This is a genomic window from Flavobacterium sp. ST-158 (genome assembly GCF_058309975.1).
The window spans coordinates 980,416-1,038,086 of record NZ_JBZEEN010000001.1 but is presented as its reverse complement, the minus strand read 5'-3'; the positions used below and the strand labels follow the sequence as shown (position 1 = coordinate 1,038,086).

Here is a 57,671-nt window from a genome sequence, read left to right as displayed (position 1 = left end):
ATGAAAAAATTATTCAAATAATACCGATTCGCTCCTTGATAAACTGCGTTTCCAAATCCGAATTTACTTAGCCAAATAATTTCAAAATTTTCATCACCGAATGGTCTAAAATGCAATGAAAAATCAATTTTTGTATTACTTGCTTTGTTATCAGTTAAATCCACCTCATTATACCCTGTTCTGGAAACATTTTCTTTAGGTAAAAATTCCGCAAAACTCTCCGGTAAAGAAGTTGCCGCCCAATTACCACTTGCAATCATTTTTTGTCCTACATTATATAAATTAGTACTTACTTCATCTCCATAGACATTAATCCCATCATAATTAGGATTTGTTCTATCTCTGCCTATTACTGTTTTATCATTATAATTGGTAGCATACCAATCTGTTCCATGCATGTACGTAAAGTTTACTTTGGCAGCAAAATGTTTATCAAAAGCATGCGCCATTCGAATACCATAATCCACAAAATCATTTGTTCCAGCTGCTTTTTGACTAGTTTGTCCATATTTGACATAAGCTGTAATCCCTTGATAAGTAAACGGACTTTTACTATTCATAAACAAAATACCATTAAAAGCATTTGCTCCATATAAAGCTGATGAAGCTCCAGGTAATAATTCTACACTTTGCACATCGATTTCAGAAATACCCACCATATTTCCTAAAACAAAGTTTAACAATGGAGAGGAATTATCCATTCCATCCACTAATTGCATAAAACGAGTATTTGCAACAGTAGCAAAACCACGTGTATTAATAGATTTAAAGGACAAACTACTGGTATTCATTTGTACTTCTTTCAAATTTTCTAAACCATCATAAAAACTTGGAGAAGCTGTTTTTTTTACATCAGCAATTCCCATCCGTTCAATAGTTACTGGTGATTCAAAAACCCTCTCGGGTGTTCTGGAAGCCGACACCACAATTTCATCAAGTACATTATGCTCTTCTTTAAGAACAACACTGACTACTTGTTTTTTAGAAGTGATTGTTATTTTTTTAGATTCGAAACCGACACTGCTGATTTCGATTTCATAAGGAAGCTCTAAAGAAGCATCCAAAAGAAACTTACCATCACTATCCGTTATCGTTCCTACCGAATCACCAATTACTTTGACATTAGCACCAATAATTGGCTGGTTATTACTTTCAACTACTATTCCTTGAATAGTATGCTGTGCATGAAACACAGTACAAAAAAGCAAAGAAAAAAGAATTAAATAGGTTCTCATATGATTCAGTTTTTACAATTTACACACTCAAAAAAACCATTAACTTTCACATCAGCCTTTTCATGAACAGAACAGCATAAAATCTTCAATCATTTCCAATTATTTAAATTTAAGCAAAAAAAATTATAGTTTAACAAAAATAAAGTCAGAAAATTCTATTTATCGACAAACTGCATCTTAGAGAACAATTTGCACAAACAAAAAAAGCAAGACGATTGTCTTGCTTTTTTACATAATAAAGAAATAAGTATATTATTCTACCGTAACTGATTTTGCCAAATTACGTGGTTGATCCACATTACAATCCCTGTAAACAGCAATATAATAAGACAACAACTGCAATGGTATAGTTGTAACCAACGGCGATAATGCATCTGAAGTTTCAGGAATTTCTATAACATAATCTGCCAATTCTCTCACCTGAGTATCTCCTTTAGTCACCACAGCAATAATTTTACCACTTCTGGATTTAATTTCCTGAATGTTACTCACAATCTTATCATAATGACCTTGTTTAGGTGCAATTACAATAACTGGCATTTGCTCATCAATCAATGCAATCGGACCGTGTTTCATTTCGGCAGCCGGATAACCTTCAGCATGAATATAAGAGATCTCTTTTAATTTTAAAGCTCCTTCTAAAGCTACCGGAAAATTATAACCACGACCTAGATACAAACAGTTTGACGCATCTTTAAATGCAGCCGCAATTTCTTTTGCTCTATCATTCGTTTCTAAAGCCTCTTTTACTTTCTCTGGAATCAATTCCAATTCTAACAAATATCTGTGAAAATCAGAATGAGACAAAGTTCCTTTTGCTTTAGCCAAACGCAATGCCAACATAGTCAACACTGTAATTTGAGTTGTAAAAGCTTTTGTAGAAGCTACCCCAATTTCTGGACCAGCATGTGTGTAAGCTCCTGCATGAGATTCTCTGGAAATGGAAGAACCCACCACATTACAAACTCCAAAAACAAAAGCGCCTTGTTCTTTAGCCAACTTAATAGCAGCCATAGTATCGGCAGTTTCACCCGATTGAGAAATAGCAATAACTACATCACGACTATTGATAATAGGATTTCTATATCTAAACTCAGATGCATACTCTACTTCTACCGAAATACGAGCAAACTCCTCAATAATATATTCTGCCACCAAACCTGCGTGCCAAGAAGTTCCACACGCTACAATAATAATTCTATCAGCATTTAAGAATTTCTCCAAATGATCTTCAACACCTGACATTTGAATAATCCCTTTATCAGCGAGTAATCTTCCTCTATAAGTATCCTTGATAACACTTGGTTGTTCGTAGATTTCTTTCAACATAAAATGATCGAAACCTCCTTTTTCAATTTGCTCCAAATTCATTTGAAGTTCTTGAATATAAGGATCAACTAAACTATCGTCTTTGATTTTTCTAATTTTGATAGGCTTTTTCAAACTAATATTAGCCATCTCTCCATCTTCAAGATAAACCGCATTTGAAGTATATTCAATAAAAGGCGAAGCATCTGAAGCGATGAAATATTCTCCTTCACCAACCCCAATAGCCAACGGACTTCCTAAACGTGCCGCTACTATTTCATTTGGATTTTTAGTATCAAAAACCGCAATAGCATAAGCACCTACTACTTGATTCAATGCTAACTGAACCGCTTTTCCTAATTTTAACTTTTCTTTTTTCTGAACTTCTTCAATCAAATTCACCAATACTTCAGTATCAGTATCAGAATGAAAAATATAGCCACGTTTTATTAACTCCTCTTTTAAAGGTGCATAATTTTCAATAATTCCGTTATGAACAATCGCCAATTCACCTGAATTAGAAAGATGCGGATGCGAATTTACATCATTTGGCACACCATGAGTAGCCCATCTAGTATGACCAATTCCAATAGTTCCAGTAGTACTCATTTCTTTCGCAACAAGTTCCTCAAGAGCTACTACCTTTCCTTTTGTTTTACAAACTTTAATTGCATCATCATAGACCATTACACCAGCACTATCATAACCTCGATACTCCAGTCTTTTCAAACCTTTAATAACAATAGGATAGGCTTCTCTATGCCCTATATAACCAACTATTCCACACATATAATTTTATATTAATTCGGTTTTGTGTAATAAATTTCTAATTTCAATTTTTTATCATCTGGAACATTAGTTGTCCCTCCATAAAGCACCACTCCTAAAGGACTCATTATTGAAGCCTGAGGAACTTTAGCAATAGTTGTCTCTCCTTCTTCGTTAGATATAACCACAGGAGTGCTTAATTTATTCATTGCACTGTTATTTATATCTTCAGTAACCACAATTCCCATTTTAACATTGGTAGAATCAGCATTCTTAACCAAACTTCTCATATGATTAGTAATTCTGATCTTATAGGTATTATCACCATTGGTGTTTTTATTCAACAAACCATTATAAATCAACAAACCGTTTTTAGCATTGGTACCTGTAGTACCATCATAAAGATAATCGACCACTGTAGTTGTATTAGTCAAATCATATAAATACACACGCATTGGCAATGTATTCTCTCCCATAGTTTCTTTATCGATATGAAAAACAAGATTCGCCTCATTAATCAATCGAGTTTTCCCCGTTACAGGGTCTTTACGTCTTAATTCATCTAAATCATCTCGAACACCATTAGGACCAGAAGTTAAGTTACCATTAGCATCATAACCCAATACATCTGTTTTAGCAAAAAGATCCAATACTGCCATGGAACCCTGCCCTCCTTTTAGATACAATTTATCATCACCTGAAGTACGATTTGGATTATTAACCGCATTGTCATAAGCAGCATTATTGGTATTAGACAACAAACTTACCGTGTTTCCTGTTAAGTTAAGTACAATTGACTTAGTAACCTTCACAGAATTATCTGTTGACGAATTCTCTTTATAATTAATAGTTATCGTTCCTCCTTTGAAATTCATCATTGCCAAACGACCCGGATTACCTCCTGACTTTTCTACTTTAAAATATAAACCTCTGAAATAATTTTTAAAAACATCATTGGTTACTAATTTCCCAGAAGCTACTTCACTAAAAAATTTTGTTTTGAAATAAGTTTTATTTAAAGCCAGGCGCATTTGAGGAGCGGTACGAACTAATGTTTTCACACCATCTACATACACACTGTCTTTATATTCGTTAGCCAAAAATACAAATTCATCATTCTGAGAAACAATGCTATCATTTAACTTATCCGAAACTAATAAACTCTCAAACTCACTTCCTTGATTAGTGTAATATTTCTGCGTTTCCAAAAAACCAGTCGTAGGATCCAAATCCCTCATAAAATAACCACTTTCATAAACACTTAATTTTATTTTCCCATTAGTATTTCCAAAAATTGAATCCAAAACATATGTACTATCACCTGTAGTAGCATCAACAGACTCTACATGACTAAAATACGGAATTGACAACACCACATTATCAATTTCCGGATTTAAACTTAAATCTATTGTTGGATTAACCGAAGCCAATACAACCTGAGTAGCAAAACTAGCCGTAGTTGTACCAAAAACAGGATCTTCATAAACCCCTAAAGGGTTTACAGGCAAATTATTAGATTGTACAGGACCTATATTTTGATTATAAGACAAAACATTATAAGACTCACCTGCTAATTCAAAATGTTCATTACCTATTAAATCTCCGCCAATGGAATTAAAATCTTTATCACAGGACACAAAAAAAACGACACTAATTGCTATTAGAATTATCTTAAAAAAAGAAGTTTTACGCATATTAAATACCAAAATATTGAGGGTTAAAGCATTTCTTTATAAAAATTGCTATACGCTTCCGCGAATGCATCTTTAGGGACGTAAGGTAAAAAAGGTTTCCCTGAACTTTCAATAAATTTTGTTAAACTTGAACTAACATTTGTTGAAGCAATAATCACAGCGTCCGAATGCATTACTGTAGCCTTAATAACATTCTCATAATCAGGAGTAGACAACATTTCAACATCTTCCTGAGGCACACCATCAAGCTTAACTTTATTAATCATTTCAACATCTAAAGTTCCATCAAAAGATTGTCCGTAAACAGAAGTAACAATTTTCGTATCTGAAAACAATGCTTCATTTTTATAAAAATGCTTCATATATACCGGCAACATAGCTGCCATCCATCCATGTACATGAATAATATCAGGTACCCAATTTAATTTTTTTACGGTTTCAACAACACCTTTGGCAAAAAAGATAGCACGCTCATCATTATCCGGATACAATACTCCGTCTTCATCAGCAAAAGTGGCTTTTCTTTTAAAATACTCGTCATTATCAATAAAATATACCTGAATTCTTTCTTTTGGAATCGATGCTACCTTAATAATCAAGGGCATATCTAAGTCATTTACTACCAAATTCATTCCTGAAAGACGAATAACTTCATGTAATTGGTGTCTTCTTTCATTAATATTGCCGTATCTTGGCATAAAAATCCTAATTTGCCCCCCTTGATCATTTACCATCTTTGGAACATCATAAGACATTAAAGAAACCTCATTTTCAGCCAAATAGGGCACCACTTCAGATGATACATATAATATCCTCTTATCTTTCATATTGTAATTTAGTTAGTTAAGTTGGTAATAAAAACCACGCAAAATTACGAAATTTTATGCAGTTATTAACTAATATATTATGTTTGCACTCAATTTTAATAAAATCATCATGCCTATTTTCTACGGAAAAGCTGCTTTAACCGAATTTTTAAATTCAGTTAAAACTCAAAATTCCACTATTGGTTTTGTCCCTACAATGGGTGCTTTACACCAAGGACATCTCTCGCTGATGCAACAATCTCTAGCAGAAAACAACAATACTGTGGTAAGTATTTTTGTTAATCCTACCCAATTTAACAATGCTGAAGATTTAGAAAAATACCCCAGAACTTTAGAAGAAGATACCCAAAAAATTTTCCAATTAAACACTAATATTATTGTCTATGCTCCGACCGTAGATGATATTTATGAAGGAAAAGTAATATCTCAAAATTTTGATTTTGATGGTTTAGAAAACCAAATGGAAGGCAAATTCAGACCAGGACATTTTAACGGAGTAGGAACTATTGTAAAACGTCTTTTCGAAATAGTTTCTCCAACCAATGCTTATTTTGGAGAAAAAGACTTCCAACAATTACAAATTGTAAAAAAAATGGTTCTTAAAAACCATTTGGACGTCAATATCACTGGATGTGAAATTTATAGAGAAGCTAATGGTTTAGCCATGAGTTCTAGAAATGAACGCCTCTCAGTTTCAGAAAGAGAACAAGCTTCCATCATATACCAAACTTTAATTCAAGCCAAAGAAAAATTCAAAACACAAGATTGCAAAGCAGTAAAACAATGGGTAAAAGAAGTCTTTGATACCAATACTATTTTTGAATTAGAATACTTTGAAATTGCCGATGAAGAAACACTTATCCCTTGTAAAGAGAAATTAAAAGATAAAAATTATCGTGCATTTATAGCCGTATTTGTTAATAATATTCGATTGATTGATACCATTTCACTAAAATAATTTACTTTTGCAACATGCAAATTCAAGTTTTAAAATCAAAAATACATCGGGTAAAAGTAACAGGAGCCGATTTAAATTATATTGGCAGCATTACCATCGATGAAACCTTATTAGAAGCATCTAATATTATTGAAGGAGAAAAAGTATCTATTGTTAACATCAACAATGGAGAACGTTTTGACACATACGCCATAAAAGGCGAGAGAAATTCTGGCGAAATCACCCTTAATGGTCCAGCAGCCAGAAAAGTACAAAAAGATGACATTATCATCATTATTTCTTATGCATCAATGGATTTTGAAGAAGCTAAAACCTTCAAACCATGGATTATTTTTCCAAATGAAAAAGACAACTCGTTAACATAAGTTTCAGTTTACAACAAAACAAGAAGCGTTTCCTAACAGAAACGCTTCTTGTTTTTATAGGCTTAATTTTACTTTCATTAAAAATTAGTATCTTGCTGTACTGTTTATCATTTTCATTTTAAACCGCCCCAATTATGAAACAAGCACTACTCTTTTTCTTTTTTTCTATTGTAGCATTTTCTCAAAAAACAACCGAACTAATCAAATCCAGTAAGCTGGGAGAAACACGAGAAATATTTGTTAGCCTGCCACCTTCTTACGAAAACAATCCAACCAAAAAATACCCAATCCTTCTACTTTTAGACGGCGATTATTTATTTGACGCTTTCCAAGGTGCATTAAGCTATGGCGAATATTGGGACGACTTACCTGAAACCATTATTATTGGGATCAAACAAAAAAACAGCCGAATGAACGACTGTGCCTTTGATGAAACCGAAGGTATGCCTACAAAAAAATCAGCCGCTTTTTTCAATTTTATTGGTGAAGAACTCATCCCTTTTGTCGAAAAAAAATACCGTGTTGCTCCTTTCAGAATTATTGCAGGACATGATACCACAGCAGGCTTTTTAAACTTTTTTCTTTACAAAGAAAATTCTTTTTTTAACGCCTACATTTCCCTAAGTCCTGAACTAGCTCCAGGCATGGAAAACCAAATTGCTACAGGATTAACAAATACCAAAAAAAATCTATTTTATTACCAATCCTCTGCTGATGGCGACATCAAACAATTGCGTGTACCAATAGAAGAACTAGATGGTAACATTAAAGCAATTGCCAATCCTTTAGTTAATTATCAATATGATAATTTCAAGAATGCTTCCCATTATTCTTTAGTTTTATATTCAATACCCAATGCATTATACCAAATTTTCGACAGTTACAAACCGATTTCTTCTACTGAATTTACCGAAAAAATTGTCGTTTTACCATCAGGTTATGTCGATTATCTAACTAAGAAATATGATAATACGACTGAAAAACTGGGATTAAACATCCCTATCAGAATCAACGATTTCAAAGCTATTGAAGCCGCTATTTTAAAAAACAAGGCTTATGACGAATTAGAAAAACTAGCACAATTAGCCAATAAAAATTATCCAAAAACCATGCTTGCTGATTATGAATTGGGTTTAATGTTTGAAAAAACAGGCGATGCTAAACGTGCTGCTCAAAAATACCAACGTGCTTCGCAACTGGAAGAAATTGGTAATTTGACCAAAGAAATGATGTACAACAAGTACGATGATATGAAAAGTTTAACCGTTAAAAGATAATGTCAAAAGTTAAAACCTCTTTTTTCTGTCAGAGTTGCGGAACATCCTATGCCAAATGGCAAGGCCAATGCAACGCCTGCAAAGAATGGAATACCATTGCCGAAGAAATCATTCAAAAACAAGATAAAGTTGCCTGGAAAAGTGAACCTACTCCGAGCAGTAGAGCGCCAAAACCATTAAAAATAACCGAAATAGATTCGACGGAAGAAATCCGGATGAATACTACGGATGCCGAATTGAATCGTGTCCTTGGTGGCGGAATCGTACCTGGTTCTTTAACGCTTTTAGGAGGTGAACCTGGAATTGGAAAAAGCACGCTTTTACTCCAAATTTCCTTAAAATTACCCTATAAAACCCTTTATGTTTCGGGCGAGGAAAGTCAGAAACAAATAAAAATGCGTGCCGAAAGAATTACACCAAGTAGCGACAATTGCTATATCCTAACGGAAACCAAAACACAAAATATCTTCAAACAAATTGAAGCTATCCAACCCGAAATCGTAATTATTGATTCGATTCAAACCTTGCATACCGATTACATCGAATCGACCGCAGGAAGCATTTCTCAAATTCGAGAAACCACGGCTGAGTTGATTAAATTTGCCAAAGAAACCAACATTCCGGTAATTCTTATTGGACATATTACCAAAGACGGTAACATTGCCGGACCCAAAATATTAGAACACATGGTCGATACCGTATTGCAATTTGAAGGCGACCGAAATCATGTGTACCGAATTCTCCGTTCTCTAAAAAACCGTTTTGGCTCCACTGCGGAAATCGGTATATACGAAATGCTCGGCAGCGGATTGCGTGAAGTTTCCAATCCGTCCGAAATATTGATATCGCACAAAGACGAAGAACTATCCGGAACTGCCATTGCCACCACTCTCGAAGGCATGCGCCCCCTAATGATTGAAATCCAATCTTTAGTGAGTACGGCAGTTTACGGAACGCCGCAACGCAGCACCACGGGTTACAATGCTAAAAGACTGAATATGATTTTGGCCGTTTTAGAAAAAAGAGCCGGTTTCAGACTTGGCGCCAAAGACGTTTTCCTGAATATCACCGGAGGAATTTCGGTAGATGATCCTGCGATTGATTTGGCTGTTGTAGCCGCCATTTTATCTTCCAATGAAGATATTCCCGTGAACAAAGATTTTTGCTTTGCCGGCGAAGTCGGACTTTCAGGTGAAATTCGTCCTGTAAATCGTGTGGACCAACGCATTCAGGAAGCTGAAAAACTGGGATTCTCTACAATTTTCGTATCCAAATACAATAAAATCGCCTTAAAAAATACAGGGATTAAAATTGAACTAGTCGCCAAAATTGAAGATGTAGCCAGTATGCTTTTTGGGTAATTTTATAATAAATAAACTATGCGATATCCATTTTTACATTACCTAGGAGGCTTTTTCTGGTGGATTTTAATTAAATTTTGCAAAACAGATTTAGAAATTGAACAAGGTGAAAATAACAGAATTAGAAACATTTTATTCTCATTGACGATAGGCATAATTACAGCCCTTCTATTTGCAAAATTCACTAAATAATTTATTAAAAACTAAACCCGACTGCTTTATCCCGATACTTTGGGACTGTCGGGTTTAATTAAATTCTTAAATCCCCATCCAATCCTTAATAGCATTATTATAACTCCTTCCAGAAGTAATACTGGATTTTCTATTGTTATTCAGCGTAATCACAAAACGACTATTAAAGTACTTTTGAACGTCCAAAACCTTATTTTTATTTAAAATCACAGCACGATGCACTCGTATAAATGCCTGTGGCAATTTCAATTCTAATTGGGAAAGCGATTGCTCAATCAAGTGATTTTCTTTATTAGTATAAACCGTAACATATTTTTCATCGGCTTCAAAATGAGTGACCTCTTCCAGTTTTATAAATAGGAGCTTATCTCCTTTTTTAACTGTTATTGAAGTCATCTTTTTTTCTTCTTTCTGACTGTAAAATTCTTTTAGAACTGACATGATAGTTGCCGAAGAAAGATTGTTTTTAAAATTGCTTAACTTTTCGACAGTTTGTTGCAAACGTTCCAATCGTACGGGTTTTAACAAATAATCAATGCTATTGGTTTCAAAAGCTTTCAAAGAATACTGGTCAAATGCCGTACAGAAAATTACAATAGGAATTTTCTCCAAACGCTCCAATAATTCAAATCCATTCAATCCTGGCATTTCGATGTCCAAAAAGATAACATCAGGTTTTAATTGATGAATTTTTTCCACCGCTTCTATTCCGTTTTTAGCTACATCCAATACCCGAAAAGTCTCCGGAAAATATTCCAGTAATTTTTGTAAACGAGCTCTTGCGGGCGGTTCGTCATCTATAATTAAGGTGGTGTAAGCTTGGTCTTTCATTATAAAATAGCATTTATATGAATTATAATTTCTTTTTGAGGTTCATTGTGCCAACTTATCTCGGCTTTTTCTCCATAAGTTAATTTAAGCAAATCATAAACGGTTTGCAATCCGTGACCACTGACCAATCCTTCCGGAAAATCAGCACCGTTATCCTGTACAGAAATAAAAATACCATTTTCTTTCTTACTTACTTTCAAGACAATTTTGCCTTGTCCTTCTATTTTTGAAATGCCGTGTTTGATGGCATTTTCGACCAAAGGTTGCAAAATAAACATCGGTATTTCTACGGTCAACAAATCTGGTTCGACATCAATGCTAAAATTCAATCGGTCACCAAAACGGATTTGTTCAATTTCTAAATAATTTTGAACCAAACTCAACTCATCACCTAAAGTATTAACTTTTTTACCTTTTCGATTAATACTGTGTCGAAATAAATCCGACAAGGACAACGCCATTTTTTCGGTTTTATCAGCATCCGTATGCGCTAAACTGGCAATGGAATTTAAAGCATTATACAAGAAATGCGGATTAATTTGCGATTGCAATACTTTGACCTCAGCTTCAGCTTTGGCTTCTTGTAAACGGCTCAATTCTACATCTTTTTCTTTAACCAAAGATGCTGAAAAATGATTCAAATACAACAACAATCCCCTACCAATTGCCAATGCTGTTGAGAAAAACAGATAAGAAAATGAGACAAGATTATATATATCTTTCCTACCCTGATTTAGAAAATAATAGAATATCATCGGAGCAGCAAAAGAAACGAAGGTAATAATCACTACCAAAACTAATTGATATGTAAATCTTTCACTCTGTTTAAAACATATTTTCTCAAATCCCCAAAGTAGAAAGGACACTATAAGAGAAGAAACAACTGTTAAAAATATTTGATTCAAAAAATCATACCAGAAAAAAATAGAACTATATTCCAATAAAGATTTATAGAGATTTGAAAAATTAAAAAAAACTAGAAAAATTAAAAAAACAGGAAACAAATAATTGAGATAAGAATACTTGTATTTTCTATCTTGAAAATAACTGAATATTAAAATACAAACTACTATACCAACACCAATAATAATTCCCCAAACTTTAAATTCATGCTCTTTTTTATTAACAAAACTGCTTGCATAACGCCAAGGATAATTGGCATACATATAGGTTCTAAATTGCTCTATAAAGTCATCAGAATATAGTTTTTGCAGTAAAAACTTATCTCGGTCGGTAAATTCAGAATTTACTGGTTGATGTACTGAAGTTTGAAAAATTGGGTCTATTCCATTCAGTCTAGTTTCATTTATAAAATTTCCATCATTAATGTAACAAAGTGATCTTAAGAATTCATATCGAATATATTTTTTTCTCTCATTGTGAGAAAGATATTTATTAATATTAAAATATATTGTATATGCTGAAGACCAACTGCTCGAATATACTGTTTTACTAAACTTGCGAGTGCTAGAAATATTTCCAATACTATCAGGTAAATCCACATTGACAAAATTTTGAGAAATTTGTTCTAAAGAATGTTTTAAATCCTGGTCAAACTCCATTATAATTGTTGAATTAATCAACTCTATAAATTCAATCCCTTTAACTTTAGCATAACGATCACTATTAGAATCTACATCAAAAGATTTCCCAGTAAAGCTTTTATAAAAAGCAATGGTTTTATTGGGAATAACAGTTCGTATTTCCTGCATAACTTCGTTAATAACAATACTATCTTGCTTGGAAGCATTTTTTAGTGAAATAAGAATAGGTCCTTTTATTTTATATACATTCTCTGTCTCTCCGTCAAACAATCGGTCTTTTACATATTCCCATTTGAAATTTTCAGAGTCTATTCTTTCTCTAATTTGATTTTCATTGAAAAACGATGGTTTATTTGAAACAACAACAAAACTGGTGATTACTAAAATCAGGATTAATGCGATTAGTTTTTTCATAATTTGTGGGTGGGTTTAATTATTTAGCAAATGAACTAAACCAAGTCATTTGAAAAAACATTTTTCCGACGAACTGCAATTAGGCATAATGAATTGCAATTTTAGTAAAAGACAATAACACATCAAAGTAGTATCCAATAAAACAGTGAAGAATTAATTTATACCCGGTGCTTCGGGGATTTTTATTTTCACTTTCATTTTTTTTAGCACCAATAAATAAGCCAAAAAAACTAGCTAAAAAAATCAATTAAATTACTTATCGCGTAGTATCAATTGGCGCATCAATAAGTTTCAAAGGTACTCTAGATTTTGGTTTTGGTCTTCTTTTTACAATTGGTTTATTGGATTCAGGAGGAGCAATTTCACTAACCATTTTCGTCTCTGGAGCCACTTGCTGAGCTGACATTACTTTGGTTTCTGGCACTGCCGTTAGCTCTACCGGAACAAAGCCTACACTCGGTTTGATTGTTTTTTTAATCACCACAGCATCATTCAACACAAATGGTGTTGGCATCATCCAATCGGCTCTTTTATTCATAGAAAACAATGGGTTTTGCATCAAGTCAAACGAACTTTCCAACAAAGTCATATCAAATTGGGTTGTGGCATTGATGTTAAATTCTAATACCAGCGGATCATTTTCTACCACATAATAACTCAAAAGACGCTTTCCATCTCTTTTGTAAATTTTTCCTTTTTGTTCCAAATGAGAAACGCCATTGGCTTTGATATTATAAAGTTTCATTTTTTCATTAGCAAAAATATCATAGCGATTCACTTTTCGATTGGGCGAAATACGAATCTTCAAATACCTTTGATTGTCCGCAATACTATCAGTTAAAAAATCAATTGTAGGTTGTGGAATATTTTTCATTTCCGCCTTAGCAGCAAATGTAAAATGAGTATCATATTTGCTAAAAAGTGGAACCTTGTCAAGACCTACAGGAGCTTGAGGGTTTTCACCCAAATACCTTTTGGTCCAAGAATCCAAATTTTTATCATACGTTAACCATTGAGCTAAATTTGTATCAGCATCATAGAGATAAACCAAACTATTGGATTTTGCTTTTCCTTTTTCGTAACCTGAATCCGAATGTGCTTTTGCAAAAAAGCCAATGGAAGCCAATAAAAAGAGAATAGACCAACTCCCTTTTTGAACAAAATTACCAAATGTTGGCAAAAGCAATCCAAAACACAAAGCAGTAAGAACAGCACTTCCATACATTATTTTTAAACCTAATCCTATGGGAAACATTTCGATAAAAGGAGCAATAATCAATAGCGCAGGAATACTAAAAATTAAGTTTAAGATAGGACTGTATCTCTGTGTGAGAATATAAAACCCAAACATAAAAATTCCGAAATAAACGGGAATAATTAAGAAACCAGCACCCTGCAAAGCAAAAGCAATTCCGGTGTTAATAAGCAACCAAATAAACAATGGTGCTACAAAATGATTAGCGCTGATTTTATTTGGCGTAAAAAAATGATAAAACGCAAAACAAATAGCTAAACTCAACAAGACAAATGCGGCTATATAAGCATGTCCGTTGTAGGTAAAACCATTAAGTAAATCATTGTATTGCGGATAGACTTGCAACAGAATCTTCCATCCCAAAAAGGTCAATAATCCTGCCGAAAAAAGCGAACCTAAAAACGGAATAAAGCCTTGAAACATTTTTTCTGTAGTTAAAATTCTTTTGGCTATGCCTAAGAAAATAAAAAACAAGAACAATACAAATGCAATAATTACCATAGGCAACACCCAACTGAATGGATAACTAATAAACTGAAATGGAATAGAAAAATACACATAATCCTCTACGGCTTGCGTAGTACTCAAATTAGCATTGGAAAAATAATGCAATAATGGCATCAAATAAGAACCTTGATGCGCTAGCGAATTGATGTCTAAATGCTGTACATCGTCTTGTGCTGTATGATAGTTGTAGTGTCCGTCAATAAAAGCAAAATTAAATCCTTGAATTTTACCTTGTTCTCTAAAAACAGTCAAATCGGTATCGTTAGGCAACATTTTGTAAATGCTATACATTAACGAATTGGACACTGGAAAAGTTGGATTTGCAGCAGCAAAATGCTGTACCATTCCTGCATTTCCATTGTTAGTTTCCATCAACATATAACTGGGACCAGAGGTGCCTCGGGCTTCAAAATTTAAAGCTAAGCCAACCTCTTTTGCCCATTGATGTCGAGTTACGAAAAGGGCTGCACCATTTAAACCTAATTCTTCCGCATCAGTAAAAAGAATAATTATATCATTTTTATGTGCCGTTTTAGTATGCAAAAAAGCCCGAACGCTTTCTAAAATAGTTGCCACTCCTACGGCATCATCACTAGCACCATGAGAAGCCGAATGCGGCGCACTATCATAATGCGAAAGCAATAACAAAGCTTTGCCATTTTGGCTTCCCTTTATTCGAGCCATAACATTATGCGATTGAACTAAATTCCCCCAATCAGTTAAGGTATATCCATCCTGGAAACTACTTTCCAAACCTAGTTTTGCTAGTTCGTATTGCAAATAATTAGCTACTTTATTATGGTTTTGGGAACCTACATAATGTGGATTTTGACTCATTGCTTTGATGTGTACCAAAGCTCTTTGGGTCGAAAATTCCGCAAGCGGTTTATTAACATTAGTAGTCCATTGTGGCATAATGCTGAAATATACAAAAGCAAGTACCGCTGCAAAAAACAGTACCGAAACAATGGAGGATAAATCTTTTTTCATTTTTTAGGTAAATTTGGGAGAGATTGCTAATTGTCTTTTTTTACAAGAATATACCAGTCATTTTCTAACAACATATACCCTTGGTCATACAAAAAATAGTATGTATTGCCTGTTTTTGTTTTTAGAACATTCGTAAAAAATTCAAAATCAAAACCTTTACTTAACAATTTAGTTCTAGTTGTTTTTGATTTTCCGTCAACGTTCAGTTCTGAAAGAATCCTATAATTTTTACGCAACTTGTTATTGATATTACGCATAATATTATTACTATCCTTGTTCATCTTATTATTATAGGCATTGCGACAACCATCGCTGCAAAACTTCTTGTCTTCTCGACCTACAATTTTTTCGCCACATTCTAAACAGTTTTTTTCCATAATTACTAAAATTGACCTTTGTAAAATAAGGCTTGTTCTATATGTGCTAAATGATGGTTACAATGCCAAGCATAAACTCCAATAGTTTCCTTTAAAGTTGAAATTTTATTAGTAGCAGGATGTATAAATTGTCGGTTTAATTGTTGTTCATCAAAGGATTTCAACAACAAAACCCAACGAGCGTGAACTCCTTCAATAATTTGAATCGATGCTGATAAATCATCGGAAAGTCCATCATGGAGTTCAGCCCATTTATCTTCTTCAAAAGGTTTTATTATAGGCATTTCTTCAGTTAGTGTTAATTTAAACCGAACAAAACTATTGATATGACTGTCGGCACAATGATGTACTACTTGTTTTATTTTCCAACCATCGGGTCTATAAATCCAATTTAATTCGTTTACCGAAAGATTTTCAGTTAGCATTTTTATCTTAGAAGGGAATTTTTCAATAGCTGTTATCCAATTATTCAAATGATCTTTAGATATCAAATCCGGTTTTTGAAATTCTCCAATTGGAAATTTTAATTGTTCTAAATCAAATAATTCACTGCTCATATTTAGCTTTTTAATTTCTTAATTTTATACAAATCATCACGTCGGTCTTTTAAAATCTTCACACTTCCGTGTTCGTGTAATTCTTTTAATAAATCTAGATCGACATCAACAATTAAGGTCATTTCAGTATTTGGAGTCGTTTCCGCTTTAATACCATTGCTTGGAAAAGCAAAATCAGATGGTGTAAAAACAGCCGATTGCGCATATTGAATATCCATATTATTCACTTTGGGTAAATTACCCACACAACCTGCAATAGCAACATAACATTCGTTTTCAATAGCTCTGGCTTGTGCACAATGTTTTACTCGAGTATAGGCATTTTGCGTATCGGTCAAGAAAGGAACAAACAAGATATCCATACCTTCATCGGCCATTAAGCGAGAAAGTTCTGGAAATTCAACATCATAACAAATAATAACTCCAATTTTCCCACAATCGGTATCAAAAGTTTGGATGTGATTCCCTCCAGTAATCCCCCAATGAAATACTTCGTTAGGCGTAATATGTATTTTGGTATAAGTCTCATACGTTCCATCTCTTCTGCATAAAAAACCACTATTATGAAGCACACCATCAACTAAAGTTGGCATACTTCCGGTAATGATGTTGATATTGTAGGAAATGGCTAATTCTTGAAATCTTTTTCGAATAGGTTCCGAATATTTAGCCAGTTCTCTAATAGCATCAGCCTCGGACAAATGATTGTAATCTGCCATTAATGGAGCAATGAACAACTCTGGAAAAACAGCAAAATCACTTCCATATCCCGATACAGCGTCAATAAAAAACTCTGATTGTTCAAATAAGGCTTCTAAATTGTTCAACGAACGCATTTGCCATTGAATCAACCCTAATCGAATGACACTTTTAGTTGTATTGATAATTTGCGGACTTTCGTCATAGTAAATATTATTCCACTCTAACAAAACGGCAAATTCCTTAGACTTTCTATCGCCTTCCAGATAATTTCTCATGACACGCATCACGTGAAACTCATTGCTCAATTGAAAAGACAATACCGGATCGTGAAGTTCTTTTCTTTTTACTTTATCAATATAACTTTTAGGAGTAAGTTCATTAGCATATTGCGCATAATTAGGAATTCTTCCTGCAAACACAATGGATTTTAAATTCAACTGTTCGCAAATTTCTTTCCTTGCATCATACAAACGACGTCCTAGACGCAATCCACGGTATTTAGGCACCACAAAAACATCAATTCCATACAATACTTCCCCCTTAGATGTATGTGTAGAAAAGGTATAATTTCCCGTGATTTTAGCATAATCATGGTTCTTTTCAACCAAATCTTCATTAACAATGAGCGACAATGCGGCACCTACCACAATATCATCGACCAATATAACCAATTGCCCTTCGGGAAATATTTTAAGTAATTTTTTAATATCTGATTCTTTCCAATAATCGTCTATCATTTCAGGATAGGATTCGATCATTGAATTTTTTAATTCTTTATAATCTTGAATTTTCAGATTTCGTAGTTCGACTTTATTGATTTCTGCTTGCATAAAATAATTGATTTACTGCAAGATACAAAAAAAATATCCGTTTACAAACGCTTACAAATATTTACAACCGAAAGTAAGTAACTATTAACCGAATAAATCATGGCGGTAGTTGCAACTTTGTACCATCGAAATGAAACAAACAACTTTCGATAGTATTAGCCAAAAAATCTGAAACGAGTTCAGATAGTAACGATTAAATTTTATACGCCATGAATGCATTAAGAAACAAAGTACAATTGATTGGTCATTTAGGAAATGAGCCAGAAATCAAAAATTTTGACGGAGGAAAAAAGTTAGCCAACTTTACCTTAGCTACCAACGAAAGTTACAAAAATGACAAAGGTGAAAAAGTAGAAGAAACCCAATGGCACCGTTTAGTAGCCTGGGGCAAAACTGCCGATATTATCGAAAAATATGTCACGAAAGGAAAAGAAATCGCCATTGAAGGCAAATTGACACACCGCACTTACGAAGATAAAAACGGCGAAAAACGATATGTTACCGAAGTGGCGGTTACAGAGATATTACTTTTAGGGAAATAGTTTAACATTTAATCGTTTCTAATGAATATCAAAGTTTTTAATATTCGCCTTAATAAAGAATTTTGTGAAGAAGACCAAAATCTAATGAATAGATTTCTTGACTCGGTTGAAGTTAAACTTACTTCTGCAAATTTTATAACTACTGAGACTGCAAATTTTTGGTCAGCCGTTGTTTTTTATGAATCTAAAAAAGAAAAGAAATCCACTGACAATTTTGATGAATTAACTTTGGAAGAAAAGAAAATTTATTCAGCTTTAAAAAAATGGAGAAGCGATTTATCAGAAAAACTAGGCTGGTCTGCCTTTAAAATTTGTCACAATTCTCATTTGGTCTCTATCTCTAAAGCAAAGCCAGAAACTTTAGAAGAATTAAAACTCATAAAAAGTTTTGGAAAAACCAGAACTGAAAATTATGGAGATGATATTATTTCGGTTTTGAATGCTCTTTAAAAATTCATAAACCTTCTATTTTTAAAATAATAACTATTTTATAAAACAATGCCCTCTCAATAGAAGGGCATTGTATTTTATTTAGGCTACTTTTTGAATCAAATCGTACATTGGGCAACGTTTGCAACGCTTGCTTTCGGATTTTTTGAATTTTTCACAACAAGAAGATTTACAACTTTCTACTTTCTTGATGACAACTAGAGCTTCGTTTTTCTTTTTGTCTTTCTTCTTCTTTTTCCTGTCTTTTTCTTTTTCTTTCTTGCCCATCTTGCCAGTAGTTTAAAACTGAGGCAAATATAAATGAAAAAATGTTATTTTTATGTATTCTAAATAAACTTTAACTTTTTTATTTTGGATTAATAGCAACAGAACTTGTTACTGTTAATTGTTGAATATCGCGATCAAACAAATACAAACCTCCTTTATCATCACCAATAAGGTTAATTTTGTCTAAAATTGTTTTAGCGGTAGCTTCTTCTTCTATTTGTTCAGACACATACCATTGTAAAAAATTGTGTGTTGCATAATCTTTCTCTGAAAAAGTAATATGAACCAATTCGTTAATCGAATCAGAAACAAAAACTTCGTGCTCATATAATGCTTCAAACATTTCTTTGAAAGTAGTGTAGCTTGTTTTAGGAGCTTTCAAATCGGTTATTTGTGCGTGTCCGCCACGTTCGTTTACGTAACAAATTAATTTAAGCATGTGAGCACGCTCCTCATCAGACTGTGCATACATAAATTGCGAAATCCCTTCTAAACCGTTGACTTCAGCCCAACAAGCCATTGCTAAATAGGTTTGAGAAGACTCCGCTTCAATTCGAATTTGTTTGTTTAATGCAGTTTCTATATTTTTTTTTAACATAAATCGAGTTTTTATTGGTTAGACTTCGAGTAAAGTTAGTAAAAATCGCATAAAATCCTTTGTTTGAAAAGCATTTTGATTTTTATTTAACGAACTATAGCAATTAGTATTTAATCTAAAAAGTCTAGAATCTCTCTAATTTTTTCAAAAGAACGAAAGTTTACATGTTTCACTTCATGATCAATTTTCTCATGTGCCCAGGTAGTGTGAAACGGAACATGTGCTGCATGTCCACCAATAGCTAAGACAGGCAAAACATCTGATTTTAGGGAATTTCCAATCATGTAAAATTCGGTTGGTTTGATTTCCAGACGCTTAATCAAATCCAGATAATCTTGTTCCTGCTTGTCAGACATGACTTCGATATGATGAAAATATTTACCCAAACCTGAATTATGCAATTTACGTCTTTGGTCTAGCAAATCGCCTTTTGTGGCAACCACTAATTTGTATTTTCCATACAAAGCTTCCAATGTTTCTTCGACTCCGTCTAAAAGAACAATTGGTTTGTCTAATAATTCTTTTCCGTATTGAATAATTTTGCCAACAACCTCAACCGGAATCGTATTGTTCGAAATGCTCATAGCCGCTTCAATCATCGAAAGAATATAGGCTTTAATTCCGTAACCATAGATGGCCAGATTTTTTATTTCAATTTGGAAAAGTTCCTGAGAAATACTTTTGTGTGATAGGTAATCGCTCATTAATTCACAAAATTTTTCTTCTGTTTCCAGAAAATAAGTTTCGTTAACAAATAAGGTATCGTCGGCATCGAAAGCAATAACTTTAAAAGGCATATAATTTGTTTTAATTTTTAAACCAAAGGGTTTGGTTGTAAAAAGTGATTCGTATTCCTAAAAGTAGAAAAATACCGCCAATAATCATATGCCAATTTATATTTTCATCTAAAAATAACCAAGCTAAAAAAGTAGCCAGTACTGCTTGTCCCAACAAACTCAGCGAAACTCTTGTGACTCGTAAATGTTGAGTAGCATAACTAATAAGCAACCAAGCAGTCAATTGACAAACACCACCTTGGACAAATAGAACTAACCAAGCAGTATTAGAAAAGCCACTAAACGTTTCTCCTGTGGCCCAACAAACAATTCCAAGAAACAAGCTAGAGGACAACAAAACAATACTCATAAAACTCAGTACATCCACTTGGGATAAGATATTTTTGCTGATGAGAATATAAGTGGCGTACAACATTCCAGAAAGTAAGGCTAAAACAAAGGCTAGATCAAAATTAAGTTGGCTAAAAGTATCAAAACCCACTAAGGTCAACATTCCAAAAAGCGCTATTGCTGTACCCATCCAAAAGTTCGAACTAGGTCTATTTTTCAAAAACACAAATGAGCCTATTCCCACCCAAACCGGCGAGAGATTAGCCAATAAAGTAGCTTGCGTAGCACTAGATTTTTGAATGGCAATATTCCAAATAGCGATATCTGTGGCAAAAACAACACCACTAATTATGGCAAGTATAAGAAGATTTGTTTGGAGGAGTTTAAATTTCTTAGTAACAATAATATAAGGTAACAACAAAACTGCCGCAATGAACATGCGATAGAATGCCGAAATCAATCCATTGGTAAAATGCAATCGTACCAAAATTGGAAATATCGAAATACAAAGTAATCCAAGCGCTAAAGCTAATTTAGGTTTTGCATTTGTCATTTGCCAAAAATAGCAATTGATACAATAAAAAGTATAGCAAATACATATTCTTAATTAAATTTTTTATTTTATAGAATTAAATGCAAATAATATTAATTTTCAAATTCAATAATGTTATACTTTTTATCTAAATCATTAAGATATGATAGATAAAATTTGTTATTATGTCTGTAAATGTTTTTAAGATTTAATCCCCATTCCAGTTTTTTTTCCTTTTCTATGAATTCTTCTTGTTCATGAATTTTGTCAAAAATATTTTTTTTAGCCACACCTTCTATATGATTGAAATTATCATCAAACAAGCAATCTATACGCGTAGATTTTGTATAAGAATAACTATTATATGCCCCCATAAACGGGTTAAATGAAGCCGCAAAAAACATCCCGCCACCCATAGCAAACCCACCTATTGGTATACCGCCCATAGGCATCATACCAAAACCTCCTCCTCTAGTTTGCTCAACACATCCGCCTACTGTAATTTGTTGAATATTATTATTAACAAAAGCAACAATACCGAGTCTTCCGTTACTCACTTTTCTTAAGAATTTTGATGATTTTTCTAGTTCTCTAACTCTTTTATTGTCTTTAAACCATATTGAACTATTTTCTTGAATAATAGACCCATTTTTAAAAGGAATGCTATCATTAGCATCCGAAATATATAGTTCTTTAATTAATATGTTGTCATTAAAGTTTTTTGCCGTTAATTTCATCTCTTTTGATGAACATACTGCTTGATACAAAACACCATTATTGTATAATGAATTATGTGATGCGGAACTATAAGGTAAATCTAATTTAGGTTTTTCAAAAACAATATCTTTTTTTGAAAAATCGGTCGTATTAACACTTACAACTGTTGTTTTATCATTTTGATTATCAAAACTAAAAATGAGTTCGTCATTAATTTGATATAATTTTACTTTTTTTGAAGTAGATTCGATAGCGCTAGGACTGTTGAGATCAATTTTTGTAAGTGAACCATTACTACCCCAAACATTTGAAGTCAATAATTTATAGGGAGTATCATTAATAACAACATCTCCAGAAAAATAATTATATGAAACTGTACTAAAATCAACCGCATGCTTTAATAATTGTTTACCTCTAGTAAATTCATAGAAGTTAACGTAATCTGTTTTTTTCTCGGAAGTCATTAAATAAAAAACATCATTATGGGTAATTGCTTCTACGTATTTCTCATCTTCAAGTTTAAAATCTAAAAGCAATTGTGTTACAGTTCCAGATTTAAAATTAAACTCTATGTATCCAAATTTTTTATCGGTATTATTTTTAAAAAAAACACAATAAGTATCACCTTGAATAGAGTAACCAATGAATGTTTTAAATTTTCGATCTAATTTTTCACCAGCTAATGTCCCTATTTGTTTAAATTGTTCATCTAGTAATATTAAAATGGTTTTGTCTTTATCTTCAATCAATAAAACTAACTCTTTAGTTTTATTATTTGAAATTGCAATAGATTCCTTGTCGCTGAAGAAATCACTTGAATACGAAACAGGAAAAGAGGCAACTTCCTTTTGAGCTTTAATAGACAAACTCATCAGTAAAATAAAGCTAAATAATAGGTTTTTCATGGTACAAAAATTACGAGCGAAATATAATACAATTTATAATATTCATGCATTTTTTATCAATATTTTTTTAACAGTAACACAAAAAAAACCAGCATTCAATAATACTGGTTTTATAATCAAACTATCTTAAATAAAATTTCAAAGAATCTTGATGCTAAGAAAACTAATTTATCGTTTCTCCATTCCCAACACCATCAGTATCTGGATTTACAAAAACTAATTTTCCTTCGGCATTATTAGTCATCAGAATCATTCCCTGACTTTCGACACCTCGTAATGCTCTTGGAGCCAGGTTGACTAAAACAGTTACTCGTTTTCCAATGATATCTTCTGGTTTAAAGCTCTCGGCAATTCCCGAAACAATCGTACGAACGTCAATTCCAGTATCTACTTTTAATACCAATAATTTATTGGCTTTTGGCATTTTCTCTGCTTCTAAAATCGTTCCTACACGCAAATCCATTTTAGCAAAATCCTCAAACTGAATCAAGTCTTTCTGAGGTTCCGCTTTCTTGTTTTCGGCAAGGTTCGCCGTTTTAGTTGCTTCCAGTTTGTCTATTTGTTTTTGAATTTCTTCATCTTCAATTTTAGCAAAAAGCAATTCGGCAGCACCAATTTGGTGTCCGGCTGCTAATAAGTCTGAAGTTTCAGTAATAGTATTCCAGCTTACTTTAGATTCTATATTTAAGATTCTGGATAATTTTGTTGCTGTAAACGGCAGGAAAGGTTCGCAAAGTGAACTTAAAGCAGCAGCAATTTGCAAAGCCACATACATCTGTGTTTGCACGCGTTCCGGATTGTCTTTAATTACTTTCCAAGGCTCTTCGTCAGCTAAATATTTATTTCCTAAACGAGCCGCATTCATCATTTCGCCCAAAGCTTCTCTAAAACGGTATCTTTCAATAGAACTCGAAATCACCGCTGGATAGGCTTTTAATTCGGCTAATGTTTGTTCATCTACTTCCGAAAATTCATTTGGAGCAGGAACAACACCGTTATAATATTTATTGGTTAACACCACCACACGATTGATGAAATTTCCAAAAATCGCTACTAATTCATTATTGTTTCTTGCTTGGAAGTCTTTCCAGGTAAAGTCATTGTCTTTAGTTTCCGGCGCGTTGGATGTCAATGCATAGCGCAACACATCTTGCTGATTTGGAAATTCTTCCAAATATTCGTGCAACCAAACCGCCCAGTTTTTAGAAGTCGATAATTTATTTCCTTCCAAGTTCAGGAACTCATTGGCAGGAACATTGTCTGGTAAAATATAACTTCCCTCGGCTTTTAACATTGCCGGGAAAATTACACAATGGAAAACAATATTATCTTTCCCGATGAAGTGAACCAATTTCGTTTTTTCGTCTTTCCAGTATGGCGTCCAATCTTTTCCTTCTTTCGCAGCCCATTCTTTGGTGGACGAAATGTACCCAATAGGTGCATCAAACCAAACGTATAATTTTTTTCCTTCAGCACCTTCCACCGGAACATCAATTCCCCAATCCAAATCACGAGTTACCGCACGAGGCTCTAATCCACCGTCGATCCAGGATTTTACCTGTCCGTAAACATTGTGTTTCCAGTCGTTTTTATGTCCTTCCAGAATCCATTCTCTCAGGAAAGCATCGTATCTGTCCAATGGCAAAAACCAGTGTTTCGTAGATTTCATGATAGGAGTTTCTCCCGTAATAGTCGATTTTGGATTAATCAAATCGGTAGCATTTAATGTCGAGCCACATTTTTCACATTGGTCACCATACGCTTCTTCGTTGCCGCATTTTGGACAAGTTCCCATCACAAAACGATCTGCCAGAAATTGATCCGCTTTTGCATCGTATAATTGTTCAGTTACTTCTTCAATAAAATCACCGTTATCATATAATTTCTTAAAAAATTCCTGAGCTGTATCATGATGAATTTGAGCCGAAGTTCGAGAATAATTATCAAATGCAATTCCAAAATCAGAGAACGATTTGCGGATAATACCATCGTATTTATCGATTACTTCCTGAGGTGTAATCCCCTCTTTTTTAGCTTTCATCGAAATGGCAACGCCGTGTTCGTCGCTTCCGCAAATAAACAAAACATCTCTTCCTTGCAAACGCAAATAACGCGAATAAATGTCCGCAGGAACATAAACTCCCGCCAAATGCCCAATATGTATGGGTCCGTTCGTATAAGGCAAAGCCGCCGTAATGGTATATCTTTCTGGATTCTGTATCATGATTCAAATAAATTGGCTGCAAAAATAAGGAATCCAATTTTATTTGGAGCAATTTAACTTCGTTGAATCTTCGAACTCTACTATAAATATTAAAGATAGGTGAAGATGCCCTTCCTTTTATTTAAGAAAAAAAATAATTTTTTTTTTTCACTTCTATCGGGGCTAAGAAATCCGAGTTTGTAAAAATGTTTCATCCCAACTTAACTATAATAATCAAATACAATATCTGAAACAGTTATAGACTTCTTAATTCGCTATAGACCACCCTTTAAGAATGTATTTTTCACGAAACAAAAACAAATTATTTTTACAGTTGTAATATTATTGTATACTATTCAGTAATAGCCTTTATAGCTTTTAATGAATATAAATCTATTTCTTTTTCTTCAACTAATTTAGCATGTTTGATTTTCTCTAATAACGAAAGAGCATGGTCATATTCTTTAAATAGAGATTTTGATTGAGGTCTACCAATTATTAAATCATATCGCAAATTATTTTTCTCAGCTTCATTTTCTAAATCAATAAATTGTCCCAAATTTTTATATGCTTTTTCTGCAATACTTTTCGATTCTTTAAGGTCAAAACTTATAGCTTTTACGAGGTTTAGAGTTCCATTTTGCCACCCATAATCAAATTTAAATTCATTACCAGTTTCGTTTTTTATAGTATAATCAACATAGAATTTTTTCTTACCTCTATTAATCATATTGAAATCTAATCCTTTTAGATTTTTATAAAATTTATTTAGAAGTTCAGGTTCCTTGGGCTGATTACTTTGGTGTTTTAAATCATCAATTAAAAATTTTTTTTGTAGAACATTTTCAATAAAATCATTTTCGAAATCAAGCTGAAAATCATCCTTATAATTTGAAAACTGTAAAACACTACCGTCAACAGGTAATAGATATTTTGAAACAAATGATGATAAGTCATCAATTTCTAATTTATGAAATACATCGTCATTCAGGGAAAATCTTTTTATTCTTTTTTCAATTTGTTTAAGATATTCTTTAATTGTTCTTTCTGGAACATTATCATAAATATATTTTATACGACTTAAATTTTTTGAATAATTAAATGAGAATTTACCAGTATTACTATAAAATATCAACAATCCAATATTCAAACTCTCATCCAAAAAAGGAGAGTGTTTGTATTTTAGAATGCAATATTTGTAAAAATCTGTTTTCATTTTACTATACTATTTAAATGTTTATAAATAGACTCTCTCTTCTCTTTTGCCCAAGCGAAAAAAGATAAATATTTTTCCCTTTCACCATAGTTGATGTTTAAAGAATCTAATTGATCAAAAATATAAATAAACTTTTCAATATTCAAATATTTTAACATCTCTAAAAATTCATCAAAAACACCATTTTTTAATCTCATACTCTTTAAATGAGTAATAACTAAATGGCGTTGATATGGGTAATTTTGTAGATAAGTAAAGTAATTAGGATCACTATATAAATTATTTATAAAAGGTAATGTTTGTTCATGATCAATTAATAAAATTTCGTCATCATTAACTAGTAAGTTTGGTTTATTTCTAAACCCACCTCTATCACTATTAATTATTACATTATCAAAAGCAAATAAATTTGCAATATCATATGATTTAATAAATTGCAATGAAACTAGAGGATTAAAGATAACAAATTGACCATTAAACTCACTACAAAATTTATAATTTTTATCTAACAAAGCTAGTTCCTCAGGCTCGAAATATTTTGACAACAATTCGTTTTCAATGTTTATTAGCGCATAATTAGGAACAGGTAAATTAAATTCCTTAGCAAGTTCACAAATTAAAATTTCTTTAGCAACAGAATAATTTTGTTCTACATAATTTGTTTTAAAAAGCTTCATCACGTATTGATTAGCTTTACCGGTATTGTCAACAGCAGTAATTAACAAAGGTTTTGAACTACCCCCATCAATAAATCCATCGATATGTACAAGTTTTAAAATCTGCATATAATATTTTTCGAGTTTGAAAAGTAATATTTTTCACTAACAAATCAATACATTTATACATTTTTTTTCTAAACTCTAGATTAGTTTTTAATAATATGTCATAATTTAAAAGCAGATTTTTTAAGTTAAAAAACCAATAAGAACAATCATTATTTTATATTGAAACGAATTAAATCCGTTTGAATCATTCCTTTCCTATCTTTGCAAAACAGATTTAAAGAAAATAAATCATGCCCAAAGGACCCGAAAAAAACACCAAAAACAAGGCTTTACATACCAAATTATTGAATCGGAAAAAGGCTAAACTACAAGAAGAAAAAGCAGCAAAAGCAGCACGAATGAAAGCTTTGGTTACCAAAATGAATCAGCAAAAGAAAAATGACGAATCTAATGCTGAATAAATTTTAGCTTTAAACAATCTGCGTAATTTGCGGTTAAAAATGTTTTAGCTAATACAATTCCAAAAAAAATCCGTGCTAATCTGTGAAATCCGTGGCAAAAAAAACGAAATTTGCTCACAAACTCCTTTAAAAAATCTCAAAAATGGAATTCGGAAGCATCATTATCTCAGAAAACGCAGCCAATAGCGAAAACCCTCAAGACGTTATCAACTCTAACATTTCGGTTATCAACCTGATGCGTGAGGAAAAAATTGACGACGAATTCATTCACGAAGATGCTTTAATGAGTTATTACCTGGATTATTATGTAGCGCAACATATCGAAGGCAACTTTGCACAATTTGTTTACAAATCGGGCTGGAATAAAGAACTGAACGAATTAATAGAAGAAGGCTTGCAGTTAATTGGTGCCGAAAAGCATTTGGAATTATTCCAACAACAAGCTAAAAAAGTCCGCTTGATGAGTAGCGTAAAGCTCAACAAATTCTTAAATGGAAAACTTGAAGGCGTAAATCCAACAAGAGATTTACTCAACACCGATACTTTCTTCGAACTGGAAGAAAACCTTATGGAACTTAATGCTGCATTTTTATTAAACCATCCCGACACTCAGGTACTTTCAGTGGATGCTATGTTTGAACTTTTAGAAGATTATTTAGGTCGCGAAATCAAGAGAATGTAATAGATTAAATTCGACGCTGTCTCCAAATATTGCAGTATTTGTTAGGATACTTTCAAAATAAGTATATTTTTGTAATACCTGTTAGTTATAAGTCCTATAGAAAAATGTAGTTGGTTATGGAGATTCTAAATCAATTTTTAAAATTATTTGCATTAGACATCCGCAATGTAATGGGATTGTTGTTTTGGGGAAATTTTGCTCTGGCAACACTTGTTTTTACTTTTCGATTCACACTCAGCAGTAAGGATACTAAAACCCATTTATTGGTATTTGGTTTTTCTAAAATTTTTCAGTCTTTTGCTTGGTTAGCATTTTTTCTCAGAACGGACACCGTTACATTCAATCCTGTAAATATTGTTATTCCCAATACTTTAGTTTTTGCAAGTTATTATCTGGAATCTATAGCAATGCTTATGATGGTAAATAGCTCTAAAAAAGCCTATCGGATACAAGCCGTACTTTTTGCTGTTATGTTGTCTGCTTTTTATTTGGCAGTATGGTGTGAGGCGGCAGCTAATATTCGGGTAGCTCTAGCTTCGTTTGTAATTTTTATAATGCTGATAATACCTGCTTTGCGATTTTTAACCGAAGCCAGAAGCAGTATGTTTAAAAAAATACTGGGTTTTAATTATTTTATTCTGTTAATTGCAGTGATTTTCAGAATCATTTATCCTTTTTTTAAAACCTCAACAAGCCTTTATTCTGTTGATCCCGCACAGCAGATTATATTTTTAATCATATTTCTGATGATGATTATAAGCGGAGTAGGATATTTGCTTTTACTTCAGGAAGAAAAAGAATTGCAGGTTAAGAAATTACTCGAGGATAAAAACAGATTTTTTTCAATTATTGCGCATGATTTAAAAGGCCCCTTTAATGGGATTATTGGACTTTCGGAATTATTATTAGAAGATGAGACCCATACTAATTATAAAGAAACCAATGAATATATAACGTTAATTCATCAGTCTTCCAAAAGTGTGTCTTCGTTGCTGGATAATCTTTTAACCTGGGCACAATCTCAAACAGGAAGTCTTGGATTTAATCCTCAAAGAATAGAAATCAGTCCAGTGGTTGATAAAGCAATCCATCTGCTGGCGAATGTTGCTAAGAATAAAAACATAACCATTCATTCTGAAATTACAGCTCGGGAATATTTTTTTGCTGATAAAAACATGTTAGAAACGATCTTTCGAAACCTAATTTCCAATGCTATAAAATTTACTGAAACTAATGGAGAAGTAGTGCTTTCCATGACAAAAGAAAATAACACGCTGGTATTTTCGGTCAGAGATAATGGTATTGGTATTGCTCCTGATAAAATGGCGTCTTTGTTTGCAGTTGATCATCTGCACACAACTGTAGGAACGAATGATGAAACCGGTACAGGATTAGGATTGATGTTGTGTAAAGATTTTATAGAAAAACATGGCGGTGTTATATGGGTGGAAAGTGAGCCAGGAAAAGGAAGTGATTTCAGGTTTAGCATCCCGGATTCCATTTAATTCTGCTAACGCTTTTTAATACTCCGGATACATACAAAGCCAAGTGAGACTTGGCGAATCTCAGCGAAAGGCTGGTCTGATTTTGAGAAATAGTTTTTTCGTCAAAACTTTGTCTTAGAAGTCTCAAACATTTCCTTAAATTTGCTACCGTTATTAGAAATTTTATAGTTATAAAAATCCAACTATGTTACAAATTGCATTTATTAGAGAGAATCAAGAAAAAGTAATCCAAGCTTTGGCCAAAAGAAATATGGATGCCAGAACAGTTGTGGAAGAAGTGGTAGAACTTGATGAGCGTCGTCGTGCTACGCAAGTAGAATTAGACAACATCTTAGCCGAATCTAATAAATTGTCCAAAGACATCGGGGAAATGATGAAAGCAGGTGAAAAAGCCAAAGCTGCCATCTTAAAAGAAAAAACGGTTACTAATAAAGAAAAAAGCAAAAAGCTAGCAGAAACAGCTGATGCTATCGCTGCCGAACTTACTGAAAAATTATACACTTTACCTAACCTACCGGCTGATATTGTTCCCGAAGGAAAATCAGCAGATGACAACCTGAATGTTTTTGAAGCAGGCGAAGTACCTGTTTTACACGAAGGAGCACAACCGCACTGGGAATTGGTAAAAAAATACGATATTATTGATTTTGAATTAGGAAATAAAATCACAGGTGCAGGATTTCCGGTTTACAAAGGAAAAGGAGCGCGCTTGCAACGAGCCTTAATCAATTATTTTTTAGACAAAAATACTGCTGCCGGTTATAATGAAGTACAGGTGCCTCATTTTGTAAACGAAGCTTCCGCTTACGGGACAGGACAATTGCCGGACAAAGAAGGGCAAATGTATCATGATGCTACCGATAATTTATATTTAATTCCAACGGCTGAAGTTCCGGTAACCAACTTGTTCAGAGATGTAATTTTGAACGAAAGTGAATTCCCGATTCTAACTACAGCTTACACGCCTTGTTTCCGTCGTGAAGCAGGTTCTTACGGAGCACATGTACGTGGATTGAATCGTTTGCACCAATTTGATAAAGTAGAAATTGTACGCATCGAACATCCGGAAAAATCATACGAAGCTTTAGATGGAATGGTAGAACACGTAAAAGATATTTTGAACGAATTGAAATTACCATACCGAATTTTACGTCTTTGTGGTGGCGATATGGGATTTGCTTCCGCTTTGACTTATGATTTTGAAGTGTATTCTACAGCGCAAGAACGTTGGTTAGAAATCAGTTCTGTTTCTAACTTTGAAACTTTTCAGTCTAATCGTCTAAAATTGCGTTTCAAAGACAAAGACGGAAAAAACCAATTAGCGCATACCTTAAACGGAAGTTCATTGGCTTTGCCTAGAGTTTTAGCAGGAATTATAGAAAACTACCAAACTCCAGAAGGAATTGTAATTCCTGAGGTTTTGCGTCCGTATTGCGGATTTGATATTATCAACTAATTTTAGTTCTGTTTACCGCAAATTCGCAAATTATTTTTTAAGTTTAATAAAAATAAAATTTGCGAATTTGCGGTAAAATATTTTCGAAATAAATCGAATAATGAAAAAACTATTTCTACATATTGCCTTATTTTTTTCATTGATTTGTTTTGCTCAAAACGAGCAATTAGCACAGTATTATTACGACAAAGGAGATTTTGAAAAAGCAAAAATCAGTTACGAGGAATTGTTAGAAAATGTTCCTCAGAACATGCAGTATTTTCTACGCACAATAGATTGCTACCAGCAATTACAACAATTTGATATTGCAGAAAAGGCAATCCAAAACCGATTGACTAAATACAATCAAGGCAGTCTTCTGGTCGAATTAGGCTATAATTACCAATTGCAAAAAAACGATGTTAAAGCCAAAAGCTATTACGAGCAAGCAATCGAACGCATTCGCAAAAACCCTAATGAAGTTTACGGAATTGCGAATTCTTTTGAAAAGAAAGTACAATTAGAATATGCCTTAAAAGCCTATCAGACAGCCACTGAAATTCAACCCAATTTTAATTTCAATTACCAGCAAGGTTTACTTTACGGACAATTAGGCAATTTCGATAAAATGATTGTTACATTTCTGGATGAAGCCTATGCTAATCCTCAAAATTCGATTGTGATTCAAAATCAATTGTCGCGTTTTATGACCGATGAAGCCGATGCTACTTTTAGCGATGCTTTGCGAAAAGCCTTGATTTTAAAGGTTCAAAAAAGTCAGGATTTATTTTGGAACCGGTATTTGAGTTGGTTTTACGTGCAACAAAAAGAGTTTTCGAAAGCATTCATTCAGGAAAAAGCCATTTACAAACGCAATCCCGAATCGCTTTCAACTATTTTAAATTTGGCAAACTTAACCATTGAAGAAGACAACCAAGACGTTGCTAAGGAAATCTTAGATTTTGTTATTGAAAACACTAAAGATTTAGGATTGTTGATTCAGGCACATAGCTATTTAATTGATTTAAAAATCAAGAAAGCTTCCGAAAAAGATTTTGCAAGCATCAATCAAGAAATTGAAGCTTTGTTGAAGGAATTTGAAATAAGTCCTTTTAGCTTATCTTTGCAGCTGATTCAGGCACATTTTGTATCATTTCAATTAAAAAAACCAGAGCAAGGAAAGGAAATTATAAAAAAGGCTTTGGAAATGCGACTAAACAATTACGAGGTGGCTCAAGCCAAAATGGAATTGGCAGATATTTTGCTTTTTGAAGAAAAGTTCAATCAGGCATTATTGTATTATTCGCAAATTGAAATGGATTTAAAAAATGATGCTGTAGCGCATGAAGCCAGTTTAAAAGCAGCTAAAACCAGCTATTTTAAAGGTGATTTTGTCTGGGCATTGAAACAATTTAAGGAACTGAAATCGGCAAATACACAGTTAATTGCTAATGATGCCTTAGAATATTTTTTATTGATTAATGACAATACCGTTGCCGATTCGACACAAACTGCCCTAAAAGCATTTGCTAAAGGCGATTATCTGTTGTATCAAAATAGAGATCAGGAAGCCATTGCTCAATTTCAATTGGTTTTAAAATCATTTAAAGACCAAGAAATCGAAGCGGTAACCCAATTGCGACTAGGGAAAGTCTATGAGAAAATTGGCGAATATAATTTGGCTTTAAGCCAATACCAATCGATAATAGATCATCACAGCGATGGAATTTACATTGATGAAGCATTATTTTTTTCGGCAGAAATCTATAGCAAAAAATTAAACGAGCCCGAGAAAGCCAAACCGCTGTACGAGAAGATTATTTTTAATCATCCAGACAGTATTTATTTTGTGGAAGCCAGAAAAAAATTCAGAGAATTGAGAGGAGATAAAAATTTATAAAAAGTTTAATCGGTTAACTGTTTATTGGTTTAACCGAATTAACGATTTAACAAATAAACAAAGAAGATGATCATATACAACGTTACCACTAATATACACGAAAGCGTTCATGACCAATGGATGATTTGGATGCAACACAAACACATTCCTGAAATGCTGGCAACTGGTAAATTTACCAATGCCAAATTAGTTCGTGTTTTAGTTGAAGAAGAAATGGGAGGTGTAACCTATTCGGCACAATTTACAACAGATAGTTTAGCGACTTTAGAAAAATTCTATCAAGAAGACGACGCGGTACTTCAAGCAGAAGGACAAAAACTTTTTGGCGAAAAAATGCTCACTTTTAAAACAGAATTGCAGGTCATTTCAGAACACTAAATAGAGTATTCAGAATGCATTTGCAAGGAAAATTCTAAAAGGAATATAAAAATACTTAGCGCCTTAGTGCCTTTGTAGCAAACAACAAACAACATGGATAAAGTAAAAGCCAAAAAACACCTTGGACAACATTTCTTAAAAGACGAGAGTATCGCCAAAGCCATTGCCGACACTTTGAGTTTAGAAGGATATGATGATATATTAGAAATAGGACCTGGAATGGGCGTTTTGACCAAATACATGTTGGACAAAGCTATCAATACCTATGTAATTGAAATTGACACCGAATCAGTAACTTATTTGGAAGCCAATTATCCAAAATTGCATGGAAAAATTATCTCGAAAGATTTTTTAAAATACAATATCAACGAAGTTTTCGAAAACAAGCAATTTGCTATCATTGGAAATTTTCCATACAATATTTCAACTCAAATAGTATTTAGAGTTTTAGAGTTTAGAGACCAAATCCCCGAATTTTCAGGTATGTTTCAAAAAGAAGTAGCCGAGAGAATTTGCGAGAAAAAAGGAAGTAAGGCGTATGGTATTTTATCTGTTTTAGCTCAAGCTTTTTACGATACCGAATATTTATTTACGGTTGACGAAAACGTATTTAATCCGCCACCAAAGGTGAAATCAGGAGTAATGCGCATGCGCAGAAAAGAAGATTACAGCTTGCCTTGTAGTGTAAAACTATTCTTTACGGTAGTAAAAACTGCTTTTCAACAACGCCGCAAAACTTTACGTAACAGTTTAAAAACACTGGATTTATCGGATAATTTGAGAGAAGATAGTATCTTTGACCTCCGTCCCGAGCAATTAGACGTAGCACAATTTATCGAACTTACTCAAAAAATAGAAGCCGATGGAATTTAAAATCAGTAAAGACTTAATACTCGAATTAAAGCAACACATTGCAGCCAATAATGATAAGGAACTAGAATCCTTACTTAATGACATGCACCATGCTGATATTGCCGAGGTTTTGGACGAACTTGATTTTGATGAAGCCACTTATATTTTTAAGGTTTTAGATAGCGAGCAAACCGCAGAAATCCTTCTTGAATTAGAAGATGATTTGCGTGAAAATATATTAAGCCGTCTTTCGGCAAAGGAAATTGCCGAGGAGCTAGACGAATTAGACACCAATGATGCTGCCGACATTATTGCCGAACTTTCTCAGGACTTAAAAGCCGAAGTAATCTCGGAGCTTCAAGACGTAGAACACGCCAAGGACATCGTGGACTTATTGCGTTATGACGAAGATACTGCCGGAGGTTTGATGGGAAAAGAGTTGGTAAAAGTCAACGAAAACTGGAATGTTTTAACCTGCGTCAAAGAAATGCGTATTCAGGCCGAAAATGTTTCCAGAGTACATTCTATTTATGTAGTAGATGACGAAAACCGATTAAAAGGGAGACTTTCGTTAAAAGATTTATTAACTACTTCGACCAAAACTCATATTAGCGATGTTTATATTCGAAAATTAAACTGGGTAAAAGTAGACGATAAAGATGTTGAGGTAGCGCGAATCATGCAAAAATACGACTTAGAAGCCATTCCTGTAGTGGACGAATTGGGTCGGTTAGTAGGACGTATTACCATTGACGACATTGTAGATGTAATTAAAGAAGAAGCCGAGAAGGATTACCAATTAGCGGCGGGTATTACACAAGACGTAGAAACCAATGACAGCATTTTAGAATTAACTAAGGCGCGCTTGCCATGGTTGCTCATCGGAATGGTGATTGAATTGATAGCTTCTATTGTATTAAAGGGTAATGAAGATGCATTTAAAAAATATGAGACTTTAATCATTTTTGTACCTCTGCTTTCAGCAACAGCTGGAAACATTGGAGTACAAGCTTCGGCAATCGTAGTACAAGGATTAGCTAACGGATCTTTAAAACAGTTTAGCCGTGTTTATTTTAGTAAAGAAGTCTCGGTAGCTATGATCTCAGGTAGCATTATCTCTTTATTATTACTAGGTTATCACTCTGCCATGTATCAACAATATTTAGTAGGACTTGCCATTTCCATTTCCATGCTTGTAGTTATTTTATTTGCTGCAACATTAGGAACCTTAGTTCCGCTTTTTCTTCACAAAAACAAGATTGATCCTGCTATTGCAACAGGACCGTTTATAACTACTGCTAATGACATTTTTGGTATCATTATTTATTTTGCATTAGCAAAAATGATTTTAGGAATTTAAATAATTTTTTAATGAAAGTACACATAATAGGAGGAGGTAATTTAGGTGCTGCTATTGCATTAGGAATGGCAAAAAACGCTACAGAACACCAAGTTACAGTAACCAGAAGAAATACCGAAAGCATTCTATATTTAGAAAAATTAGGTGTTACTGTTTCTTCAGATAACAAGCACAACATTCAAGAGGCTGACATCATTATTTTAACCATAAAACCGTATCAGGTAGATACTGTTTTAGCTGAAATTCTTCCCGTTATTTCCAATAAAATAATTGCTTCAGGAGTAAGCGGCTTGTCTATTGATGCCTTGCAAAATAAAATTGGCGAAGACCATCAAGCAATTCGTATTATGCCTAACATTGCGGCACAATATGCGGCTTCGGCAACTTGTATTTCTTTTAATGAAAAACATACCGAAGAAGGTCAAAAATTAGTAGCTATTTTCAAAGACTTAGGAACAGCTCCTGTTATTGACGAAAAATTAATGGATGCTGCTACGGTATTAGCCGCAAGCGGAACCGCTTTTGCATTGCGATATATTAGAGCTTCTATGCAAGCCGGTATCGAAATTGGTTTTGACTGGAAAACGGCTTTAGCAATTTCGGCTCAAACAGTAAAAGGAGCTGCCGAAATGGTTATGGAAGAACAAATTCACCCAGAACAATTAATTGATAGAGTAACTACTCCTCAAGGCTGTACAATTGCAGGATTAAGCGAAATGGAATCTCATGGATTTAGCTCGTCATTAATTCGCGGAATTAAAGCGGCTGTAAAGAAAATTAAAGGAGTTTAATTACTCATTTTATACCATACAAAAAGGGCTTCTCAATAATTGGGAAGCCCTTTTTTCAATATAACTAAAAGTGTAAAAATTATTTCTTTTTTGTTTTCAATGCCATCTCATTGTCATCTAGTTCCTGACCAAAATCAGGCATGCCATCCTTAGTCCATTTTATCACCCTGGCGCGTGTATGACGGTTAGGATCTGATAAAGCATCACCTTTTATTTTTTCATAATCACGGGCATGATAAATCATCACATCGGTTTTTCCATCTTCGGCAACGGTAAAACTATTGTGTCCAGGACCATAACGCTTGAATTTTTCATTGGTAAAGAAAACAGGCTTATCCAATTTCGTCCATGATTTTGGGTCTAATAAATCTGCTCCTTCATTGGCCCAGAGCAAACCAATACAATAAGTAGCATCAGTAGCACTAGCCGAAAAAGCTAAAAATACTTTTCCATTTCTAACTAAAACCGCTGGTCCTTCATTTACTTTATAAGTGTGCTGTTCCCAATCGTATTGTGGTTCACTAATAACTACTTGTTTTTCTCCTACTGTAGTTGGGCTTGTCATTTTAGCAATATACAAACTGGTGTTAACTACTTTTCCAAGCCCTCTGTCTACCCAAATTAAATAACGTTGTCCGCCTACTTCAAAAGTGGTAGCATCTAAAGAGAAGACATCTCCTTTGGTAACAATCTTCCCTTCTTCTTTCCATTCTCCTTTTGTTGGGTCTTCTGAAGGATTAGACAAGGCATATTTGTGAATACTCCATTTGTCTTCGGCAGAACCTGCTGCAAAATAAATATACCATCTACCATCTATTCGGTGCAATTCTGGTGCCCAAATATGATTTCCCATTTCTCCTTTGTTATGCTTACGCCAAACTACAACTGCCTTAGCATCTTTAATACCATTTATAGTTTTAGAACTACGTATTTCAATACGATCATATTCAGGAGCTGTTGCAATAAAATAATAGATCCCATCAGTTCCTTTGGTTACAAATGGGTCTGCGCGTTGCAAAGCCAGTGGGTTATTAAATTGATTTTTTTTAAGCTTTTGAGAATTCATTGTCATTCCAAAAAGGATAAAACTAAACAAAAAACTAAGACGTAAAAAACTCATAACATGATCCTTATAAGGTTACAGTATATTATTTTAAATTAAATGTAAAACATACATTTAAAAACCAAGCTGTAAATATAGTTTTTTTAAGACATGGTTTATTGAAAATTTAAAAAAAGTTATTGAAAATTCATCTTTTTAGTCTTCAGTAATTTGTAAAAAAAATAACATATTCCATTGATAATCATGTATTTCACCTATGAAAAATGCATTACATCGAATATTTACCTACTTGCTTTTATAAAAGTATAAATAGCCGTATATTTATACAAGCGAACCCCGTCTACACCTAACTTTTCTTGTTAATGGTTTAATTTGTTACTAACACTAAATAAGCATTATTATGAAAAAGTTATTCAACATGTTTTACGACAAGATTTCACGTTTCTTATTCGGAGACGAATCAGTAGTAAGATATTAAAAGAAAGAGAAACGGTAAAAAAAGAGCGTATGTAAAAAACATTACTTTAGGTTTGATTAATTCAACAGAGAACCATTTCTGAGTTTGTATAAATTCAGAAATGGTTTTTTTGTTTTCTATATTGAACCGCTTTAATCCATTTGCAATAAAGCAACAATCCTTATTTTTTTGTTATTTTTGACAGCTCAACAAACAAACAAAAATGAATATCAAAATTCTTCACATAGACAGTAATCATCCCGTTTTAATGCAACAATTGCAAGAATTAGGTTTTGAAAACCATGAAGATTTTTCCTCGTCTAAAGAAATAATAGAATCAAAAATTAAAGATTACCATGGAATCGTAATTCGTAGTCGGTTTAAAATTGACAAAACTTTTATAGACAAAGCAACTAACTTACAATTTATCGCTCGTGTAGGCGCTGGATTAGAAAGTATTGATTGCGATTATGCCACTTCTAAAAACATTCATTTAATAGCCGCTCCTGAAGGCAATAGAAATGCCGTAGCCGAACATACTTTAGGAATGATTTTATCGCTATTTAACAACTTAAATCGTGCCGATAGGGAAATTCGTTCCGGGCACTGGAATAGAGAAAGCAATCGCGGTCATGAATTAGATGGAAAAACCGTGGGAATTATTGGGTATGGAAATATGGGGAAATGGTTTGCTAAAAAACTCAGAGGTTTTGATGTGGAAGTACTCTGTTATGATATTAAAGAAAATGTAGGCGATGTTAATGCCAGACAGGTTTCGCTTGGCGAATTACAGCAAAAAGCAGATGTATTGAGTTTACACCTGCCTTGGACTCCTGAAACTGATAAAATGGTCAACACCAACTTTATTAATGCTTTTGCAAAAGCATTTTGGATTTTTAATACCTCAAGAGGTAAAAACATTGTAACAGCCGATTTAGTTGGCGCCTTGCAATCTGGAAAAATATTGGGAGCAGGATTAGATGTTTTGGAATACGAAAAACTTTCATTTGAAACCTTATTTCAGGATAAAAACACACCAGAAGCTTTCCAATATTTATTAGATGCTGACAATGTACTATTATCGCCTCATGTGGCCGGATGGACATTTGAAAGTCATGAAAGATTAGCACAGGTAATTGTAGATAAAATCAAAAAAATCTATTTTTAAATAATACGCAACACCATTATTTACAAGCACATACATTTTATTTTTTAAATAAAATTTCATAAATTTAAGGATTGATAATCACTAAATTATGGGATTATGGAAAATTCAAAATACGAACACTGGAATCAACCGCAGCACTATGAAGAAGACAACAAAAGACTGGCTGCTGGATTATTAGCTATCATTTTAGGGCCATTTGGAATTCATAAATTCTTATTGGGTTATACTAAAGAAGGTGTCTTTTGGCTTTTTCTCAGTCTAATTAGCTTTGGTTCCATAACAGGCTTATTAGGACTAATAGAAGGCATTATTTATTTGACAAAATCAGATGATGAATTTTACAGAACTTACCAAATAGGACGAAAACCTTGGTTTTAAAAAACAAAAAAGTCTCAACACTATAATCGAATTGAGACTTTTTTATTGATGTTTATTGAGAATCTTACTCCCCTTTTTCATTAAATTTTCTTTCTAGTTCCGTTTGAAATTCTTCCATTACAGGTTTCATGGTACTTTCTGGGATATCGGCAATTCTAATGTACATTAAACCGTCTACAGCATTATTGAACAATGGATCAACATTAAAAGCAACCACCTTAGCATTTTGCTTAATGTACTTTTTAATCAATACAGGCAAACGAAGTATACCTGGTTCTAACTCATCAATTATTTTATCAAACTTATTCAAATCGGCTTCCGTTTCATTAAAGATAAAATCCTTATCAGCATCTTTCAATTTAACCTTATAAGCTTTTTTAGGATGAATATATTGTGCTATGTATGGATCGTAATAATTCGATTTCATGAACTCAATCATCAATGATTTAGAAAAATCAGAAAATTGATTGCTAATACTTACGCCACCAATAAGGTATTTATGTTCTGGAAAACGCAAGGTAGTATGGATGATTCCCTTCCATAAAAGGAAAAGCGGCATTGGTTTTTGCTGGTATTCTTTGATGATAAATGCACGTCCCATTTCAATAGACTGATGCATCGTTTCAAACAATTCTGGTTCAAAACGAAACAGCTCATTCAAATAAAAACCTTCAATTCCGTATTTTGGATAAATTTCAGAACCTAATCCCATTCGATAGGCTCCGGCAATTTTTTGCGCATCATCATCCCACAAAAATAAATGATGATAATATTGATCAAACTTATCTAAATCAATCGATTCATTCGTTCCCTCTCCTACTTCTCTAAAAGTGATTTCTCGCAAACGTCCCACCTCGTGTAAAATACTCGGTATTTTATCAGCAGCAGCAAAGAAAACTTCGTAATTCTTACTTTGTAATAATCGGCAATCTGTTTTTCTTAAAGTATCAACTTCCGAAATAATTTTTTCTTCATTCGCTGGAGTAGCAATTTCCTTCGGATTTTTAGGCAATTTTAAATTAGTAGAAGTCAATAATTTACTTTCCTTATCAAAAGGATTGGCCAACATATAGGTTTTTTTTCTCAAGAATTCTGAATAAGATTCTATAGTGTCGTATTCATTTTGTTCAGCAACCGAAATGGGTTTTCCAATTCTAACCTTAATAACTCTATTTTTTTGGCTAAACAATTCTGACGGCAATTTAGCCGTACGCAAAGTACCACTGATTTTAGAAAGCAGATAAAACAGACGACTATTTTTAGCATGAAAATAAATAGGTACCACAGGAACTTGAGCTTTTCGAATTACTTTGATAGCTCCTTCTTCCCAAGGTTTGTCCACAATAAGTTGGCCGTCTTTATAACTGGAAACTTCTCCAGCAGGGAACATCCCAAGGGGTTTTCCATCACTTAAATGACGTAAAGTTTCCTTTATCCCAACCACACTGGATTTTACATCCTTATGATTTTCAAAAGGATTTACCGGCATAATATATTGTTTTAATGGCTCTATTCGATGCAAGAGAAAGTTGGCTATAATTTTAAATTTAGGCTCTCTTTCTAACATTAATTTCAACAACAAAACCCCATCAATTCCTCCCAGTGGATGATTGGAAATGGTAATATAAGCACCATCTTTAGGTAAGCGTTTATAATCTTCTTCTGGAATTTCAAATTTTATTTGTAAATCGTCTACAACACCATTCAAAAAATCAATTTCTTTTAAATGTTTGTTACGATTATAGACTTTATTTAGTGTAGAAATCTTGAGTACCTTCATCAACAACCAACCGGAAAAAGTCCCTAAAACTCCGTATTTATCAACATTAATTGCTTTTGCAACTTCTTTGGCGGTAACTAAACCCATTTATTTTTTATTTTTTGAGCGAAAAACAAAGATAGAAAAAAACTCCATTATCCGACTATGAGCCTAGTTTGATTTTGAAATTTTATACCATAGCCGTTTTATTTTTTAGTATTTTTGGAAATCAAAAAAATCAAAAAAATGAGAATTGTATCCTATAATGTCAATGGAATTCGAGCAGCAATTTCAAAAGGATTTATAAATTGGTTAGAACAAGCAAAACCAGATATAGTTTGTCTTCAAGAAATTAAGGCAACTCCAGACCAACTTCCGTTAGAAGATTTTGAAAAAGCTGGCTATCCCTACCACTACTGGTTTCCAGCAACCAAAAAAGGTTATAGTGGCGTTGCTATTTTATCTAAAATAAAACCCAAAAATGTAGTTTATGGCACGGGAATTGAACACATGGACTTCGAAGGACGAAATATTCGTTTAGATTTTGAAGATTTTTCGGTAATGAGCCTTTATTTGCCTTCAGGAACAAACATCGAAAGACTGAATCACAAATTTATGTTTATGGATGATTTCCAAAATTATATTAATGATTTGAAAAAAGAAATTCCAAATCTCATTATTTGTGGCGATTATAATATTTGTCACGAAGCCATAGATATTCACGATCCTATTAGAAATGCTAAAGTGTCTGGTTTTCTACCGGAAGAACGCGCTTGGCTGGATGGCTTTTTGAAAAGTGGATTTATTGATAGTTTCCGATTCTTAAACAAAGAACCCGGCAATTATTCTTGGTGGACAGTGCGAGTAAAAACCGCAAGAAGTGACAATAAAGGCTGGCGAATAGATTATTGTTTAGTTAGCGAACCTTTGAAAGACAGAATCAAAAAAGCGCTTATTTTGCCCGAAGCAAAACATTCTGACCATTGTCCCGTTCTTGTAGATATAGAATAAATTAATTGCAATGATACTATCAATTGTAATTTCTAAAATAATTGGATTCAAATAAAATTAAATAAAAAATGATCAAAAAAATCTCCTTAGGGCTATTAGTTCTGGCACTTACATCCTCTTGTGTTTCGAAAAAAATTTATACCGATTTAGAAAACAAGTATACCGATTTAAAGAAAGAAAACAGAAGTTTATCTGATGAAAATGCCGATCTTTTAAAAGCTAAAAATCAATTAGAATTAGACAAAGATGCTTTGAAAAACGACTTAAGCAAAGTAAAATCTGAACGAGATAAATTAACAGCCGATCAAAAAGCGTTAACCGAAAAAATGGCACGCTTGCAAGATTCTTATAATGCTTTGGAGAAAAACAGCAATGATGCGCTGCAAGCCAACATGAAAAAGAATCGTGATTTATTAGCCGAATTAGAAGCCAAGCAAAAAGCCTTATCAATTGAACAAGAGCGTTTGAGCAAAAGCGCACAACGCTTAAAAGAATTGGAAGACAAAATAGCCGCCAAAGAAGCTACGATGCGAAAACTAAAAGAAACTTTATCCAAAGCCTTAAATGGTTTTGAAGGCAAAGGACTAACCGTAGAACAAAAAAACGGAAAAGTATACGTTTCTATGGAAAACAAATTACTTTTCAACTCTGGTAGTTGGGCGGTAAGTTCCGAAGGAAAAAAAGCAGTTGTAGAATTAGGAAAAGTGTTGGGCGAAAACCCGGATATTGCTGTACTTATCGAAGGACATACCGACAATGATCCTTACGGAGGTTCAGGACCTATTGCAGATAACTGGGATTTATCTACTAAAAGAGCTACAGCTATAGTAGGTATTTTGAGCGAAAACAAAGCCATCAACAAAAAGAATTTAACTGCTGCCGGAAGAGGTGAATTCTCTCCAATTGCCACCAATGAAACGGCTGAAGGAAAAGCTAAAAACCGTAGAATCGAAATTATCTTAACACCAAGATTAGATGAAATTGCAGAAATGCTAAACGAAATCAACTAAGATTCATTAAATAAAAGTTAAAAAGCTTCGAAGTACTGCTTCGAAGCTTTTTTGCTTTAAGTTCTTCCTAAAAACCTTTGTAACTTTGCTTTTTTTAATTTTTTAAATCCGATAATGAAATATACAACACTACCCAATTCAGATATCCAAGTAAGTAAAATATGTCTGGGCACGATGACTTTTGGACAACAAAACACCGAAGCAGATGGTCACGCACAAATGGATTATGCGGTTGCCAATGGCGTTAACTTTTTTGATACTGCCGAAATGTATTCGGTTCCGGCACGCGAAGAAACCTATGGAAGTACTGAGAAAATTCTAGGCACTTGGTTTAAAAAATCAGGCAAAAGAGAAGAAATTATTTTGGCTACTAAAATTGCTGGACCCAATCCTAATTTCACTTATATGCGTGATAAAAATGATTTTTCGCCAGCGAGTTTACAATATGCCTTAGATAAAAGTTTACAACGCCTACAAACCGATTATATTGATTTGTACCAATTGCACTGGCCAGAACGAAAAACCAATTTCTTCGGCAAAAGAGGCTTCATAGTAGAAAATGATGCCTGGGAAGATAATATCCGATTGGTTTTAGAAACCTTAGGCGTTTTTATCAAAGAAGGAAAAATCAAACACATAGGACTTTCTAACGAAACTCCTTGGGGAATTATGCGTTTTCTAGAAGAAAGCAAATACAACGATTTACCAAAAATCAGCACCGTTCAAAATCCATATTCATTATTAAACCGTCAATTTGAAGTGGGTTCAGCAGAAATTTGCATGAGAGAAAACGTAGGTTTGTTTGCTTATTCACCAATGGCTTTTGGGGTACTTTCAGGAAAATTTCTAACAGGCGAAAATCATCCAAATGCTCGAATCAAACTGTTTCCTCAGTTTTCAAGATATAATAGTGCACAATGTACTGAGGCCACAAAATTGTACAACGAAATTGCTAAAAAACACGGATTATCATTAGCTCAAATGGCATTGGCATTTGTAAACCAACAGCCTTTTGTAACAAGTAATATTATTGGAGCAACTACTTTGGAACAATTAAAAGAAAACATTGCCTCAATTGACGTTGTACTTTCGGAAGACATTATCAAAGAAATCAATGCGGTTCATGCTGCAATTCCTGATCCGGCTCCTTAATTTTTGCTATTTGACCGCAAAGTTACCATTAAGAATTTAAGTTTCATTAAGAAGAGTTTCGCTTAATAATCTTAATTTCTTAATGGTTTTATTTAAAAAAAACATTTTAAATGTTTCAAACAAAAAATTAAAACTCAAATTCATCATTCACTTTCAAAGAATCCACAACCGTTGTATCTTTTACTTTGATACGAAGAAACAATTTTGCTGGACCAGTTAGAATTGTAGGTTGGCTTTTAAAAACAGTATCATCAATGGTCAACAATCCTCTTCGAATCATTAAATTGGTAAAAAATGAAACTTGCTTTTCTGCAGATCCTCTTAAATTCCCTTCGTCGTTAAATTGATACATGAATTTTTTAGGGCTTGGAATTACTCGCGCCAAAAACAAACATTCATTAAAAGTCAAATCGGCTGGAGTTTTTTGGAAATAAAACTGTGCAGCTTCACCAATTCCGTATACATTTGGCCCCCATTCGATAATATTGAAATAGACTTCCAGCATGCGCTCTTTACTCACAATTCGATTGTTTTCTAAGATGTAAACCAATAGAATTTCTTCTAGTTTTCGAGATAAGGTTTTTTCTCTGGTCAAGAAAACATTTTTAATCAATTGCATGCTAATGGTACTTGCACCGCGAGAAAATTTCTTAGTTTTTATGTTTTTTACAATGGACTGTTTGAATGCTTCATTGATAAAACCATGATGCGAAAAGAAGGAAGGATCTTCGGTAGTTAAAACACATTTTCTCAAATAAGGTGAAATTTGGTCTAAAGGTGTATAATTTGGATTCGCAGCACCCACTAAAACTGGACGTTGCAAAACATTGTTTATAATAGCACGATAGACAAATTCACCATTGAGTTTATTCAAATTGGCTTCGCCATATTTCGTAATTTTTAAGTTCTCTTTTTTTAGATTACTATCAAAAACCAAATCATTCGGTTTGTTTTTATTGTATTCAAAATCCAAATTATAATCGAAAGTACCTTCGGCTTCCATACCTTGAAAATGCGTAAACAACCCATCTGGAAGTGAACTTATAAAATCCTGCGCTTTCATTTTGGGAATATTCACTTTGAGTTTATAAATAGTATCTTCTTCGGTTTCGTAAGCAAGATACGGATGAAATTTCACTTTATTCAATTGCGCGGTTGAGCTGCTGTCTACAGAAATAAAATTTGAACCCAGAAGGAAGCGATAATCAAAACGGGCAGTCTTAATCAACACGTCTTTTTGAGCAATTCTAGTGTGATTGATTTTTAAATTAGCTATGGAAGTAAAACCATCAATATGGAGTTCGCCCCCACTTTTATCAATATTTTCAACATTCAAACGAATAGAATCAAAACTGGAAACAAGATGGTATCGTTCGTCAAAATAAGGCACTTTAATAGCACCCGTATCAATATTAAAAAATCGAATATCGGCTTTTTTATTTCTTGGATCAGCAAAACCTTTTATTTTCCAACGCTGGGCGAAAGTATTAGTTTTTACATGAATAGAAGTTTCCAATTCTTTGTTGGCCAAGACTAATTTTTTGATGTCAATTTTCGCCTTTTTTCCATTATCATCTAATTTGAAAGTCAAGTTCTCAACATTCATGTCAGTAGGAATCAGGTTCAATACTTTGGAAATGATTCGGTAAGCAAAAGCTGCGTAATCCCTTTTATCATTAGTATTTTCTTCGTCTTTATTCTTTTTTAAAAAAGCAGCAAAGTTTTTTACATTACCTTTTTTAGTCAGCTGAACGTAACCATTTTTAATTTCCAAAGTCCCTAATTGCACATCTCCAACTAACAATCGCCAAATATTGACGCTCGTTCTCATTTTTTGAATATTAAAAAGAGTATCCGCATTTTTGGGAACCAAAGTAATCCCTTCCAAATTTACAGCTGAAAGTCCTTCGAAACTAGCTTTTTTTACTAAAAACCGACTGTTATAGTCTACTTCCATTTTATTGGCCGTCTTGGCAATAACTTGTTCCAAAAGCACCCCTCTAAAGCTAAATACCCCAATGATTGCGAACAGCAAAAAAACTGCTATGATTTTTACGACTAAGAATATTTTTTGTTTTCTGGTTTTCATAAAGCAATCCTTTTTTGGCAGTGAGCTAAAATAATAACTTTTCACTTTGGTTTGGAAGCTGAATTTAAACTTTAATAAATACTTTGCTTTTACGACTGAATTGCAATTAAAAAACTACAAATTTTATTTTTATTTTAGAAATTCCAGCTTTTTTGCTTCTAAAATACTGGCGTACAGAAACTAACACAAAACGTTAAAAAGCCTGTAAACACTGGGCTTTTCGAATGTTTTAGCTAAATTTGCAGTACAAAAAAAATTAAAATTAAACATGAAAAAAGTTATTTTATCGGTTATTGCCGTATTATCATTTGCTTTTGCGAATGCGCAAGAATCAAAATCAGTAAAATTTGGTATTAAAGCTGGAGCTAATTACGATTGGTTAGCAACGGGAGAAGGATCTGTTCACGATTTACGTCCAGAAGTAGGATACCACGCTGGTTTAGTGGCTGAATTTAAAATGTGTGAAAAATTCGCTTTCCAAGCTGAGGCTTTATACTCTCACTCTAGCTACAAATTTGATGGAAACGGAAACACTTTAGGTATGGAAATTGAAATCAACCAAGTACAGGTTCCTGTTTTAGCTAAATTTTACTTAGTAAAAGGCTTATCTTTAGAATTAGGCCCTCAGGCTACTGTAATTGTTGACTCAAAAATCACTGATGTTGAAGGTGAAGTTGATGCTAATTTCAGAAAATACAACGTTGCTGCTGCAACAGGTTTAGCTTATGATTTTAATTCTGGTGCTTTTATTCAAGCTAGATACACTTACAGCTTCTTAGACTTACAGAATGGAGCTAACGGAAACAACCAATTTGGAATTCAAGCTTCTGTAGGATATAAATTCTAATTTTCTTTTTTAGAATAAATGACAAAAACCACGCTAATGGCGTGGTTTTTTTGTTCAAGTAAAAAAACATTAACTGGCTTTTTCTACAGATTAAGCCTAAAAAACCTAGTCTGAACAAACAATTGGTTTTTAATTATTTTGATGTATTTTTTTTGTAACTTTCAAATATCTAACCTAATAGCCTCTTAAATCATGAAAAAATCAATTTTTTTTAGCTATGGAATTTTATTAGTAGTCCTGCTAATGCTAGCATGCCATGAAAAACGAAACGAATTAGTTGATTCTTGGAAAATTACTGCAGTAGAAGCCAAAACCACTCTTTCTGATTCTGTAAAAAACGAAATGCTTACCAAAGGAAATTTGACCTTTACCAAAGACGGACGCGTAAACGGCTTTTTAGAAAGTGAAATAAATAACGGCACCTATGCTTTGACAAAAAAAGGCAAAAACCTTATTGTTAAAGACGAAACCGGTACACCTTATCCTTATGAAAGTACAATCACTAACAACCAAGTAATCTTAGAAAATGATAAAATAAAACTAACACTTACAAAAGAATAAAAAGGTTAAACAACAAGCCACTGCTTTACAGATACAAAGAATGGTTTGTTTCAACCTTTGTCCCAAACTCTTTTCTACAAATAATTCTGCACCCTATAAAAAAGATCAATCTGCTACCTTAAAAGTCAAATAATTATCCTGAAATTTGCAATCTGAAATAATGAAAAGCAAAATGACACAAATTAGCATTTTAGGTTGCGGATGGCTGGGATTTCCTTTGGCGAAAGCCTTATTGAAAGAAGGTTTTTCGATTAAAGGCTCAACTACGACAATCGATAAAAAAGAAATGCTGGAAAATGCTGGGATTATACATTATTCTATTGCCCTTGCCATAGAAAATTTCTCCGCTCCTGTTGCTGATTTTTTATACGGAAGTCAAATATTGATTATTGCAATTCCTCCGAAATTGAGAGGGAAAAACAAAGATTATTCGGATGCTGAAAACAATTCATTTGTTCAAAAAATTAAAAACCTGCTGCCATATATCCAAGAATCATCGGTAGAAAATGTGTTATTTATTAGTTCCACTGCGGTTTATGGGGAAGCAAATGCAGTGGTAGATGAAAACACGACTACCATTCCTGTTACCGAAAGCGGCAAGCAATTGCTTGAAATTGAACAATTACTATTAGCTAATACGCATTTCAAAACTACTATTTTACGTTTTGGTGGCCTCATTGGCGAAGACCGAAATCCTGCTCGATTTTTAGCTGGGAAAGAAAATGTTCCAAATCCAGAAGCCCCAATTAATTTGATTCATCTAGACGATTGTATTGGTATTATTCAAAAAATTATAGCAACGCAATCTTGGAATACCACTTTTAATGCCGTTACACCCTTTCATCCAAGCAGAAAAGACTATTATACTCAAAAAGCATTAGCAGAAAAGCTAATTCCGCCAACCTTCAACGAAAAGAATCCTTCTGTTGGAAAAACCATTTTGAATGACTATTTAATAGAAAAACTAAACTATACATTTATCAAAACCGATTTATAAAGTGAAGGCAAAAATACAGCATGCTTTTTCCTCAAAAATAAACAGCATCGGATTACCGATTTTAGCTGTGGCTTGGGTTGGTTTTTTTTGGGGAACTACTTGGATTGCATCCAAAGAAGGAGTTTCGCACATGCCTTCCTTACAACTAGTCGCCACCAGACAATTTATCAGCGGCTTGTTGTATATTTTATTTTTCATCATAACTAAAGAGCCTTGGCCGAAAGGCAAACAATGGACCACCATTATAATACTCGGTATTTTAAATTTTACCTTAGCTAATGGACTAAGTACTAGTGGCGTAAAATACATCAGCAGCGGACTTGGAGCCATAATTGCCGCAATTTTCCCTATTTGGGTGGTGATTATTTCTTTTTTTAGAGGAGAACGAGTTGCAAAGTTGGCTGTTATTGGGCTTCTTATTAGTTTTGGTGGTATATGTGTTATCTTTTACGAACATTTGAGCGATTTTCTGATTCCGGATTTCAGATTAGGAATTGTTTTATCTGTATTAGCAACCATTTCCTGGGCTTTTGGAACTTTATATACCAAGAAAAAGGCCGCTTCATTTAATCCTTATTTTAGTTTAGGCTTACAAATGTTCATTTCTAGCATTATTCTATTTGCTGTTAATGGTGCAGTAGGAACTTCTATCAGTCCTAGTGAAATTCCTATGAGTTCATGGATTGCAATAGCTTATTTGGTTATTGTAGGCTCTGTTATTACCTTCAATATTTTTGTCTATTCTCTACAACATCTTCCACCGGAAGTAAGTAGTATCTATGCCTACATTAATCCTATTGTTGCCTTATTATTAGGTGTGGCATTTTTTGGCGAATCATTAAGTGTTTCAATTCTTTTAGGTGGACTTGTTACTCTTTTTGGATTGTACCTTGTCAATAAATCATTGCGTAAAAGCCGCAAAAAAACAAATATTTTAATTAAGTAAAGCTTCCTGATTTCCAAGTAGGTTTTTGTATTTTTGCAAAAAAAATTCATGAAATCTGTTTTATACAAATACCGCATTTTCATTGGTATCTTTCTTATTTTTTCGGCAATTACGCTTTTTCTTTTTTACAATGCTCTAAAACCTCAAAAAATACTCCCGATTTACAATCCTGCCGATGTAAATCCTGAATTAGTCGATAGCACGGTACAATATGTGAGTAAATACCATACTATAGCTGATTTTTCGTTTACCAATCAAAATGGAAAAACCATTACTCAAAAAGATTACGAAGGCAAAATTTATGTTGCTGATTTTTTCTTTACCACCTGCGGTTCTATTTGCCCAAAAATGACCACTAACTTAGTGGAAGTCCAAAAAGCCATCATCAATAATCCTAAAGTGATGTTGCTTTCTCATACGGTTTTTCCAGAAGTGGACACCGTAGCTGCATTAAAAGCTTATGCTATCAAAAATGGTGTAGACGACCGCAAATGGAATCTGGTTACTGGCGATAAAAAAGAAATTTATACCATGGCCAGAAAATCCTATTTAGCCGTAAAACTGGGCAAACCAAGTCAGTTGTACGATATGGTTCATACCGAAAATTTTGTGCTTGTGGATAGTAAAAGAAGGGTTCGTGGTTTTTATGATGGGACTAAAAAAGAAGAAATTCAAAAACTCATTGAAGACATCAATTTCCTTTGCAACGAAAAAAAATCCAATTAAAATACACGGCTTCTCTTTTACTGGCTAATTATCTCTAATTAAAACATAAAACTGATAATTATCATTCGAGTTAGCAATATAATATGTATTTTTGCAATCTTAATTCAATCTAAATAAGGCCTTGCGTACCACTATACATTCACTAAAAAAAAGCGAAAAAGCAATAATCAAAGATTTTGATATTGACATTATTCCGTTAAAGTTACTTGAAATGGGTTGCTTACCAGGTAACACAGTCGAATTACTTCAAATTGCACCTTTTGGAGATCCTTTGTATTTAGATGTCAATGGTTCTCATGTAGCCATTCGGGTAGAAACTGCCAAAGAAATTGAAGTAGAACTTATCAAAATTGTGCTTTAATGATGCATCAAAATATTAACGTAGCCTTAATTGGAAATCCTAATGTAGGAAAGACGTCAGTCTTTAATCAGCTTACTGGTTTAAATCAACAGGTAGGAAACTACCCTGGAATTACTGTTGAAAAAAAGATAGGTTTTTGCAGATTAAATCATAATATTAAAGCCAATATTCTAGATTTACCTGGAACATACAGCTTAAACGCCAGTTCTATTGATGAAAATGTAGTCATTGAATTGTTACTCAACAAAAACGATAAGTTGTATCCTGATGTAGCCTTAGTAGTTACAGATGTGGAAAATTTGAAAAGAAACCTATTGCTTTTTACTCAAATAAAAGACCTTGAAATCCCTACCATCTTAGTTATTAATATGGCTGACCGAATGGAAACTAAAGGAATTTCACTAAATATCCCCTTCCTAGAAGAACAATTAAAAACAAAGATTGCCTTAGTCAGTTCTAGAAAAGCCATAGGAATCGAGGAACTTAAAGATCTGATTGTAAGTTATAAAACTATTTCGGCAGAACCTTGTTTAAACGCCTCCGTAATTGACAAAGAGTACTTTAACAACTTACAAAAAGCTTTTCCTGACCAACTGTTATACAAACTTTGGTTGGTGATTACTCAGGATGTTAATTTTTTAAATTTAGAGCGAAAAGAAATACACAGCACGTTCACCAAATCGCATACAGAATTAAAACGTTTACAGCAAAAAGAAACCATTAAGCGCTACCAGTTTATCAATGACGTTTTGAAAGAAGGGCTTATGGTAGACACAACTGTAGCCAAAGATTTTCGCTCCAAACTAGATCGTGTTTTAACACATAAATTTTGGGGATACATTATTTTCTTTGCCATTCTTTTTGTGATTTTTCAATCAATTTTTGACTGGTCTTCTGTACCAATGGATTATATTGACAGCACTTTTGCAACTTTAAGCACTATGGCTGCCGAAAAACTTCCTGCAGGTATTTTAACCGATTTGATTTCGCAAGGAATTATTCCTGGAATTGGAGGAATCTTAATTTTTATCCCACAAATTGCCTTCTTATTTCTCTTTATATCCATCTTAGAAGAAAGTGGCTATATGAGTCGTGTGGTTTTTATTATGGATAAAATCATGCGCCGTTTTGGACTATCCGGAAAAAGTGTTGTTCCCTTGATTTCAGGTACTGCCTGTGCCATTCCAGCCATTATGGCGACCCGAAATATTGAAAACTGGAAAGAACGTCTCATTACCATTCTAGTTACACCATTTACAACCTGTTCGGCTAGATTACCTGTTTATGCTATTATTATTGCTTTAGTAATTCCTAATCATCGTGTATTGGGCTTCCTAAACCTTCAAGGACTCACTTTGATGTTATTGTATTTACTAGGTTTTGGAATGGCTATTTTCTCGGCTTATGTTTTGAATAAAGTCATGAAAATTAGCGGTAAAACCTTCTTTGTAGTCGAAATGCCCAATTACAAATTGCCACTATTAAAAAACGTAGCTATAAACGTAATTGAAAAAACAAAAGCATTCATCGCTGGAGCCGGGAAAATTATCCTAGCTATCTCTATTATTTTATGGTTTTTAGCGTCTTACGGACCAGGAGAAAAATTCAAAGATGCCGAAGTAATTATTAGTTCAAAAACAGAAAACAAAACCATTTCTGAAACAGAATTAAACAATAAAATTGCTGCTTTTAAACTTGAAAATTCGTATATTGGGATTATGGGCAAAACGATTGAACCAGTTATTTCGCCTTTAGGATACGACTGGAAAATCGGTATTGCAATTATTAGTTCGTTTGCCGCTAGAGAAGTCTTTGTGGGAACACTTGCAACCATTTACAGTGTAGGTGGTACAGATAACGAAACAACGATTAAAAACAAAATGGAGTCGGAAATTCATCCCGAAACAGGAGCCAAAATATTCAATTTTGCAACCGGAATTTCCTTATTGTTGTTCTATGCCTTTGCTATGCAATGTGCCAGCACGCTTGCCATTACTAAAAAAGAAACCAATAGCTGGAAATGGCCTTTGGGACAATTAATTTTTATGAGCAGTTTTGCCTATATCACAGCCTTAATAGCCTATCAAATTCTAAAATAAAACAAGATGTTTCAAGAAATCATAGCTTATTTAATCCTTGGAATTGCCGTAGTTTATCTATTTAAAAAATTCTTTTTGAAGAAGAAAAAGAAGGATAAAAACTGTGGTGGAGGTGATGATTGCGGCTGTCATTAATATATTTACTGGAAATTACTAATGCTTTCAAGTTTGTAAATTTCCAGTAAAATCTTTTTAGAAACTAACTCAGTTTCACAAAAAGATTGCTTCCGATTTTATTCGAAATATTTAAAATTGCCTCTTCTACCTTGATTCGAAGCGAAAGATCAAAACTTTCTTTACTTACAATTTCGATAGTTGACCCCAAAGCAATTCCTTGTTTATCCAGATATTTTAAAAACTCCGAAGAAGTATCTTTGACCCCAACGCAAATTCCTTTTTGACCTTCGGTTAATTCCGAAAGCAGCTGTTTTTCTATTTTTGGTAATAAACCCTGCGCATTAGGTATAGGATCGCCATGAGGATCTTCGGTAGGATTTCCTAAAAAATTATCCAGTTTATTAATTAACTTTTCTGACTTAATGTGCTCTAATTGTTCTGCAATATCATGCACCTCATCCCAAGAAAAATCTAATTTTTCCACCAAGAAAACCTCCCACAAACGGTGTTTTCTAACAATCATTTTTGCCTCTAGTTTCCCTTTCTCTGTAAGTGTAACGCCTTGGTATTTTTTATAATGTACCAAATCTTTTTCGGCTAATTTTTTAAGCATATCCGTCACCGAAGACGCTTTGGTTTCCATCGCTTCAGCAATGGCATTAGTGCTTACACCCGAGCCAGAAACTACGGTTAAATGATAAATCGCTTTAAGGTAATTTTCTTCTGAAAAAGTCATTTTTTAAGGTTCTAAGATTCTAAGCTACTGAGGTTCTAAGTCTAATGCTCAAAGAAAAATCTTAGAACCTTAGAAGCTTAATAACTATTTTTTAACAATCAACAAAGGTATCGAAATTTTATGTCTTAATTTATCTACCGTTGTTCCAAAAATCAAATCTTTAAAACCTGTATGTCCATGAGTTCCCATAACCAGAATATCAAAATTTCCTTTATTGACAATTGCTGGAATCATTTTAGTAGGTTTTCCAAAACCCAACTGAACCATTACATTAAAACCTTTTTCCGAAAGCATTTCACGATATTCATTCAGTAATTTTTCATCCACAAGCGTTTCATGGTCATCAATATGTTCCCCATAAACCATAGCTCCAACCGTTTCAACTATATGAATTAAAGTATAATTGGCCTCTTTTCCTCCTAATTCAAAAGCACTGTTTAAAGCATTTTCATCTGCAAAAGAAAAATCAACCGAAACTGCAATATTCTTTTTAGCATAACTTTCAGATTTTGAAAAATGCAATTTAAGGTTGTGCGGTGAATGATTTTGAAAGGCAATTTTGGATTTAGTAATAAAGGGCTTGAAAACAATATAAAGCAATAAAATCAAGAAACCAAAAGCCAAAGGAACCACAGTAAACCATAAAACCAACGGATTACTGGAAGTTTCCAACCATCCATTTATTTCATCATAAACCAATTTTGCATTTAGCACTACAATTATTAATGCTACAATCCAGGAGGCAATTTGTGTTGTTTTACTAATATGAAAACCATTCATTTTACTCTTATCACTCACAAAATGAATTAAAGGAATAATGGCAAATCCCAATTGTAAACTCAAAACTACCTGACTAAAAATCAACAACTCACCTGTAACGCCTTCCCCAAAAATAGTAATAACAATAACTGCTGGAACAATTGCAATTAATCGTGTGATGATTCTTCTTACCCAAGGTTGGATTCTTAAATTAAGATAGCCTTCCATCACAATTTGTCCGGCCAATGTTCCAGTTACCGTAGAACTTTGACCCGCAGCAATTAAAGCTACTGCAAATAAAACAGGCGCCCATTTTGTACCTAATAAAGGCTGCAAAAACTTATGAGCATCTTGAATTTCGGCCACTTCATGCATTCCTATTTTATAAAATGTAGCTGCGGCCAAAATTAAAATGGCTGCATTAACAAAGAAAGCCAGGTTCAATGCAATAGTAGAATCGATAAAATTATATTTCAAAGCCTGCTTAATTCCAGCTTTAGTTCTTTCAAATTTTCGAGTTTGTACCAATGAAGAATGCAAATACAAATTGTGTGGCATCACCGTAGCTCCAATAATTCCAATAGCGATATATAAAGCAGCCGCATTAGGCATCGAAGGAATCAAACCTAAAACAACCTTATCCATTTCAGGTTGGGCAAAAATCATTTCGAAAATAAAAGAAACTCCAATTACCGTTACTAATGCAATGATAAAAGCTTCCATTTTCCGAATGCCTTTATTAATTAAAAACAGTAATAAAAAAGTATCCAAAACGGTAATCAAAACCCCTTCAATAAGCGGAATATCAAATAACAAATTGATACCAATGGCCATTCCTAAAACTTCTGCTAAATCACAGGCAGCAATGGCAATTTCAGCCAAAAAATAGAGAATGTAATTGATAAAAGGCGAATAAGTTTCTCGGGAAGCTTGTGCCAAATCGCGCTGCGTAACAATTCCCAATCGCGCACTTAAACTTTGCAACAACAAAGCCATTAGATTACTCATCAATAAAACCCAAAGCAAGGAATAGCCAAACTGGCTTCCACCTGCAATGTCAGTTGCCCAATTTCCTGGATCCATATAACCCACACTGATCAAGTAAGCTGGCCCAAAAAAAGCTAATATTTTTTTAAAAACTGATTTTTTATTTTGAGTCGAAACTGACTCGTGTACTTCTTCAAGTGATTTTCCCATCTTGTAAACTAACTGATTAAGGCAAATATAATTATATTTTTTTGTTTATTGAAATATAAATTTTAGATTTGTCTAAAAATAAATTTAAATTAAAATGAAAAAAATAATTATACTAACCTTATTTCTTACAGCTACACTACTTCAAGCACAGATAAAGAACGATTCCTTGATAAAATCTAAAAACTATTTGGATGAAGTAGTCGTAACAGGAACTAAAACTTTCAAAAGAAAAATCGAAAGTCCAATCATTGTAAATGTTCTAAACAGCAAAATGCTGGACAATTTACAAGTCTGTAATTTATCTGAAGGATTAAAATTCCAACCTGGACTTCGAGTAGAAACCGATTGTCAAACCTGTAATTATACGCAGCTTCGTATGAACGGATTGGCTGGTGGTTATTCGCAAATTCTAATCAATGGAAGACCTATTTTTAGTCCGTTAATGGGATTATACGGCATGGAGCAATTGCCTGTCAATATGATTGAACGCATTGAAGTCGTTCGCGGTGGAGGTTCATCTTTATACGGTTCGAGCGCAATTGGCGGAACGGTAAATGTAATCACAAAAATTCCTAAAAGAGATGCTTTCGAAATCAACACAACCTATTATAACATTGATGGAAAAAGCAATGATTACACTTTAAACGGAAATGCAACATTAGTAAACGAAAACAAAAACGCAGGAGTCTCTCTGTTTATGAGTCACCGCGAACGAGAACATTATGATGCCAATGGCGATAATTTTTCTGAAATTCCTTTAATTGAAAATAATTCTCTGGGAGCTAATTTCTTTTTCTTACCAACAGAAAATCAAAAAATAGAATTGAGTATTAGCAACCTGAATGAATATCGTTTTGGAGGAGAAATGGTCGATAAACCCGCTTATTTAACACAACAATCCGAGGAACGCAAGCACAAAATTTGGTTTGGAAGTTTGGATTACCAAATTAATTTTGACAACCAAAAAAGCAGCTTAATTACGTATGGAGCTTGGCAAAACACAGACAGAAAACATTACACTGGTATTTTCCCTGATGAACCTGCAGATATCGAAAATCACTTAGCCAATCCGCCTTACGGCATTTCCACAACACAAACGCTTCAGGGCGGCGTGCAATTCAACCACAAATTGGATGACTTTCTAAATGGGACTAATGTATTGACTGTAGGTACCGAATATGTTTCTGATAAAGTTTTTGATGAAATAGCTTCGTATAACTATTTGGTCGATCAACACACCAAAGATTTTGGAACCTTCATTCAAAGTGATTGGGAAATTCTACCAAGTTTGAATTTACTTTCCGGTATTCGATTGGACAAACACAATTTGGTTGACAAAGTTATTGCCAGTCCCCGATTGGCTTTGCTTTACAAATACAAATCGGATACACAATTCCGATTGAGTTACGGAACGGGTTTTAGAGCTCCACAAGCATTCGACACCGATTTGCACATTGCTTTTGCCGGCGGAGGCGTTTCCAGAGTGATTTATGATCCAAATTTAATTGAAGAACGTTCCAACAGTTTTAGTGGTTCCATAAATTACGACAAAGCCACTGAGAATTTCATTGCCGGATTTACTTTTGAAACTTTTTATACG

The 57,671-nt window shown here is 33.5% G+C and carries 52 protein-coding genes (2 of these 52 only partly in view); 29 read left to right on the top strand and 23 right to left on the bottom strand.

Annotation, left to right across the window (positions count from 1 at the left end; all coding sequences use genetic code 11):
- The 4 genes from AC4FRF_RS04360 to AC4FRF_RS04345 form a co-directional block, all read right to left on the bottom strand.
- Positions 1-1,235, bottom strand: partial view of a TonB-dependent receptor domain-containing protein gene (locus tag AC4FRF_RS04360; RefSeq protein WP_491158243.1) — the 5' portion only. 1,630 nt of this gene lie to the left of the window's left edge; 1,235 of the gene's 2,865 nt are visible here — the first part of the coding sequence; it begins with the start codon at positions 1,233-1,235; its stop codon lies beyond the left edge, outside the window.
- Positions 1,236-1,487: 252 nt separating this feature from the next.
- A complete protein-coding gene (glmS, locus tag AC4FRF_RS04355; protein ID WP_491158242.1) occupies positions 1,488-3,332 on the bottom strand; it encodes a glutamine--fructose-6-phosphate transaminase (isomerizing) in 1,845 nt (614 codons plus the stop codon).
- An 11-nt stretch (positions 3,333-3,343) separates the two neighbouring features.
- The gene (gene bamH / locus AC4FRF_RS04350) at positions 3,344-5,005 is read right to left on the bottom strand and encodes a BamH family beta-barrel-assembly machinery protein (RefSeq protein ID WP_491158241.1); all 1,662 of its coding nucleotides are present in this window, start codon (positions 5,003-5,005) and stop codon (positions 3,344-3,346) included.
- 23 nt (positions 5,006-5,028) lie between these two features.
- Positions 5,029-5,832 (bottom strand): glycogen/starch synthase, encoded by an 804-nt coding sequence (locus tag AC4FRF_RS04345; protein ID WP_491158240.1) that lies wholly within the window; start codon positions 5,830-5,832, stop codon positions 5,029-5,031.
- A 79-nt stretch (positions 5,833-5,911) separates the two neighbouring features.
- Here AC4FRF_RS04345 and panC point away from each other — a divergent pair, with 79 nt between their 5' ends.
- The 4 genes from panC (at position 5,912) to radA (ending at position 9,793) form a co-directional block, all read left to right on the top strand.
- Positions 5,912-6,790 (top strand): pantoate--beta-alanine ligase, encoded by an 879-nt coding sequence (panC, locus tag AC4FRF_RS04340; protein ID WP_491158239.1) that lies wholly within the window; start codon positions 5,912-5,914, stop codon positions 6,788-6,790.
- A gap of 14 nt (positions 6,791-6,804) precedes the next feature.
- Positions 6,805-7,155 (top strand): aspartate 1-decarboxylase, encoded by a 351-nt coding sequence (panD, locus tag AC4FRF_RS04335; RefSeq protein ID WP_491158238.1) that lies wholly within the window; start codon positions 6,805-6,807, stop codon positions 7,153-7,155.
- A 134-nt stretch (positions 7,156-7,289) separates the two neighbouring features.
- Positions 7,290-8,432 carry an alpha/beta hydrolase gene (locus AC4FRF_RS04330; protein ID WP_491158237.1) on the top strand — a complete coding sequence of 381 codons (1,143 nt, stop codon included), beginning with the start codon at positions 7,290-7,292 and terminating at the stop codon, positions 8,430-8,432.
- The gene (gene radA, locus AC4FRF_RS04325) at positions 8,432-9,793 is read left to right on the top strand and encodes a DNA repair protein RadA (protein WP_491158236.1); all 1,362 of its coding nucleotides are present in this window, start codon (positions 8,432-8,434) and stop codon (positions 9,791-9,793) included. Before AC4FRF_RS04330 ends, radA begins: the two co-directional genes overlap by 1 nt.
- 258 nt (positions 9,794-10,051) lie before the next feature.
- Here the strand turns inward: radA and AC4FRF_RS04320 are convergent, their stop codons facing one another.
- The 6 genes from AC4FRF_RS04320 to AC4FRF_RS04295 form a co-directional block, all read right to left on the bottom strand.
- A complete protein-coding gene (locus AC4FRF_RS04320) occupies positions 10,052-10,816 on the bottom strand; it encodes a LytR/AlgR family response regulator transcription factor (protein ID WP_491158235.1) in 765 nt (254 codons plus the stop codon).
- Positions 10,816-12,774 carry a sensor histidine kinase gene (locus AC4FRF_RS04315; protein ID WP_491158234.1) on the bottom strand — a complete coding sequence of 653 codons (1,959 nt, stop codon included), beginning with the start codon at positions 12,772-12,774 and terminating at the stop codon, positions 10,816-10,818. Before AC4FRF_RS04315 ends, AC4FRF_RS04320 begins: the two co-directional genes overlap by 1 nt.
- Before the next feature lie 256 nt (positions 12,775-13,030).
- Positions 13,031-15,526, bottom strand: a complete 2,496-nt coding sequence (locus tag AC4FRF_RS04310) for a M28 family peptidase (protein WP_491158233.1) — start codon at positions 15,524-15,526, stop codon at positions 13,031-13,033.
- A gap of 26 nt (positions 15,527-15,552) precedes the next feature.
- Positions 15,553-15,903: a hypothetical protein gene (locus AC4FRF_RS04305; protein ID WP_491158232.1), complete on the bottom strand. Its 351-nt coding sequence runs from the start codon at positions 15,901-15,903 to the stop codon at positions 15,553-15,555.
- Positions 15,904-15,908: 5 nt separating this feature from the next.
- Positions 15,909-16,460, bottom strand: a complete 552-nt coding sequence (locus tag AC4FRF_RS04300) for a YfiT family bacillithiol transferase (RefSeq protein ID WP_491158231.1) — start codon at positions 16,458-16,460, stop codon at positions 15,909-15,911.
- Between the two features lie 2 nt (positions 16,461-16,462).
- The gene (locus AC4FRF_RS04295; protein WP_491158230.1) at positions 16,463-17,992 is read right to left on the bottom strand and encodes a carbon-nitrogen hydrolase family protein; all 1,530 of its coding nucleotides are present in this window, start codon (positions 17,990-17,992) and stop codon (positions 16,463-16,465) included.
- Between the two features lie 209 nt (positions 17,993-18,201).
- On the opposite strand from AC4FRF_RS04295, the gene AC4FRF_RS04290 reads away from it, so the two are divergent.
- Positions 18,202-18,534: a single-stranded DNA-binding protein gene (locus AC4FRF_RS04290; RefSeq protein ID WP_491158229.1), complete on the top strand. Its 333-nt coding sequence runs from the start codon at positions 18,202-18,204 to the stop codon at positions 18,532-18,534.
- Between the two features lie 84 nt (positions 18,535-18,618).
- The gene (locus AC4FRF_RS04285; protein ID WP_491158228.1) at positions 18,619-18,984 is read left to right on the top strand and encodes an HRDC domain-containing protein; all 366 of its coding nucleotides are present in this window, start codon (positions 18,619-18,621) and stop codon (positions 18,982-18,984) included.
- A gap of 81 nt (positions 18,985-19,065) precedes the next feature.
- Here the strand turns inward: AC4FRF_RS04285 and AC4FRF_RS04280 are convergent, their stop codons facing one another.
- From AC4FRF_RS04280 to AC4FRF_RS04245, 8 genes are all read right to left on the bottom strand, one after another.
- Positions 19,066-19,251: a hypothetical protein gene (locus AC4FRF_RS04280; protein WP_491158227.1), complete on the bottom strand. Its 186-nt coding sequence runs from the start codon at positions 19,249-19,251 to the stop codon at positions 19,066-19,068.
- Positions 19,252-19,330: 79 nt separating this feature from the next.
- Positions 19,331-19,849, bottom strand: a complete 519-nt coding sequence (locus tag AC4FRF_RS04275; RefSeq protein WP_491158226.1) for a ferritin — start codon at positions 19,847-19,849, stop codon at positions 19,331-19,333.
- Between the two features lie 110 nt (positions 19,850-19,959).
- A complete protein-coding gene (locus AC4FRF_RS04270) occupies positions 19,960-20,646 on the bottom strand; it encodes an HAD family hydrolase (RefSeq protein WP_491158225.1) in 687 nt (228 codons plus the stop codon).
- A 10-nt stretch (positions 20,647-20,656) separates the two neighbouring features.
- The gene (locus tag AC4FRF_RS04265; protein ID WP_491158224.1) at positions 20,657-21,529 is read right to left on the bottom strand and encodes a DMT family transporter; all 873 of its coding nucleotides are present in this window, start codon (positions 21,527-21,529) and stop codon (positions 20,657-20,659) included.
- A gap of 92 nt (positions 21,530-21,621) precedes the next feature.
- Positions 21,622-23,130, bottom strand: coding sequence for a hypothetical protein (locus AC4FRF_RS04260; protein ID WP_491158223.1), 1,509 nt, complete (start codon positions 23,128-23,130; stop codon positions 21,622-21,624).
- A gap of 163 nt (positions 23,131-23,293) precedes the next feature.
- Positions 23,294-25,354: a methionine--tRNA ligase gene (metG, locus tag AC4FRF_RS04255; RefSeq protein WP_491158222.1), complete on the bottom strand. Its 2,061-nt coding sequence runs from the start codon at positions 25,352-25,354 to the stop codon at positions 23,294-23,296.
- Positions 25,355-25,685: 331 nt separating this feature from the next.
- Positions 25,686-26,549, bottom strand: a complete 864-nt coding sequence (locus tag AC4FRF_RS04250; RefSeq protein ID WP_491158221.1) for a DUF3037 domain-containing protein — start codon at positions 26,547-26,549, stop codon at positions 25,686-25,688.
- The gene (locus tag AC4FRF_RS04245; protein ID WP_491158220.1) at positions 26,546-27,334 is read right to left on the bottom strand and encodes a HipA family kinase; all 789 of its coding nucleotides are present in this window, start codon (positions 27,332-27,334) and stop codon (positions 26,546-26,548) included. The genes AC4FRF_RS04250 and AC4FRF_RS04245 overlap by 4 nt, the downstream gene beginning before the upstream one ends.
- A 230-nt stretch (positions 27,335-27,564) precedes the next feature.
- Here AC4FRF_RS04245 and AC4FRF_RS04240 point away from each other — a divergent pair, with 230 nt between their 5' ends.
- From AC4FRF_RS04240 to proC, 9 genes are all read left to right on the top strand, one after another.
- Positions 27,565-27,735 carry a hypothetical protein gene (locus AC4FRF_RS04240; protein WP_491158219.1) on the top strand — a complete coding sequence of 57 codons (171 nt, stop codon included), beginning with the start codon at positions 27,565-27,567 and terminating at the stop codon, positions 27,733-27,735.
- Positions 27,736-27,877: 142 nt separating this feature from the next.
- Positions 27,878-28,417, top strand: coding sequence for a DMP19 family protein (locus AC4FRF_RS04235; protein WP_491158218.1), 540 nt, complete (start codon positions 27,878-27,880; stop codon positions 28,415-28,417).
- Between the two features lie 116 nt (positions 28,418-28,533).
- Positions 28,534-29,922: a sensor histidine kinase gene (locus AC4FRF_RS04230; RefSeq protein WP_491158217.1), complete on the top strand. Its 1,389-nt coding sequence runs from the start codon at positions 28,534-28,536 to the stop codon at positions 29,920-29,922.
- A gap of 184 nt (positions 29,923-30,106) precedes the next feature.
- Positions 30,107-31,378, top strand: a complete 1,272-nt coding sequence (gene serS, locus AC4FRF_RS04225) for a serine--tRNA ligase (protein ID WP_491158216.1) — start codon at positions 30,107-30,109, stop codon at positions 31,376-31,378.
- A gap of 100 nt (positions 31,379-31,478) precedes the next feature.
- Positions 31,479-33,257 carry a tetratricopeptide repeat protein gene (locus AC4FRF_RS04220; protein ID WP_491158215.1) on the top strand — a complete coding sequence of 593 codons (1,779 nt, stop codon included), beginning with the start codon at positions 31,479-31,481 and terminating at the stop codon, positions 33,255-33,257.
- 66 nt (positions 33,258-33,323) lie between these two features.
- Positions 33,324-33,635 (top strand): DUF4286 family protein, encoded by a 312-nt coding sequence (locus tag AC4FRF_RS04215; RefSeq protein WP_491158214.1) that lies wholly within the window; start codon positions 33,324-33,326, stop codon positions 33,633-33,635.
- A gap of 93 nt (positions 33,636-33,728) precedes the next feature.
- Positions 33,729-34,508: a 16S rRNA (adenine(1518)-N(6)/adenine(1519)-N(6))-dimethyltransferase RsmA gene (gene rsmA / locus AC4FRF_RS04210; RefSeq protein WP_491158213.1), complete on the top strand. Its 780-nt coding sequence runs from the start codon at positions 33,729-33,731 to the stop codon at positions 34,506-34,508.
- A complete protein-coding gene (gene mgtE, locus AC4FRF_RS04205; protein WP_491158212.1) occupies positions 34,498-35,847 on the top strand; it encodes a magnesium transporter in 1,350 nt (449 codons plus the stop codon). Before rsmA ends, mgtE begins: the two co-directional genes overlap by 11 nt.
- Before the next feature lie 11 nt (positions 35,848-35,858).
- On the top strand, positions 35,859-36,638 hold the full coding sequence (proC, locus tag AC4FRF_RS04200) for a pyrroline-5-carboxylate reductase (RefSeq protein WP_491158211.1): 780 nt from the start codon (positions 35,859-35,861) through the stop codon (positions 36,636-36,638).
- Between the two features lie 79 nt (positions 36,639-36,717).
- Here proC and AC4FRF_RS04195 read toward each other — a convergent pair whose 3' ends face one another.
- A complete protein-coding gene (locus AC4FRF_RS04195; protein WP_491158210.1) occupies positions 36,718-37,758 on the bottom strand; it encodes a glycoside hydrolase family 43 protein in 1,041 nt (346 codons plus the stop codon).
- A 623-nt stretch (positions 37,759-38,381) separates the two neighbouring features.
- Here AC4FRF_RS04195 and AC4FRF_RS04190 point away from each other — a divergent pair.
- The gene (locus tag AC4FRF_RS04190; protein ID WP_491158209.1) at positions 38,382-39,326 is read left to right on the top strand and encodes a 2-hydroxyacid dehydrogenase; all 945 of its coding nucleotides are present in this window, start codon (positions 38,382-38,384) and stop codon (positions 39,324-39,326) included.
- A gap of 96 nt (positions 39,327-39,422) precedes the next feature.
- Positions 39,423-39,704, top strand: a complete 282-nt coding sequence (locus AC4FRF_RS04185; RefSeq protein ID WP_491158208.1) for a TM2 domain-containing protein — start codon at positions 39,423-39,425, stop codon at positions 39,702-39,704.
- Positions 39,705-39,768: 64 nt separating this feature from the next.
- Here the strand turns inward: AC4FRF_RS04185 and AC4FRF_RS04180 are convergent, their stop codons facing one another.
- Positions 39,769-41,571, bottom strand: coding sequence for a GNAT family N-acyltransferase (locus AC4FRF_RS04180; RefSeq protein WP_491158207.1), 1,803 nt, complete (start codon positions 41,569-41,571; stop codon positions 39,769-39,771).
- A 138-nt stretch (positions 41,572-41,709) separates the two neighbouring features.
- On the opposite strand from AC4FRF_RS04180, the gene AC4FRF_RS04175 reads away from it, so the two are divergent.
- From AC4FRF_RS04175 to AC4FRF_RS04165, 3 genes are all read left to right on the top strand, one after another.
- The gene (locus tag AC4FRF_RS04175) at positions 41,710-42,474 is read left to right on the top strand and encodes an exodeoxyribonuclease III (RefSeq protein WP_491158206.1); all 765 of its coding nucleotides are present in this window, start codon (positions 41,710-41,712) and stop codon (positions 42,472-42,474) included.
- Positions 42,475-42,542: 68 nt separating this feature from the next.
- The gene (locus tag AC4FRF_RS04170) at positions 42,543-43,484 is read left to right on the top strand and encodes an OmpA family protein (RefSeq protein ID WP_491158204.1); all 942 of its coding nucleotides are present in this window, start codon (positions 42,543-42,545) and stop codon (positions 43,482-43,484) included.
- A gap of 114 nt (positions 43,485-43,598) precedes the next feature.
- On the top strand, positions 43,599-44,636 hold the full coding sequence (locus tag AC4FRF_RS04165) for an NADP(H)-dependent aldo-keto reductase (protein WP_491158203.1): 1,038 nt from the start codon (positions 43,599-43,601) through the stop codon (positions 44,634-44,636).
- 127 nt (positions 44,637-44,763) lie between these two features.
- On the opposite strand, the gene AC4FRF_RS04160 is transcribed toward AC4FRF_RS04165, so the two are convergent.
- Positions 44,764-46,725, bottom strand: a complete 1,962-nt coding sequence (locus AC4FRF_RS04160) for a transglycosylase domain-containing protein (protein ID WP_491158202.1) — start codon at positions 46,723-46,725, stop codon at positions 44,764-44,766.
- A 268-nt stretch (positions 46,726-46,993) separates the two neighbouring features.
- Between AC4FRF_RS04160 and AC4FRF_RS04155 the strand changes: the two genes are divergently transcribed.
- From AC4FRF_RS04155 to AC4FRF_RS04120, 8 genes are all read left to right on the top strand, one after another.
- Entirely contained in the window at positions 46,994-47,572 is a 579-nt protein-coding gene (locus AC4FRF_RS04155) for a porin family protein (protein WP_491158201.1), read from the top strand.
- A gap of 192 nt (positions 47,573-47,764) precedes the next feature.
- Positions 47,765-48,133: a hypothetical protein gene (locus AC4FRF_RS04150; protein ID WP_491158200.1), complete on the top strand. Its 369-nt coding sequence runs from the start codon at positions 47,765-47,767 to the stop codon at positions 48,131-48,133.
- A gap of 160 nt (positions 48,134-48,293) precedes the next feature.
- Positions 48,294-49,130, top strand: coding sequence for an NAD-dependent epimerase/dehydratase family protein (locus AC4FRF_RS04145; RefSeq protein WP_491158199.1), 837 nt, complete (start codon positions 48,294-48,296; stop codon positions 49,128-49,130).
- Position 49,131: 1 nt separating this feature from the next.
- Complete coding sequence (locus AC4FRF_RS04140; protein ID WP_491158197.1) at positions 49,132-50,076, top strand: DMT family transporter; 945 nt, start codon at positions 49,132-49,134, stop codon at positions 50,074-50,076.
- Between the two features lie 48 nt (positions 50,077-50,124).
- On the top strand, positions 50,125-50,802 hold the full coding sequence (locus tag AC4FRF_RS04135; RefSeq protein WP_491158196.1) for an SCO family protein: 678 nt from the start codon (positions 50,125-50,127) through the stop codon (positions 50,800-50,802).
- Positions 50,803-50,923: 121 nt separating this feature from the next.
- Positions 50,924-51,163 carry a FeoA family protein gene (locus AC4FRF_RS04130; RefSeq protein ID WP_491158195.1) on the top strand — a complete coding sequence of 80 codons (240 nt, stop codon included), beginning with the start codon at positions 50,924-50,926 and terminating at the stop codon, positions 51,161-51,163.
- The gene (gene feoB / locus AC4FRF_RS04125) at positions 51,163-53,262 is read left to right on the top strand and encodes a ferrous iron transport protein B (protein ID WP_491158194.1); all 2,100 of its coding nucleotides are present in this window, start codon (positions 51,163-51,165) and stop codon (positions 53,260-53,262) included. The genes AC4FRF_RS04130 and feoB overlap by 1 nt, the downstream gene beginning before the upstream one ends.
- A 6-nt stretch (positions 53,263-53,268) precedes the next feature.
- Positions 53,269-53,397: a FeoB-associated Cys-rich membrane protein gene (locus AC4FRF_RS04120; protein WP_491158193.1), complete on the top strand. Its 129-nt coding sequence runs from the start codon at positions 53,269-53,271 to the stop codon at positions 53,395-53,397.
- A gap of 64 nt (positions 53,398-53,461) precedes the next feature.
- On the opposite strand, the gene AC4FRF_RS04115 is transcribed toward AC4FRF_RS04120, so the two are convergent.
- Both AC4FRF_RS04115 and AC4FRF_RS04110 read right to left on the bottom strand, forming a co-directional pair.
- Positions 53,462-54,115: a metal-dependent transcriptional regulator gene (locus tag AC4FRF_RS04115; RefSeq protein WP_491158192.1), complete on the bottom strand. Its 654-nt coding sequence runs from the start codon at positions 54,113-54,115 to the stop codon at positions 53,462-53,464.
- Between the two features lie 84 nt (positions 54,116-54,199).
- Positions 54,200-56,071: an Nramp family divalent metal transporter gene (locus AC4FRF_RS04110; protein ID WP_491158191.1), complete on the bottom strand. Its 1,872-nt coding sequence runs from the start codon at positions 56,069-56,071 to the stop codon at positions 54,200-54,202.
- Between the two features lie 94 nt (positions 56,072-56,165).
- On the opposite strand from AC4FRF_RS04110, the gene AC4FRF_RS04105 reads away from it, so the two are divergent.
- On the top strand, positions 56,166-57,671 hold the 5' portion of the coding sequence (locus AC4FRF_RS04105; RefSeq protein ID WP_491158190.1) for a TonB-dependent receptor plug domain-containing protein. Its footprint extends 582 nt past the window's final position; only the first 1,506 of its 2,088 coding nucleotides appear in the window; the start codon lies at positions 56,166-56,168; its stop codon lies beyond the right edge, outside the window.

Coding starts and splice junctions, on each gene's coding strand:
- AC4FRF_RS04275 (WP_491158226.1), bottom strand. CDS start 19,849: ATGTTAAAAAAAAATATAGAAACTGCATTAAACAAACAAATTCGAATT.
- AC4FRF_RS04190 (WP_491158209.1), top strand. CDS start 38,382: ATGAATATCAAAATTCTTCACATAGACAGTAATCATCCCGTTTTAATG.
- AC4FRF_RS04270 (WP_491158225.1), bottom strand. CDS start 20,646: ATGCCTTTTAAAGTTATTGCTTTCGATGCCGACGATACCTTATTTGTT.
- AC4FRF_RS04265 (WP_491158224.1), bottom strand. CDS start 21,529: ATGACAAATGCAAAACCTAAATTAGCTTTAGCGCTTGGATTACTTTGT.
- AC4FRF_RS04295 (WP_491158230.1), bottom strand. CDS start 17,992: ATGCAAGCAGAAATCAATAAAGTCGAACTACGAAATCTGAAAATTCAA.
- AC4FRF_RS04300 (WP_491158231.1), bottom strand. CDS start 16,460: ATGAGCAGTGAATTATTTGATTTAGAACAATTAAAATTTCCAATTGGA.
- metG (WP_491158222.1), bottom strand. CDS start 25,354: ATGATACAGAATCCAGAAAGATATACCATTACGGCGGCTTTGCCTTAT.
- AC4FRF_RS04345 (WP_491158240.1), bottom strand. CDS start 5,832: ATGAAAGATAAGAGGATATTATATGTATCATCTGAAGTGGTGCCCTAT.
- AC4FRF_RS04280 (WP_491158227.1), bottom strand. CDS start 19,251: ATGGGCAAGAAAGAAAAAGAAAAAGACAGGAAAAAGAAGAAGAAAGAC.
- serS (WP_491158216.1), top strand. CDS start 30,107: ATGTTACAAATTGCATTTATTAGAGAGAATCAAGAAAAAGTAATCCAA.
- AC4FRF_RS04150 (WP_491158200.1), top strand. CDS start 47,765: ATGAAAAAATCAATTTTTTTTAGCTATGGAATTTTATTAGTAGTCCTG.
- mgtE (WP_491158212.1), top strand. CDS start 34,498: ATGGAATTTAAAATCAGTAAAGACTTAATACTCGAATTAAAGCAACAC.
- AC4FRF_RS04310 (WP_491158233.1), bottom strand. CDS start 15,526: ATGAAAAAAGATTTATCCTCCATTGTTTCGGTACTGTTTTTTGCAGCG.
- AC4FRF_RS04195 (WP_491158210.1), bottom strand. CDS start 37,758: ATGAGTTTTTTACGTCTTAGTTTTTTGTTTAGTTTTATCCTTTTTGGA.
- AC4FRF_RS04240 (WP_491158219.1), top strand. CDS start 27,565: ATGCCCAAAGGACCCGAAAAAAACACCAAAAACAAGGCTTTACATACC.
- AC4FRF_RS04170 (WP_491158204.1), top strand. CDS start 42,543: ATGATCAAAAAAATCTCCTTAGGGCTATTAGTTCTGGCACTTACATCC.
- AC4FRF_RS04160 (WP_491158202.1), bottom strand. CDS start 46,725: ATGAAAACCAGAAAACAAAAAATATTCTTAGTCGTAAAAATCATAGCA.
- AC4FRF_RS04250 (WP_491158221.1), bottom strand. CDS start 26,549: ATGAAAACAGATTTTTACAAATATTGCATTCTAAAATACAAACACTCT.
- AC4FRF_RS04230 (WP_491158217.1), top strand. CDS start 28,534: ATGGAGATTCTAAATCAATTTTTAAAATTATTTGCATTAGACATCCGC.
- AC4FRF_RS04120 (WP_491158193.1), top strand. CDS start 53,269: ATGTTTCAAGAAATCATAGCTTATTTAATCCTTGGAATTGCCGTAGTT.
- radA (WP_491158236.1), top strand. CDS start 8,432: ATGTCAAAAGTTAAAACCTCTTTTTTCTGTCAGAGTTGCGGAACATCC.
- AC4FRF_RS04145 (WP_491158199.1), top strand. CDS start 48,294: ATGAAAAGCAAAATGACACAAATTAGCATTTTAGGTTGCGGATGGCTG.
- glmS (WP_491158242.1), bottom strand. CDS start 3,332: ATGTGTGGAATAGTTGGTTATATAGGGCATAGAGAAGCCTATCCTATT.
- AC4FRF_RS04260 (WP_491158223.1), bottom strand. CDS start 23,130: ATGAAAAACCTATTATTTAGCTTTATTTTACTGATGAGTTTGTCTATT.
- AC4FRF_RS04285 (WP_491158228.1), top strand. CDS start 18,619: ATGAATAGATTTCTTGACTCGGTTGAAGTTAAACTTACTTCTGCAAAT.
- AC4FRF_RS04175 (WP_491158206.1), top strand. CDS start 41,710: ATGAGAATTGTATCCTATAATGTCAATGGAATTCGAGCAGCAATTTCA.
- AC4FRF_RS04165 (WP_491158203.1), top strand. CDS start 43,599: ATGAAATATACAACACTACCCAATTCAGATATCCAAGTAAGTAAAATA.
- feoB (WP_491158194.1), top strand. CDS start 51,163: ATGATGCATCAAAATATTAACGTAGCCTTAATTGGAAATCCTAATGTA.
- AC4FRF_RS04330 (WP_491158237.1), top strand. CDS start 7,290: ATGAAACAAGCACTACTCTTTTTCTTTTTTTCTATTGTAGCATTTTCT.
- proC (WP_491158211.1), top strand. CDS start 35,859: ATGAAAGTACACATAATAGGAGGAGGTAATTTAGGTGCTGCTATTGCA.
- panC (WP_491158239.1), top strand. CDS start 5,912: ATGTTTGCACTCAATTTTAATAAAATCATCATGCCTATTTTCTACGGA.
- AC4FRF_RS04115 (WP_491158192.1), bottom strand. CDS start 54,115: ATGACTTTTTCAGAAGAAAATTACCTTAAAGCGATTTATCATTTAACC.
- AC4FRF_RS04215 (WP_491158214.1), top strand. CDS start 33,324: ATGATCATATACAACGTTACCACTAATATACACGAAAGCGTTCATGAC.
- rsmA (WP_491158213.1), top strand. CDS start 33,729: ATGGATAAAGTAAAAGCCAAAAAACACCTTGGACAACATTTCTTAAAA.
- AC4FRF_RS04155 (WP_491158201.1), top strand. CDS start 46,994: ATGAAAAAAGTTATTTTATCGGTTATTGCCGTATTATCATTTGCTTTT.
- AC4FRF_RS04220 (WP_491158215.1), top strand. CDS start 31,479: ATGAAAAAACTATTTCTACATATTGCCTTATTTTTTTCATTGATTTGT.
- AC4FRF_RS04320 (WP_491158235.1), bottom strand. CDS start 10,816: ATGAAAGACCAAGCTTACACCACCTTAATTATAGATGACGAACCGCCC.
- AC4FRF_RS04290 (WP_491158229.1), top strand. CDS start 18,202: ATGAATGCATTAAGAAACAAAGTACAATTGATTGGTCATTTAGGAAAT.
- AC4FRF_RS04315 (WP_491158234.1), bottom strand. CDS start 12,774: ATGAAAAAACTAATCGCATTAATCCTGATTTTAGTAATCACCAGTTTT.
- AC4FRF_RS04235 (WP_491158218.1), top strand. CDS start 27,878: ATGGAATTCGGAAGCATCATTATCTCAGAAAACGCAGCCAATAGCGAA.
- panD (WP_491158238.1), top strand. CDS start 6,805: ATGCAAATTCAAGTTTTAAAATCAAAAATACATCGGGTAAAAGTAACA.
- AC4FRF_RS04110 (WP_491158191.1), bottom strand. CDS start 56,071: ATGGGAAAATCACTTGAAGAAGTACACGAGTCAGTTTCGACTCAAAAT.
- AC4FRF_RS04135 (WP_491158196.1), top strand. CDS start 50,125: ATGAAATCTGTTTTATACAAATACCGCATTTTCATTGGTATCTTTCTT.
- AC4FRF_RS04185 (WP_491158208.1), top strand. CDS start 39,423: ATGGAAAATTCAAAATACGAACACTGGAATCAACCGCAGCACTATGAA.
- bamH (WP_491158241.1), bottom strand. CDS start 5,005: ATGCGTAAAACTTCTTTTTTTAAGATAATTCTAATAGCAATTAGTGTC.
- AC4FRF_RS04180 (WP_491158207.1), bottom strand. CDS start 41,571: ATGGGTTTAGTTACCGCCAAAGAAGTTGCAAAAGCAATTAATGTTGAT.
- AC4FRF_RS04245 (WP_491158220.1), bottom strand. CDS start 27,334: ATGCAGATTTTAAAACTTGTACATATCGATGGATTTATTGATGGGGGT.
- AC4FRF_RS04305 (WP_491158232.1), bottom strand. CDS start 15,903: ATGGAAAAAAACTGTTTAGAATGTGGCGAAAAAATTGTAGGTCGAGAA.